Genomic DNA, 57671 nt, shown 5'->3' on the forward strand with positions numbered 1-57671 from the left:
TGGGCTCATAGGATTTTCTGATAGTATGGAGAAGCCGGCGGATCATCTTTCTGCAGGTTTGATGGCCTTCACCGTAATGATGACCTGAAAATGTGGGTCGTTATACATCAGCTTAGTTTTGGGTACTTCTGGCAGTCCCATACCGTACAGGAAAGCCGTGGCGGTAAATACATTCCCATAAGGAGTTACCTCGGAGGTGCCTCCCGGGAAGGTTTCTTCCATCAGCCGCTTCATGGATTTATCGGTAAAAGACCAGTACCAGGTCTCCTTCCATTCCCCGTGATCGATGGGCGTGATGCCGGGCACTGTGAGCAACAGCGCGCCGCCCGGCTTCAGGATGCGGCGGCAGGTTTGGAGAGCTTCGCGGAAGTGATAGATCAGGTGCAGGGTCTGCGTGAGGATGATGCAGTCAAACGTATTATCGGGGATATGGGGCGCGTGGCTGATATCCCCTACCCATGTGGCATTCGGGTTGCTGGCATCCACATGCAGGATGTCGCTTTGGGTTACTTTTTTTGCCCCATACTGTAAAGTATAAGCATTGTCCCCGATCTCCAGCACACGGCCCTCAATGACATCTGCTTCCTGTCCTAAGAAATTCTCGATATAGTAGCGGTCAACGGGGCCGCCCCGGTCGTAGCCGAACTGGGTGCTAAAAGGCGCATACCGGTGCAGGTGGCCAAACCGTACCTCTCCCACCGGAGGCGTATTGCTCCTGATCAGCCTGGAGCTGAGCTTTTTCCGGATTTTGCCGGAAGGAATCATCTTCACGATCCTGTTCAGAATGGTAACAGTGCTTGTGCTGCTGGCCAGCGTATTTTGCGACAGATCCGGATCATACCTGAGCAAAGTATAGTAGTCGTGTAGGGAGAGTCCGTTTCCCTTCTGGAGCTTGTCTGCCATTTCTGTTGTATAAAATGCTTTCCAGATGTTGGTCCCGTCCGCGTAGGCGCTGCGTTCTGCCTGGGTTCGAAGGCTATCGCTTTGGTTATGAAGCACTTTTAGGGTAGTTCGCAGCATCAATTTGCTATTGCCGGACATGTTCGTGTGGTGCTGCCGGTAAGCGGCCAGTATATGCGTGTGGTGCTGCACCGGATATTCTCGGGCAATGCGTAAGTATAAATCGTAATCTTCACATGCCTTCAGGGATGTGTCGTACTGGAAATGATCAAAAACCCACCTCCTGAACATCACCGCTGCATGCATGCCAATGTAGTTGCCCTTGAGCAGGTGCAGGTAATGGCTGTTGCGCACCTGCCGTACGACCGATTTTACTTCGTTAGTGGCCGTAAAAACCAGGTTGTAAGCTCCCGAAACAAAGGCCAGCTCCTGGTTTTGTAGCATAAGCCTAACATTCGTTTCCAACGCATCCGGGTAAAGCCAGTCATCGGCATCCAGAAATACCAGCAGCTCGCCTTTGCTTTGCCGGATACCGGTGTTGCGCGCAGCCGATAAGCCCTGATTTTCCTGGTAAACGTATGTCACGCCTTCGATTGACTGAGCAACTGCTTTGGTGTCGTCTATGGAACCATCATCCACCACAATAACCTCAATAGCAGGATAAGTCTGCCGTTGCACACTCTCCACGGCCTCCCGGAGGTATTTGCCGTGGTTGTAGCACGGGATCACCACGGAGACCAGCGGAGCAGAGCTTATGGAGAAGGGGATAGCCACGTTATTTGCTTATTGACTTGAGTAGTTTCTTCTGATTTCTTCTGTAGTAGATCAGGCCTGACACGATGCCTGTCATTTCTGCCCAAATGGTAGAGGTTCTGGACCGGTAGTAGGGGAATCCTCTCCTGATCAGTTTCAGATAGAATTTGGGTAGCACCGAATACAAGTGCCTTTTGTAGCCGGCTTCTGCTTTCTGCCGCTGTTGCAGCAGCGCTGCCACCGTAAAGCCGCGCATGTAGTAAAAGAGCTGGTGTTTCAACCTTCCTGTCTCATTGCGGTGCTCATGAAAAACGATGGCTCTCGGGTTGTAATGGATGGCTAAGCCATTGGCCAGGATGCGGTACCACATCTCGGAGTCTCCGTTACAGCCGGCTGCGCCCACATCCAGGTACTCGTTAAAAAGGCCCACCTGCTCGAAGACCGACTTTCGGAAGGCCATGTTCGCGCCTGCCCCTATCTCCCACACAGGAGGGCCGATAGACAGCGTGGAATGGATAAAATCCCCGGTGTATACTTTGTCTGCGTAGCCCCTGTTAAAGCTCCAGTGCTTCTCAAAATTTACCTGAGCCCTGGTGTGGAGCTGGGACGCAATAATCAGTCCCGTCATGGCCGCAACCGACTTGTTCTGAAACGTTTGCCAGACCCAGTACACCCACATCGGGTGGACCAGCACGTCATCATCGGTGAAGGCCACCACCTCGCAGGTGGCGCTCATAGCTCCGGTATTCCGGGCGATATCCAGGCCAGCCCTGGGCTCTTTCACATACACCACCTTTTTATACCTGGAGGCTACCTGGTAAGAGGTATCATCCAAAGGAGCGTTATCCACGACAATGATCTCCTGGGGCACACAACTAAGCTGATGGAGTTGCTCGAGGCACTTTTCTAAGTAGGCCGCCCTGTTGCGGGTGCAGATCACGACAGAGACCGCTACCTCCGCTGGTGTACTTTCCGGCTTGTGCCGTGCCAATGCCTCCTGCAAAGCGGCAGCCCCGGCGGCAGTGTACCCTTCCGTAAAAAGCTGTTGCCAGGCTGCATCGTTTTCAGCTAACTCCGGGACATACTGTTGCAGGGAGGGTGAGAAGGCCTTTCGCAGTTTTGCGTAAAAAGCCTCCGTAGTCAGGCGCTCCATGGCTTCTATGTATACATGGCCCAACGCCACATGCTCCCACCAGAACACCAGGTAGCTGCGCGGCACCAGGCAGAACGAATGCAGCGGCGCGTGCGGCTGGTCGAGGCGAATATGTTTTATCGTGTAGAGCGGTGGCTGCATCGTTTTACCTGCTTATCTGATTATCTGATATGCTTCCTGGTGATTTACCAGCTTAAAAGGGAATTTAGGCCGCACCGCCCCCCACCATTTCTCGAAATAGCAGATGTCTGCCCGATAGTCCTCCACATCAAAAGAGAGGCACTCATCCAGGTTGTACACCGGAATAGAAGCCTCCTTGGCGATCGTCAGGGTGATGTAGTAAGACCCGTCGTTGAGGAAGTTGCCGGGAATGGTGCACTCGCCCTCCACCAAACCGGTATGGCAGTGCAGGGTAGGGGATAACAGATCAAAGATGCAGTCGCCGGTGTAGGAGTATAACACAATGCCCACGTTCAGGCTCATCTCCTCGAGCATGTTCCAGAACTGAAACTTTACCGTTAGCGGGGTCCTGACGTCTATAACGCCGTCCGACTGCTCGACATGCGGGATGAGCTCCACCTGCTTGAAGCGTATGTACTTGTTTCCGGGAGCTTCCTGCGGTGTTTGCCACTTTTGCCCCAGCTGCAGTTTCTGAAGGCTGGCAATGTACTTGTTTACCACAGCGGAGGAAGGCCCCATCTCCAGCATTTGCCCTTTGTTGAGCCAGATGGCCCTGTCGCAAAGGGTGTTGACGGCCTGCATGTTGTGGCTGACAAATAGGATGGTGCGTCCCTCGGCCTGCGATACTTCCCGCATCTTACCCAGGCACTTTTTCTGAAAATCAGCGTCGCCTACGGCCAGCACCTCGTCTACGATCAGAATGTCGGGCTCCAGGTGGGCGGCCACGGCAAAGGCCAGGCGCACGTACATGCCCGAAGAGTAACGCTTGACGGGCGTATCCACAAACTCCTCAATCCCCGAAAAAGCTACAATCTCGTCGAACTTGGCGGCAACTTCAACTTTGTTCATCCCTAAAATGTAGCCGCTGATGTAAATATTCTCGCGGCCCGTCAGCTCCTTGTTAAAGCCTGTGCCCACCTCCAGTAAACTGCTTACCTTGCCTCTGCCCCGCACCACTCCTGTGGTCGGCTTCACGATCCGCGAGATGATTTTCAAGAGCGTAGACTTGCCGGAGCCGTTGCTGCCCACAATGCCCATGGACTCCCCCTGCTTCACATCGAAACTCACATCGCGTAGCGCCCAGATTTGGTCGGCAACTACACCTGGAGGGGCCGTCTTATCCAGGTGGAAAAAGGGATCCTTCTTCCCCATCACATACAGGTTCCACCACCATTGCAGGTCCTGCCGGAAGGAACCCGTGCCGATAGTGCCCAGGCGGTATAGCTTGGAGATGTTTTCTACCTGGATGATCTTTTCCGCCATAGGTTTATACTACATCGATGAGTTTATCCCCCTGCTTGTTAAATAGAAGCAGCGCTGCTCCAAAAAACACCACTGTAAACAGGACGCTGTAGGTCAGTTGCCACGGCGAGACAGTGCCCTCTCCTAATAATGAAAGGCGGAAAGCCTCGAATAGGGGCGACAGAGGATTTAGCTGCACCAGCCATCGCACCTTCTCCGGAACGGCAGACATGGGGTAAATGACAGGCGTCACATACATCAGCAGCCGAACGCCCAGGCTGATCACATAGCCCATATCACGGTACTTGGCTGTGAGGACCGAGAAGAACAGCCCCATTCCCAGCGCTAGCAGCGCCGTGGCCAGCACCACCACAGGGAACCACATCACCGTTATACTTAGCGTCGGGCGTAAATCCTGGAAGAGCCAATAATAGGCTACCAGGAGCAGCATCAGCAGGAATTGAATCAGAAAATTGTACAGCTGCGTGTGGATAACAGACAGCGGGATGATGATCCTGGGAAAGTATACTTTGCTAAACAAGTGCACATTATCCCGGAACGTAGTGGCGGTGCCTGTAAAGCTGTCGTTGAAAAAACTCCAAAGTATGATGCCGGCAAAATAAAACAGCACGGGAGGCAGCGTTCCGGTGGGGATACCCACCAGTTTGCCGAACACCAGCACATAGGTGACAAGGGTGAGCAGCGGGGGAAAGAGTATCCAGAAGGGCCCCAGCACGGTTTGCTGGTAGCGCAGCAGGAAGTTTCGTTTCACGAGCCCTTCTAACAAATGACGGAAAGCCCACAGCTCCCGCAGGCTGGCCCCCCAGTAACTTGTTTGGCTGGTAATCTCCCAATCCCATTTAACTTTTGGTACAGACATGAAACTCCTCAAAAAGCTGGGTTATGTTATGCCACACTGCCGATTGACCGGGGGCTGCATGCTCGGAAGGGGTGACATCGGTGGCCCCTTAACCGTAACTTATACGAGGGATTGTGAGATGCGTATAATTTATTGTTAAAAAAGTTTTATAAACGGGGCCCATCGGAACAAAAGAGGCAGATAGGGTTGCTATCTGCCTCTGAAGAAGTATAACCGCTTTGGCTTAACTTTTTATACTTCGCCTACTTTTTAACAAGTTTAAAATGATAGGTCTTGCCCTTGAAATAAGCGGTAAGGTAATAAAATCCTGCCTCCTGTACCTGCGGCAGGCTAATAGGGAGCCGGGTAAGCCCTGGCTGCAGCAGTGCAGTTGTATGCAAGATCTGGCGCCCCTTTGCATCTGTTAGCGTAAGTACCAGTGTCTCGCTGCCCGGGGATTCGATCTCGAGCATGATCCTGTCGAAGAAAGGATTGGGGTATACCGAAAAGTTGAGATCAGCCCGTGGGAACGCTACCGCCTTCACAGCAGAGTAGGAGGCAGTACCATCCAGGTCAACCTGCCGCAGCCGATAGTACCGGGTGCCTGCCTTGCCTGCTTCCGTGTCGCGGAAAGTATAGGATAGTTTTGTTTGGGAGTTAGGGGACTTGCTTTGCACAAAGCCTAGCTGCCTGAATGTTTTTCCATCCTCCGAAACTTCCGCCCCGAAACCGGAATTATCTTTCTCAGAGGCTGTTTCCCATGCCAGCAGCACATCGGCACCCTGGCGGCTAGCCATAAACTTAGCCAAGGTGACAGGAAGGGGAGTCGGCACAGAGCTAGTGCTTGCCACTGTAAACGGGGAGAAGGACGATACGCCGCTCAGGGTGATGTTATACATATCTGGGATGCTGCCCTGTGTTACAGAGCCCATGCTGCTTTCCATAACCTGCCAGGTTTCGCCCTCGTAGTGGCTTACAAAACTTTCGCCCCTGTTAAAGTATTCCGGCTCATCATACTTGCTCCACTGCAGCGCCAAGGTTACATCAGACCCCCCTGTTACGGCCTCGTCAATATGCCATGTTTTGTTTATAGAGGTAGCCTGCTCCCCTGAATCGGTAAATACCTGGTTCCTTTCTTCCACCCCTATGCTGAAGTTGTCTGGCGTGCCATTATTGATGAGTTTAACCGGCGCATAGCTTTTTGATGTTCCAATTGGAAAGACCCTCTCCTTTCCAGATCCCATTGATTGGTAGGTTAACCTGCCTTCGCCGTCTGTCACAATGTAGTTGCTCGCGCTGTAGTTTTTAATAGTGGCCTGCTCCGCAAGGGCAAGGTTTTTACCTCCCAGGTATACCTTCCCCTGTCCTAAATCCAGGAGGCTGGTAATAACAACGTCATCCTGCAGCTTTCTGGAGCCTGGGCCTGTTAAAACTAAATGACCGTAGGAGCCTCCGGGTACGACCTGCTGTGTATCGCTGGTAAGGATAATTCTGGAGGTGGGATGGGTTTGCAGCCCTGAACCAGACAGGTTGCCAAAAATCTCCAGAAAAGCATCTTGTTCCAGCACCAGGGCGGCTGCTGCATCAAGGTTAAGCACCTTGGCGTGCCTGCCCTGCATGATAACGGGATAAAAAAGTATACTTTCATTTGGAGCAGGGATACTGACATCAATCAAAGAAGTCGGCACGCAGGTACTCCAGTTTTGCTGGTCGAACCAGTCGGAAGTGGCGCCGCCTCCGGTCCACGCCGTCTCCTGCGTATCGATTACCAGAACCGTATGATGGGCTATTTGCGTCGTTCCTTGCTCATCGGTGTAGGTATAGGCCAGGGCTTGGTTGCCTGCCCCGGCTGCTTGCGGGGTAAACATGCCTTCTGCCACGCCCGGACCGCTATAGATGCCTGTCGCGGCAAGCCCAAAGGTAAGTGGCTGCGGGCCGCCATACAGGCAGGCGCTGCTGCTGTTGGTTAGCTGATGCGCTCCGATGCACAGGTCGTTCCGCTGCGCAATGCTGTTGCCCCAGAAGTCCCTCTTGCCGGTGGCGATGCTGAAATCAGCTGCCAGGTTCAGTGCTTTGCCAATCAGGGGAGAGCTACGAAGCAGTTTGTAGCCCTCCAGCGTATAGAGCCGCTTGGGGTCAGCGATGGTTATGCTTTTACCCGGCTCCTTCAGCACAGGGTTAAGCGCATAGCCGAGTGCTACTCCATTCCGCAACTCCTGCTTGGTATTGGTGCGCCAGTTGGTAAGCGAGTTGTACACCTTACCTGCCCAGTTAAAAGAAGGCGTGGCACCAGACGACCAGTAATTATTGCCTTCGAACCGCACATTGGCTGTCACCTTTGCATCTACCTGCACCAGCCCCACTCCACCTGTGGTCACAAAGAGGTTGTTGCGGAAAGTCGCAGCCGTTGCACCACCCGTCTGCACCCACACGGCCTTCGGTGTTCCGTTAGCGGATGGCGTCAGGTAAATGGTGTTGTTGTAGATCTGCGCGTTCTGGATGCCGCCGTTTGAGCCGGAGGACCAAAGGTGAATGGCACCATAGCCGTTCTTCCTGCCATCATTTTCGCTGATGTTGTAGCGGATGGTCAGGTCCTTCATCTCCTTGGCCTCATAGAATTGAGCTAAAAGATACCCGGCCCCTTCGTTGTCGTGGGAGTAGTTATACTGCAGGATGCAGTTCGTGCTGCCGCCGTCGATGTCAAACCCGCCGCCATCCTTGGTGGTGCCCGTTTTATTGTGGTGCGACTCGTTGTGCTGGATGATGACGTTGTTGCTGGTATAGCACCAGATTCCTACAGGACCGCCACTGGTCCAAGCATTCAGCCAGCCGTTATTATAGGCCTCGCAATATTCAATTACTCCCCCGTCAACACCGCCTATTACTATGCCGTTGCCGCTGTGAGAGTGTGTTTTGGTAGGAATACCGGCGTTATTATAGGCTTTGGAGTGGGCAATGTAGACATTCTGGTGCGGCAGTAGGTTATCCTGCGCCCATATAGCTATGCCCGCATCACCGTTATCATGGGAGGAGGTATTGGTAATGGAGATATCGCGGAAGCCCTGGTCAGTATCCCAACTGCCGATGCTGATGCCCGCCTCGCGATAGCCGTATACTTCTACATTATGGATGGCAATATAAGGGAGCTTCGAGCCGGGCAAATCCATGTAAATCTCCATACCGGCAGTGGTGCTGATCGTTCTGCCGGCCCCCTCAAATACCAGGTCCTCGATCTTAAAGCCGGAGGTATTGTATAGCCAGAAGCCTTTCTGGGTGCCACTGCTGATAACGGCTCTGCCGGTCCCGAACGAGCCAAGCACGATCGGGTTCTGCGGAGTCCCTTTCACTTCTTCTCCAAAGCCCAGGCTCCCGGGGAAGATCTCTTCTCCTTCAAACAGGATGGTGTCTCCGGGTGCAAACTGCGTGGCGTTTACTTTGTCTATACTTGCCCATGCGCTTGTTTTCGAAACGCCGGTATAACTGTCGTTGCCGGCGCGGCTGACATAGTAGGTTTCTGCCTGCACACACAGGTTCCCGAGCACCATCACCAAACCGATGGTTAAGGATAATAGCCTCATAAACTTCAGTACTTATACGTTGGAGGCTAAATTAACTGCAGGGGTGCTGACGGAAAAGGGCAAGGCCAGCGGGTGCTGATGCATACCTGCCCGCGTAGTGTACCTGGGGATGAAGTGCAGAAAGGGCTTTATATAAAGATGCAGGAGGGTAAGTGTATGCCATATAAACGCAATAAGGTAAGGAATTGTAAATTGTATTATTTTATACTTTGTCTCAGCTTTATTTTCCTGCAATAGTGATTATTATTTTGATGCGAACAAAACCGCTCACGGAAAAGTTTAGTAAAAATGCTTTAAGGGATTGTATCGTTTAATTCTGTTCCGGAAATGTTATAACAAAGTTATGTGCGTTAATTAATTAGTAGTGAATGTGGTTGATCGGATGTTAGCGGGGAGGAAGGAACGGCCTAACTATATGGGATTGCCCGAATTTTCATACTTCGCCTAGAAGTATGAAGCGGCCTGTATACTTAATGTTGCAGCCGGCGTCATGGTTGTAAAATTAAACTTTTAGAGGGAGGTGCTCCTGCGAACAATGCCAAAAGTATACTTTAATCCTAGATTCTGTGGAATTCATGGTATGGTTGCCCAAGAGATTATAAAAAGAAAGCCCCTGCAGCGATTGAACTGCAGGGGCCGCCACTTTAGAGGCATGACTTCCTAGAGCCGATAGCCCAGCATAACGTATACATGCCGGGCCTTGGCGGAAACAGAGTGGATAGCAGAGGAGTTTTCATTCGCCTCATATCTCACGCTCAATAACAAGGCCTTTCCTCCGAACGGGATGGACATGCCTGCGCCTGCCGTTATGCCCAGCGTGCGCTTCCTGAAGCCGCCCTCCCCGAAAGCTTCCTGCTCCCGCACTCTGGGTTCGTCCGGGTCATAGTAGTCTGTTCGGGTGGCCTGCTGTGTTACCTGCACCGCCATGTTGTTCACAAGCCCCGCGCTAACGTATGGCCTGATTCTGCCATTCGGGTACGTATACATAAGCTGGACCGGCACTTTGAGGTAATCCACATCAAAAACAACGTCGTAGGCATAGTTGAAGCCAAGGTTGTTTCTGTGGTTGAAGGAGGCTGTCTGCCTGAAGGGCATGTATAAGAGATCGGCCTGAAGGGATAGTTTCTCGTTTAGCCGTGGAATGGTGACATTGGCAGTGATACCGCCCCCCAGGCCTACGGACTCATTTTTATACTTTCCCTGGCTAACCGGGTGCTCATCGCCTTTCAGCGTAAAGGTGCTGGAGGTGTAGGTCAGGGCAGGGGCAAAGGTAAGTTTAGATTTCTTTCTGCCGGCTTTTTGGGTAGGAGCTCCGTCGCCCACGCATTGGTTGTATGCCTCTGTTATGTCTGCCAGGGCACTAGCCGTGAACATCAGGTCTTTGTACCTGCTGGCTCTTATCTTCTCGCAGTCGGCAAAGGCTACGGCAATCGTGTTGGTATAGTCCCGTTTCTCCGCTTTATACAGCTTCCCCGAGTTCAGGTCCTTCAGCTTGATCTCCTCGTAAATCAGTTCTATCAGTGGCTGGGCCTCCTTTTTAAGGAAGTAGCGGTCCTTGTGAAACGAATCGCGGTAATAGTACACACTTGCACGGCCCTTCACCAGCACATCCAGGAACACCCGCTCCTTGGTCGTATCCGCTCCTGCTGTCACAGGAATGTCAAATGCCTCAAAGTGTTTCTGTCCGCTATCAAATCCGTAGGCCGTAATGTCGTGGGGTGTGAAGGTTTGCTCAGCGGCGCTTTCCTGTTGCTTGAAAGTGGTGACCACGGAACTGCGCATGGCGCCCCGGTAGTCCACCAGGCCGCGAACTGTATCCCCGTGCTGCACAATATAGCCGGGCTGAAAGCTTTTCTGGGCGAAGGACAGGCTGCAAATAAACAGGAAGGTGAGGGTGATGTAAAGTTGTTTCATGGAAGTATGGAAGTCGAAAGGTCTTGAAACATGCAAGTACGCCATTCCAGTAAAACTTTCATATTTCTCCTATATATAAAAGCAGCATGTTGAGGCCCGGAAACAAAAACACCCCAGCCGGATTCCGGCTGGGGTGTTTCACTATAGTTTGAGTTTTAGATGCTTATTTGTTGGTGTTGCCGTCTACTTCTTCGTAGTCCACGTCGGTTACGCCGCCGTCATTGGCTGCACCCTGCGGACCGCCAGGCTGACCATTGCCTGCCTCAGCGCCCGGTGCTCCCTGGCCTTGTGTGGCCGCGTACATCTCCTGAGAGGCCGCGCTCCACGCGTTGTTCAGGTTCTCGAGGGCTTTGTCTATGCCGGCGATGTCTTTGGCTCCGTGGGCGGTTCTCAGCTCGCCCAGTGCGTTCTCGATGTTCGACTTGTTGCCTGCGGACAGTTTATCGCCATACTCCTTCAGCTGCTTCTCGGTCTGGAAGATCATGGAGTCGGCTGTGTTCAGCTTCTCGATCTCTTCCTTGGCCTTCTTGTCAGCCTCGGCGTTGGCTTCGGCCTCCTTGCGCATCTTCTCGATTTCCTGCTCGCTCAGACCGGAAGAGGCCTCGATGCGGATCTTCTGCTCCTTGCCTGTTGCCTTATCACGGGCCGTTACGTGCAGGATACCGTTGGCGTCGATGTCAAAAGTAACTTCGATCTGCGGTACACCGCGCGGTGCCGGCGGAATGTCGGACAGGTGGAAGCGGCCGATCGTGCGGTTGTCCTTGGCCATGGGGCGCTCGCCCTGCAGCACATGGATCTCCACGGATGGCTGGTTATCCGAAGCGGTAGAGAACGTCTCTGACTTCTTGGTAGGAATGGTCGTGTTCGACTCGATCAGCTTGGTCATCACGCCGCCCATGGTCTCGATGCCCAGTGAAAGCGGCGTTACGTCCAGCAGGAGCACGTCTTTCACTTCCCCTGTCAGTACGCCACCCTGGATAGCAGCACCAATGGCCACCACCTCATCCGGGTTCACGCCTTTGGAAGGCTTCTTGCCGAAGAACTTCTCTACTTCTTCCTGAACTCTAGGTATGCGGGTAGAGCCACCCACCAGGATAACCTCGTCAATGTCTGAAGTAGACAGGCCGGCGTCCTGAAGGGCCTTCTTGCAAGGCTCCATGGAGCGGCGGATCAGATCGTCTGTCAGCTGCTCGAACTTGGCGCGGGTCAGTTTGCGCACCAGGTGTTTCGGCACGCCGTCTACCGGCATAATGTAAGGCAGGTTGATCTCTGTTTCCTGAGATGAGGAGAGTTCAATCTTAGCTTTCTCGGCAGCCTCCTTCAGGCGCTGCAGGGCCATTGGATCTTTGCGCAGGTCCAGGCCTTCGTCGTTTTTGAACTCATCGGCCAGCCAGTTGATAATTTTCTGGTCAAAGTCGTCGCCGCCCAGGTGCGTGTCGCCGTTGGTGGAAAGTACCTCGAACACACCATCACCCAGTTCCAGGATGGAGATATCGAACGTACCGCCGCCCAGGTCGAACACAGCGATCTTCTGGTCGATGCTCTTCTTGTCCAGACCGTAGGCAAGCGCGGCTGCCGTAGGCTCGTTGATGATACGCTTCACCTCTAGGCCTGCAATCTGACCGGCCTCTTTGGTGGCCTGGCGCTGTGCGTCGTTGAAGTATGCCGGTACCGTAATTACGGCCTCTGTAATCGTTGTGCCCAGGTATTCTTCTGCAGTGGCCTTCATCTTCTGAAGCACCATGGCGGAGATTTCCTGCGGCGTGTACTCTCTGTCGCCGATCTTCACGCGCAGGGTGTTGTTGCTGCCCTGTACGATTTCATAGGAAACCTGCTTTGCCTCTTCGCTCACCTCGTTGTAGCTGTGGCCCATGAAGCGCTTGATAGAGGCGATCGTGTTTTTAGGGTTGGTGATGGCCTGGCGCTTGGCCGGGTCCCCCACTTTACGCTCGCCGTTCCCGTTATCCAAAAATGCTACGATAGACGGAGTCGTGCGGCGTCCTTCGCTGTTAGGTATCACAACCGGCTCGTTACCCTCCATTACGGCAACGCAAGAGTTTGTAGTACCTAAGTCAATGCCTATTATTTTTCCCATTCTATAGTTTTATTTATAGTTGCTGATTCAATTTTCCTTTAAGGTTACTTCTGTTTTAACAAGGTATGTGCCAACAGGGAGATAACCCATTTTTTATGTCAATCTGTCAGCAAACGGCCACCCGTCCATACTTGTTGGCTGGACTGCCGGAGCAAACCTGCCGCCACTGCGACATAATTACTGAAGTATACTTTACTTACAGGATGTGCTTCGAGTTGTAAAAGCAAGTATAAACCGAAAGGCGCTGCCAGGGCCGGCCTAACAGAAGGCACTCGTGCGCGGGAGCTGAAGCCATACTGTTTTCAAAATGGGTTCCTTAAAAGGCAGTTTGGGGGAGGGGAGGATGTGGCTATTGCCGGAACCCGGCGCTCAACTGCTGCACTTCCGCCTTATACGCTGGCAGGATGTCGCTGAGGCCTTCTTTGGCAGCGGCATAGGTTATCTCTACCTGCTTTTCGCCCATTCGGTAAGCCAGCAGGCCCTGCTGCTCCTCTGTCAGGTAGTATAGCTTGTCCGGCTCTGAGACTGTGGAAATGAGGTACGTGCGGAAACTGAAGCTGTTCTGGATGCGGTGCTGGGTGGGGGGACGGTTCTCGAGGTAGCGCTGCGTAACCACGGTGTCCAGGGCAATATTGCTTTGTATCTGCACGATGCTGCGGATCTCGCCTGCGTCAAACATCCAGCGGTGCACCTGGTGGGGGCCCTGCTGTTGCTGCACATAGGTGGCCTGGCTTAGATCGAGGTTAGCCACCAGCGCGAACAGCTGCAGGTCCTGTGCCACGGTCTCCACGGTGGGGCTCAGGTTGCTGTTGTCGCTGATGAAGTAGCTGCTAGCCTGCTGCAGGCGGTTGAGGTCTTTCTGCAGGTCCTGCTGCAGGCGCAGTTGCGAAGTGTCTGAAACTATAGAAGTGTCTGAAAGTATAAAGGAGAGGGGCAAGAGTATACTTAGGAGTAATGTCGTCATCGTGTAGCTGGGTTTTATACGTTATACTTCTTCCACACAAATCTTGTGCTAGGAAATTACTTTAGCTCAAACACCACCTTCACCACTGCCGACACAGGGATGGTCTGCGGGAACTCCAGCAGGTTTGCGGCGCCGTAGCCTGCCACCGCCATCTCGTTGAGCATGCCCTTGCTATAGTTGCGGAAGGCCGGGTCGGTGTCTTCGGTGTCGGCTACTTTCACGATGCGGTTTTCAGGGGAGGTGGTTTGTGCCTTTGCTACCAGGCAGAGGAGCAGAAAAAGCAGGGTGAAGCTTCGTTTCATACTTTAGTTCATACTTTACAGCCGGTAGTCATCGATAACGGTCCAACTGATCCTGCCGTCCTTTACCTCATACTTCAGCAGCATGTAGCCGCCAATGTGGCCGTCCTCGTAGTAGGCCATGGCGTAGCGATCGTTCAGGATGCGGGTGTCGCGGATGGCCATGGTGCCGCCCAGCACGCCCTTAGTGGACAGGAGTTCCTCTTGCTTGCGGTTCAGGTCGTTCATCAGGTCGGTTTCCGGGTTCTTCAGGCCCTTGCGCTTCAGGCGCTGGATGTCGCTTTGGCTCAGGGAGCCCAGCTCGTCCACAAACGCGGCGCCGCCCGGCGGCACCAGGTTCATGGTATCGGGCGGCAGCACCATTTCCTCCAGCGAGTCCACGGCCTCGGTTTGCTCCTCCAGTTCCTGGTCAATCTCAGCCACCTGGGTATCGGCAATATGCAGGCGGCTCTCGGCCTCGTTTTTCTGCCAGTAAAAGTATAGCGCCAGAAACAGGAAAATGGCGGCCAGTATCCAGGGTAATATGCTTCTCATAGTTTATGACTCGTGTAAGGTCAGGACAATGCGTAATAATATACCAATTTGCTAATTTATACTTTGGCCACCGCAAAAAGTGCCGTTTTTTCTGAAGAATTTAAAAAGAAAGCCTGCTCCGGTTACGAAGCAGGCTCTATACTTTTACAAAAGTGCGGTAGGGTTAGATCGCCTGGTTCACGTCGAACTGCTCCAGGTAATCGGCCACACGGCGCACGAACATGCCGCCCAGCGAGCCGTCCACCACGCGGTGGTCGTAGGAGTGCGACAGGAACATGAAGTGGCGGATACCGATTAAATCACCCTCCGGCGTCTCGATCACAGCCGGCTTTTTCTTGATAGCGCCCACGGCCATGATGGCCACCTGCGGCTGCATGATGATCGGCGTGCCCATCACGTTGCCGAAGGAGCCCACGTTAGACACGGTGTAGGTGCCGCCCGCCAGGTCGTCCGGCGTCAGTTTGTTGATGCGGCCACGGTTGGCCAGGTCGTTCACCTTCTTGGTCAGCCCGTTCAGGTTCAGCTGGTCGGCGTTCTTGATGTTGGGCACGATCAGGTTACCGCTTGGCAGGGCCACGGCCATACCGATGTTGATGTCCTTGTGGCGGATGATGGTGCCACCGTCTACTGACACGTTGATCATCGGGAAGTCCTGGATGGCTTTGGCAATGGCCTGGATGAAGATCGGCGTGAAGGTCAGATTCTCGCCCTCGCGCTTCTTGTACTCGTTCTTCCACTTGTTTCGCCAGTTCACGAGGTTGGTCACGTCGGCCTCCACAAACGAGGTAACGTGCGGAGAGATGCGCTTGCTGTCCACCATGCGGTCGGCGATCATTTTGCGCATGCGGTCCATCTCGATCAGCTCTGTGTTGCCACCGTAGGAGGCGGCCGGTTTCACCTGAGGGGCGGCTGCCTGTGGCTGAGCGGCAGGGGCAGGGGCGGCCTGTGGTTGTGGAGCAGCCGGAGCCTGTGCCTGCGGAGCGGCGGCAGGGGCGTTTTTACGGCTTTCTACATACTCCAGAATATCTTTCTTAGACACGCGACCTTCTTTGCCGGTACCCGGAATATACTCCAGTTCCTGCATCGAAATGCCTTCCTCGCGGGCAATGTTGAGCACCAGCGGCGAGTAGAAGCGGCCAGTGGCGGGCTGGTCGAGTTTGGCTACAGCGCCGGCAGGGGCGGAGGCAGCGGCAGCTTGCTGAGATGCGGCCTCAGGGGCAGCCGCGGAAGTGGCGGGAGCCTCGGTAGCGGCAGGGGCAGCAGGAGCGCCGGTGTCCTCACCGTCGGTAGCGATAATGGCGATCGGAGCGCCAACGGCCACCACCTCACCCTCCTGTACCAGAATCTCCTTCAGGATACCGCCTTGCAGGGCAGGCACCTCCGTGTCCACTTTATCTGTAGCTACCTCCAGCACCGATTCGTCCTGCTCAATGGGGTCACCCACGCTTTTGAGCCATTTCAGAACGGTACCTTCCATGATACTCTCGCCCATCTTGGGCATAATCATTTCTACAAGTGCCATATGTGTCGTTATACGTTGATCGTTTTTAATTCAGGAAAAGATGCAGGGCTCTCAAAAGCGAGTGAGTACTAACCCCTTTTCAGGCCTGCTGTGTGAAAAGTTGGAACAAAGTTAATTATTTTGAGCTATTCCTCAACCGTTGGCTCCAAACTTTGGCGCAGCAGGTTCAGCACGGCCATGGTGGTGTACTCTATATTGAGCAGCCTGTTCTTATTGTAATTGAGCAGCTTGGCCTCGGTTTTATACTTGTCGGCGTAGGCGATCCAGATCGTGCCCACGGGCTTGTCGGGCGTGCCGCCATCGGGGCCGGCAATGCCGCTGGTGGCCAGGCCAATGTCGGTGCCGAACTTCTGGCGCACGTTCTCGGCCATGGCGCGCACGGTAGCCTCGCTTACGGCGCCTTGCTGCTGCAGGGTTTCGGGATGTATACTTAGCTCCCGTATTTTTACCTCGTTATGGTAGGCCACCAAGCCACCGGTAAAATAGGCCGAGCTGCCTGCTATGCTGGTGAATTTGTGGGCCAGAAAGCCGCCGGTGCAGCTTTCGGCAGTGGCCACCGTCAGGCCGCGCTCTTTCAGTAACCGCCCGATGGCCTCCTCCAGCGGCACCTCGCCGTAGGCAAAAATATACTTGCCGATGAGGTCCGGTAGCTTGTCCACCTCCTGCTGCAGTTCCTGCTCCAGCGCGGCCTCGTCCATACTTTGGCCCGTCAGGCGGAGTCTCACGCCGCCCAGGTGCGGCAGGTAGGCCAGCTTCAGGTGTTCGGGCAGGCTGGTTTCCCAGGCCTCCAAGCGCTCGGCAAGTATAGACTCCGGCAGGCCCACGGTTTGTATCACCCTGTGGATGATGTGCGGGGTTTTGAAGTAGGCTTTGAGCTGCGGCAGCACAAGGTCGGTCATCATGCGCTTCATCTCGAAGGGCACCCCCGGCATCGACACAAACACCTTCCCGTCCTGCTCAAACCACATGCCCGGCGCCGTTCCCAGCGCGTTGCGCACCGGCATGCAGCTCTCCGGCAGAAAAGCCTGCTGGCGGTTCAGCTCCGTCAGCTCGATGCCCCGCACCCTGAAGATGGCCGCGATGTCGGCCAGCGAGGGCTCGTGCAGCTTCAGGGAAGTATGGAAGTAGTCGGCCAGCACGTGCTTGGTCAAATCGTCCTTGGTGGGGCCCAGGCCGCCGGTGATCAGGATGATGTCGGCGCGGGTTTTAGCCTCGTCCAGGGCCTGCGCAATGTGGACGGCGTTATCGGATATGGACGTAATTTGCTTTACCTTTACCCCGATTTTGGTGAGCTCGGTGCCCATCCAGGCGGAGTTGGTGTCCACGATCTGGCCGTACAGGATCTCGTCTCCGATGGTGATTATCTCCGCAGTAACTGCTTTCATCTATCGTTGTGGTCTGATTTATGTTTAGCTCTCTTAAACCTGATAAAGGTAAAGATGTTGTGGCAGATCACACAAATTGCCGGAGCCATACTTTACAGGCCCGGGTTTTATACTTTTAAATCAAACAGAACCTATACCTACCCTTTTATGAAGAAACTGATTTATACTTCTGCGATAGCCGTGGCGCTCGGCGCCTCCGCCTGCACCGTAACCGACCTGCAGCGCACCGTGGACGGCGTGCTGGCCGGCACCGCGAACGCCCCGCTCACCCAAACCGAGGTAGCTGCCGGCCTGAAGCAGGCGCTGGAGGTGGGCATCGGCAACGGCGCGGGCAGGGCCTCCCAGACCGACGGCTTTTACGGCAACTCCCTTATCCGTATCCCTTTCCCGAAGGATGTGCAGCGCGTGGAGAATACCCTGCGCCAGGTGGGTTTGGGCAACGAGGTGGATAAGTTCATCCTGACCCTGAACCGTGGCGCCGAGGACGCCGCCAAGAGTGCCGTGCCGATCTTCGTGAGCGCCATCAAACAGATGACCATACAGGATGCCTGGGGCATACTTCGGGGCGACAAGGACGCCGCCACCAACTACCTCAAGCGCACCACCTCGCAGCAGCTGTATGATGCTTTCAACCCGGTGATGGTCAGATCGCTGGAGAAGACGAACGCCACCCGCTACTACGCCGACCTGGTGAACCAGTACAACAAGATCCCGCTGGTGCAAAAAGTTAACCCCGACCTGGACGACTACGCTACCCAGAAAGCCATCGACGGCCTGTTCACGCTTGTGGCGGAGGAGGAGCTGAAGATACGCGAGAACCCGCTTGCCCGTACCACGGAGCTGCTGCGCAGGGTGTTCTCCCAGCAGAACCAATCCTGATCAGGCAGCATACTTATACTTATACTTATAGGTTGCACCCGCTTTACTGCAGAAGTAGAGCGGGTGTTTTATTTTGTGGAACATAAACCGCTCAAGGAAAGTACAATACAGCACAATTCGATGACGCGCACGCATACTATTCACCACGGCTATGGGACAGAAACCTTTTCATTACACGGCACTCACAAAGGAGAAAGACCTGGATGTTTTACTGCAGGAGATTGGCGATGCCCGCGTGGTGATGCTGGGGGAGGCCTCGCACGGCACCTCCGAATACTATACCTGGCGCACGGCCATCTCTCGGCGGCTGATACAGGAGAAGGGCTTCCACTTTATTGCTGTGGAAGGAGACTGGCCCGAGTGCTATGCTGTGAACCGCCTGGTGAAGGGCTACCCCAACGCCGGCGGCAAGATTGCCGAGGTGCTGGAAGTATACCGCCGCTGGCCCACCTGGATGTGGGCCAACTGGGAGGTGGCGGCGCTGGTGGAGTGGCTGCGGGAGCACAACAATCAGCGCCTGCAGGGCGAGAAAGCCGGTTTTTACGGGCTGGACGTGTACAGCCTGTGGGAGAGCCTGGAGCAGATCGTGCACTACCTGGAGCGGAATGACGGGCAGGCCGCCGAGGCCGCGCGCCTGGCCATCAACTGCTTCGAGCCCTTTAACCGCGACCCCCAGAACTATGCCCGCGCCACCGCCTTCGTGCCCACCGACTGCGAGCGCGAGGTAATCGAGATGCTGCAGAAGGTACAGCAGCAGCGCAGCTTCGGCAACGACCCCGAGCAGGATTTCAACACCCGGCAGAACGCCCTGGTGGCCGCAAACGCCGAGAAGTACTACCGGGCCATGATTGGTGGCAGCGCCAGCTCCTGGAACGTGCGCGACAGCCATATGATGGAGACCCTGGACCGCCTGCTGGAGTTCCACGGCCCCGGCTCCAAAGCTATTGTCTGGGAGCACAACACGCACATCGGCGACGCCCGCTACACTGACATGGCCGACAACGGCATGCACAACATCGGCCAGCTGGCCCGCGAGAAGTATGGCCGCGCCAACGTGCGGCTGGTGGGCTTTGGCACCTACCAGGGCACCGTAATAGCGGGTAAGGCCTGGGGAGCGCCCATGCAGAAAATGGACGTACCGCCCGCCGCCAGCGGCAGCTGGGAGGAGTTCCTCCATAAGGTCAGCACCGACGACAAGATCATACTTTCCAAAGACCTGAAGCAGGTGCCGGAGGTGCAGGACTATATCGGCCACCGCGCCATCGGGGTGGTGTATGACCCGAAGTATGAGATGTTCGGCAATTACGTGCCCACCATCATCCCAGAGCGCTACGATGCCTTTTTATACTTTGAGGAAACCGAGGCGGTGCACCCCATCCGGATGAAGAGCCGCGGCGCCAAAGAGCCGGACCTGTACCCGTGGAACTACTAGGAGTTTGGGAGTTGGGGAGTTAGAGAGTTTGGGAGTGAGTGAGGAAGTATAAGTACAGGAGCCTTAAGAGCCACAGGTCTTGTCTTGCCTGATTCCGGAACGGGAAACGTGCCGAGCACCCTTTATACCTTTCATTCAATCGATTTTAAGCATCACTCGCCCGCGCTCGCCTTTGGCGGGTGTGTTACTCCACGGCCGCTGAGGTTTATATTTTACTTGTTAGGCCTGAACCTATACATTTATACTTGTTGTGCTGCGTGGCGACACACTATTTGGTAACGCACCCTCCCCTAAGACAAACCATGGAACTGAGTTGTGTACCTTCTAACTCCCCAACTCTCTAACTCCACAACTCTTTAACTCCCTTCACTCCCGCATGATCAGATAGCCGAGATAGGCGAAGTAGGTGAGCAGGAAAACAATGCCGTTCCAGCGGTCGATGGCGTTGCGTTTGCCGATGGGCAGGGCAAGTATGAGCATGGCGCTGGCCAGGATCATCATCACGATGTCGGAGTTATTCATCACGTTAAAAGGCAGGGGGCTGATGAGGGCACTCACGCCCAGGATCCAGAGCAGGTTAAAGATGTTGGAGCCCACCACGTTGCCCACCGCGATATCGATGTTGCGGCGATAGGCGGCCATGGCCGAAGTAACCAGCTCCGGCAGCGAGGTGCCGATGGCCACCACCGTCAGGCCGATGAACGATTCGCTCAGGCCGAACGACTGTGCAATGTGCACGGCGCCGTCCACCACCCACTTGCCCCCCAGAAACAGGCCCACCATCCCCAGAAGTATGAAAAGTATGGATTTTCCCATCGACATGATGGGGCTGTCATCCTCGGGCAGCACCTCGTCTTTATTGGTTTTGGCAACGTTGTAGATGTAGACCATAAACATCCCGAAAAAGCCAAGCAGAACTGCCCCGTCCAGGCGACTGATGTAGAGCTCGTAGCGGCTGTTGAGCAGGGTGGCGTTGGCCAGGAAGCCCACCAGCAGCGTGGCGATCAGGGAGAAGGGGATTTCCGTGAGGATGGTGTTGCGCTTGATGGGAAGGGGGCAGATGAGCGCCGTTACCCCAAGTATGAGCAACAGGTTAGCCACGTTGCTGCCAAACACGTTGCCGATGGCCAGTTCCGGCTGCCCCTGCAAGCTTGCCAGCACGTTCACGATCAGCTCCGGCAGCGAGGTGCCAAAGGACACGATCGTCAGGCCCACCACCATATCAGGCAGGCCGTAGCGCTTGGCGATAGAGGAGGCGCCCTCCACCAGCACATCGGCACCTTTAATTAACAATACAAAGCCAATAGCAAAGAGAAAGTATAGCAGCATGTGGGTTCGTTTTGTGTTAGCTAGGTGTGGTTACGTGATTTCAAACAAAAATGGCTGCCCCAGTATACCCGGGGCAGCCATTTTACAGCTAAATTCTTTTCGGTATTAGGCCATGTTGTGGTACACCGCCTGCACATCGTCATCTTCCTCAAAGCGCTCGATCAGGCTCAGCACCTCTTCCTCCTGCTCCTCGGTCAGCTCGGTGCGGGTGGTCGGGATGCGCTGCACTTCGGCACTAATTACGTTCAGCCCTTTCTCTTCCAGGCCCCGCTGCATGTTGCCAAACTCGGTGAAAGGCGTCTCGATGATGATCTCGCCTTCGTGCTCGTAAATGTCATCGGCGCCAAAGTCGATCAGTTCCAGCTCCAGTTCCTCCAGGTCAGCCCCCTCCGAAGAGATCTTGAAAATACCCTTGCGGTCGAACATGAAGTCCAGGGAACCGGTTTTGCCCAGCGAGCCGCCGCCTTTCGAGAAGTGCATGCGCACGTTGGCTACGGTCCGGTTCAGGTTATCGGTGGCGCACTCCACCACCACGGCAATGCCATGGGGCGCATAGCCCTCGTACACTATTTCCTCGTAATCCTTCTCCTCTTTAGAGGAAGCACGCTTGATGGCCGCCTCAATGCGGTCTTTGGGCATGTTCACTCCCTTGGCGTTCTGGATGGCCGTCCGGAGGCGGGAGTTGGTATCGGGGTTGGGGCCGCTTTCCTTCACGGCCATCACTATCTCTTTGCCAAGGCGCGTAAAGGCCTTCGACATTTTATCCCAGCGTTTAAACTTACGGGCTTTTCTGAATTCAAATGCGCGTCCCATCGTATTCGGTTTGTGTGCTTGCAAATTTAGGCAGCTTCGGTGTAAAATGGTAGTTTTTTAGTTAGCGGCTGCGGGTTATTTGTTAAGGGTTGATTGTTGTTCGTTACTGCAATCAGAGGCGCATGGTTTTGCAGCTTGCATGGGCGGCAGTAAGATGAAGTATGGCTGAGGCATCAAGTATAGCTTAAATATACGTAAGGCCAGTTATTTTACAGCCTTGGGTTTAAACAGTTTGATAATGTTGTTTCGAAGCGAGCCTGTTTGACAAAGGCTCTAAGTATAAGTATAAAACATTTATACTTATACTTAGAGCATCGCTGCAACGGGTGCTATCGAACTGATACCAGTCCTTGGGTGGGGGTAGGGGCCCTCGACAAAGAGCGCCTTGTGAGATCCGGTGCCGCGCAAGCGGCAGCGCTCTGGCGCAGAAGGGAACACAGCGCGATGCCCGAGAGAGTTTACCCCGATGCATATCGGGGAGCCCTCCCGGCCATGAGGGAGCCAAAGTATGATGTGAAACTGTAGGCTTGTGGGAACTAGAGGATGAACGGCCGCTAGAAAGCATAACTTGGTTCAGGTACAGGAGGCAGCGGCTAAGAAAGTATAGCCAAAGCAAGTATGGCTTTTCAAGCCAGTCAAGTCAGAGACTTGACACCATTGCGAGACACAAGTCTGAAGACTTGCGCCAGGGAAGGGGAAAAGACACATGCGGACGCCCCGAAATGCTAAGGGACTTTCAGCTTGCGCCAGTAGAAGTATGGCAAAGTATAAATCGGCAAGTATAAAAGTATAGCCAAAGTATAAGTATGGCTTTTTAAGCCAGTCGGGTTGCAAACCCGACGCCATGGCAGGATACAAGTCTGAAGACTTGCACCATGAAAGGCTAGTATAGAAGTATAGCTGAAGTATAACCCAAGTATAAATCCTGCTCATCCGGGGGTAAGGCCCCCTTTTAAATCCTGAAAATCCTGATTCAGTCAAGCATAAAGATCTGCACCAGCCGGGGGAAGTACGAGTTGAAGCAAGCTACGAACCACCAGCAACCAATTACTACTTGCGCGGCACTACGTGGTAGTCTGAAATGCGCAGCTGCTCATCGCAGAAGCTATACTCGTGCTGTATGTTGGAGCCGACAATGATCAGGCGGCCCTCTTTGTTCTGGGCCACATGCTCCTGGTACCAGGCCACGCCCTCCTGATCGAGGTTGGTGGTGGGCTCATCGAGCAGGAGCAGGGAGCTGTTGGAGTAGATGGCCAACCCCAATTTGAGGCGCTGCTTCATGCCTGAGGAGAAGTCCTTCACAAACTTATTTTTGGAGCGCTGCAGGCCCATGCGGTCGATGAGCGCCGCGTTGGAGAGGCTGTGGCGGAGCGGCTTGAAGCGGGTGTGGAAGTCCAGCATCTCCAGGAGCGTGAATTCTTCCACCAGTTCCAGGTAGGGGGCAGTGAGGGTGAGTTGACGGTATACTTCGTCTTGCGGAATACTCTTGCCGCCCAAAGTATAGGTCAGTTGCCCCTCGCTTGCCAGGTTATGCCCGGCTATAATAGTGAGGAGAGTGGATTTGCCGGACCCGTTATGGCCCAGTATGGCATAGGAGGTTCCTGACTCGAACGTATACGTCAGCTTCCGGAAAATCCACTCGTAGTTGTAGCGTTTACCTAAGTCCGTTAGGTTAACTTGCATCTTTTGCGAAGTAGCCTTTAATGATGCCGCGGCCGGAGTTACGCACAAAGTTGATGATTTCGTCGCGCTCCTTGCTCGGCGAGAGCTCCACCTCGATCTTGTCCAGGGCCTGGCTGTTGTTCAGGCCGTTCATGAACAGGAGGCGGTACACGTGCTGTATGTCGTTGATCTGCTCGCTCACATAGCCCCTGCGGCGCATGCCAATGGAGTTGATGCCGGCATAGGAGAGGGGCTCGCGCGCGGCCTTAACAAACGGAGGCACGTCTTTAAGCACCAACGAACCGCCGGAGACAAACGAGTGGGCCCCTATCTTCGCGAACTGGTGCACCAGGGTAGCGGCGCTTACGATAGCATAATCGCCCACCTCTACGTGGCCGGCAAACTGCACCGAGTTTCCTACAATGCAGTTATCCCCCACCATACAGTCGTGGGCAACGTGGGCGTAGGCCATTACCAGGCAATTTTTGCCGATAACGGTCTTCATCTTATCAATGGTGCCGCGGCTAACGGTCACGTACTCACGCAAAACGGTGTTATCGCCTATGTGCGTAGTGGTTACCTCGCCGGCAAACTTGAGGTCCTGTGGGATAGAGGACACCACGGCACCCGGGAAAATCTTGCAGTTCTTGCCGATGCGGGCACCTTCCATAATCACGGCATTGGAGCCGATCCAGGTGCCTTCGCCGATCTCCACGTTCTTATGTATAGTTACAAACGGCTCAATAACAACGTTATGCGCGATCCTGGCTTCTGGGTGTACGTATGCTAATGGCTGGTTCATGCGTCTTTCTTTACTATACTTGCCGACATTTCAGCTTCCATTACCAGCTGCCCGCCTACAAAGGCCTGACCGCTCATTTTGGCAATGCCGCGCTTGATAGGAGCCAGCAGTTCACATCTAAATATTATCGTATCGCCCGGAATGACCTTGCGCTTAAAGCGGCACTTATCTATCGCCAGGAAATAGGTCCAGTAATCCTCTGGATTCTCGACGGAGTTCAGAACAAGAATCCCACCAGTTTGTGCCATGGCCTCAATCTGGATCACGCCCGGCAGCACCGGGTTGCCAGGGAAGTGGCCCTGAAAGAACGGCTCGTTCATGGTTATGTTCTTAACGCCCATAACCATCGTTTCGTCTAGGTGGATGATTTTATCGATCAGCAGGAAAGGGTAGCGGTGCGGCAGGGTGGCGGCTATCTGGTTGATATCCATCACCGGCTTTCTCTTCGGATCGTAGGTAGGCACGTTCTTGATCGTGGCCTCGTGGATCATCTTCTTCACCTTCTTGGCGAAGGCGATGTTGGCGGCGTGGCCGGGGCGTGCCGCCAGGATCTGCCCCTTGATCGGGCGGCCGATCAGGGCCAGATCGCCGAGCAGGTCCAGCAGCTTGTGGCGGGCCGGCTCGTTCTTGAAGCGCAGCTCGGTGTTGTTCAGGATGCCTTCCTCCTTCACCTCCACCTTCTTTTTCTGCAGCAGCTCCGAGAGGTGCGTCAGCTCATCGTCCTGCACCACACGATCCACGATCACGATGGCGTTGTTCAGGTCGCCGCCCTTAATCAGGTTCTGCTTGTAGAGCATCTCCAGCTCGTGCAGGAACACGAAGGTGCGGCAAGGGGCGATCTCTTTCTCGAACTGGTCCAGGTCGGTAATCGAGGCGTGCTGGCTGCCCAGTACAGGCGAGTTATAGTCCACCATCACAGTTACGCGGTAGTCGTCCAGCGGCAGGGCAGCGATCTCCACGCCACGTGCATCGTCCTTGTAGCTAAGGCCCTGCGTTATCTCGAAGAAGTTGCGCAGCGCATTCTGCTCCTGGAAGCCCGCCTCGTGCAGCGCTTTTACGAACTCTATGGAGGAACCATCCATGATCGGGGGCTCCGGCCCGTCCAACTCAATAAGCACGTTGTCTATCTGCAGGCCAACAAGCGCTGCCAGGGTGTGCTCCACGGTGTTCACACGGGCGCCGTTCTGCTCGATGGTGGTTCCGCGGGAGAGGTCCACCACATTGTCCACATCAACGTTCACAAGCGGCTTGCCAGGCAAATCTATGCGCTGGAATTTATAGCCATGGTTGATGGGGGCAGGGCGGAACGTCATGTTCGACACCACGCCGGTGTGCAAGCCAATGCCCGATACAGTTACCGGAGCCTTAATGGTGTGCTGTTTATCGTTCATTCACGTATTTGTGTCGTGTTATTGCCAGTGATGCGTAAGCAGCTGCGCCGCTGTTGCACCATGAGCCTGTTGCCAGGCAGCACTTCGGCCCTGCAAACTTAAGATATAAAATAGGGTATTGCCAATTTTTGTAGATAAAGTAGCGGAAAGTATGGCGCAGGACAAACGTTTGACAAGATGCAACTGGCTGCAGAACAAATTTACCTGCCCGCAAGCGGGGGAGAAGGGTGGCTATACTAATTTATAGCCGGCACAGGTTCGTAAAAACTGACACAATATACTTGCAAGAGGCTCATAAACAGGACAGGAGTGGCTGAAAAGTATAGCGCCTATCCTGTTAATTCTGCAGATCCTGGTTCAGGCAATGTATCGGTGCATGATTTCTCATTGTACCGGCCTTTTCCAGCAAAGTATGGTTTCCCGCTATACTTTCTCCTTCAGCATTTCCAGCTCGCGCTGCAGCTCCGGTAGTTTGCGGAACACGGTCATGGCGCGCAGGTTCTGCTTATAGTCAAAAGCCGGGGAGCCCTGGATGATCAGCCCTTCCTCTTTCACCGATTTGGAGACGCCGGACTGGGCGCCTATGGTGGTTTTGTTGGCGATGGTGATATGGCCTACCACCCCTACCTGGCCTGCGATAACGCAGTTGTTCCCGATCTTTGTGGAGCCGGATATGCCGGTCTGGGAAGCGATCACGGTGTCGGTGCCGACCTCTACATTGTGGGCGATCTGCACCAGGTTATCGATTTTGGTGCCCTTGCGGATGATGGTAGAGCCCATGGTGGCGCAGTCGATGGCGGTGTTGGCCCCGATGGAGATATCGTCCTCCAGCACAACGTTGCCGATTTGGGGAACGGCTTTGTAGGTGCCGTCCGGCTGCGGTGCCCAGCCAAAGCCGTCGCTACCGATCACGACGCCGGAGTGGATCGTGCAGTTGCTGCCCACTACGGTGTTGGCATACAGCTTTACGCCGGCAAAAAGGGTCGTGTTATCGCCGATCGTTACGTTATCCCCGATATAGGCCTGCGGGAAAATGCGCACATTGCTGCCAATCTTGCAGTTGCTGCCGATGTAAGAGAAGGCGCCACGGTAATGGTTTTCGCCGATCTGGCTGCCCTGGCCCATGAAACAAGGCTCTTCCACACCAACCTTAGAGGCCAGTAGCGCCGTCTGGTAGTAGTGCAGCAAAGTGGAGAAGCTGGAGTAGGGATCTGCTACGCGGATAAGGGTGGCGCCGGTGGCCTTCTTAAGTTCCAGCGTGTCCGACACGATCACGACGCTGGCACTGGTACTATATAAATAGGACTCGTACTTCGGATTGGAAAGAAAAGCGAGGGCACCTGCCTGGGCTTCCTCGATTTTGGCTAAGGTGCTGACCTTGACAGAGCTATCTCCCTCTACCTTGCCCTGTAGCAGGTCAGCTATCTGTTGTACTGTAAATTCCATGTTGTAAAATTAGAGCAAAAACTCAAAAACGCCAGTGCTTTGGGGGTGCAAACTTAACAAAAAATCCCGCCACCTCCTTCTGTTTTAAGTTTATACTTTGAAAGCGCCCCGTCCTGCCCTTTTTCTAAAGAGCCGCTCTACCTGTGCAGGAGAGGGTTATGGAGTACAAGGTTCAAGCACCCCTGCCCCTCAGAGCTACGCTTGCTACCTTCGAACTCGCATTCTCGGTAGTCCAAGGAGGGGAATCTGTAGCTGCTACTTCCAAAGTATAAGTTTCACAGTTGAGGCTATCGCACGGACAGGTCGCGACTTGTCCCTACAAGTATAAACCCGCCTCAGAGAGTGGCATTCAATACTTTCAGAGAGTGGCATTCAATACTTGTTATACTTCATTGTCATCTCGAGCAGGGCGAGAGATCTATCTGGAATCCTAAAGGGATCTCTCCCGATGGTCGAGATGACAGAAAGCCGCGGCTATTGAATCTGATCCCAGTCTTTCCGTTGAGCGCCTTGTGAGATCCGGTGCCACGATAGTAGCAGCGCCCTGGCGCAGGAGGGAACACAGCGCGATGCGGGAAGACGAGCCCTCTCGGGCTTGAGAGCACCAAAGCCGGAAATGCAACGGTAGGCTTGTGGGAACTAGAGAATCAGCGGTGTTTTGAAAGTATAGCTTGTGTCAGGTTGCAGGAAGCAGGGGCTAAGAGAGGCACAAGCGGACGCTTGCGCCAGCATCGGGCATAGCCAAAGCAAGTATGGCTTTTCAAGCCAGCCGAGTTACAGACTCGACATCATAGTAAGGCACAAGCGGACGCTTGCGCCAGAAACTGGAAGTATAAAAGTATAACCCAAGTATAAAATTCTGCTCATCCCGGGGTAGGTGCCCTCTTTTAAATCCCTAAAATCCTGACCCAGGTAAGTATAGACTATAGCACAAGTTTAAAGTATAGCTAACGCAGACACGCACGTCCGCAGCAGAATGGCTCCGGACTAGGATGTACGGAACAGCAAAAGTTTTAAGGCAAAGCCTAGATTACAACAACGCCACCTCCTTCGGGTAGCAGACAAAGTGCTTCTCCACTTTATAGCTCAGCGCGCGGATATTGGGCAGGTCAGAGGCCTCGGCCACGTCCACCACATACCCGGACTTGGTGAGCATATCGATGGTCTGGCCTTCCACGTCATAGGCGTTGTTACCGATCTTGCCCGAGATCATGAGGTATTTTATCTCCTCTTCCGCTAGGTTATACTTGTCCTGCACCAGCTCTTTTATACCCAGCAGCATGTCTTGGTCGATGGGTTTGGCGGAGATGTATACTTTAAAAAGCTTGCGGCTCAGGATGCTCTGGGCCAGGTACGAAAGTATAAAGTCCGCGTGCTGGGACCATTCCTTTATCCCGCTCCAGATGTCGTGGTCGTCCAGGGACACGAAACGGCTCAGTATACTTTTGTCGCGCTTAAAGTCGTCCATGGTCAGGTCGGAGGAGAGGAAGAAGCGGAGGCAGGGGCTTGCCGGCACGTCCACGCCGCGCTGCATGAGCTCCCGGGCACGCTGCACCACGCGCAGCACCATGTTCTCGGCGCTGATCACGGTCTTGTGCAGGTATACCTGCCAGTACATCAGGCGGCGGCTCACCAGGAAATTCTCGATGCTATAGATGGCCTTTTCCTCCACCACCAGCTTGTCGTTGGCCACGTCCAGCATCTTAATAATACGGTCGGCCCCGATCTTGCCCTCGTAAACACCCGTATAGAAGCTGTCACGGTTCAGGTAATCGAGGCGGTCCACATCCAATTGGCTCGAAACGAGCTGGTGCAGGAAGCGGCGCGGGTAGTTATCGGTGAAAATATCGATGGCCATGCCCAATCTTCCGCCGAAGTGCTCGTTCAGCAGGTGCATGATGTGCAGCGAGAGGTGCTCGTGGTGCACGTTTTTGAAGATGGCCGTCTCCAGCGCATGCGAGAAAGGGCCGTGGCCCACGTCGTGCAGCAGGATGGCGATGAGCGACGCCTCATACTCGGCATCATTTATTTCGTTATTTTTACTGCGAAGCGTCTGCAGCGCCGTATCCATCAGGTGCATGGCGCCCAGCGCATGGTGAAAGCGGGTATGGAGCGCCCCTGGGTATACCATCTCCGTGAGACCCAGTTGCTTAATGCGGCGCAGGCGCTGGAAGTATGGGTGCTCTATAATATCGAATATGAGTTCTGTCGGAGCCGTGATAAAGCCATAAACAGGGTCATTGAAGATCTTTTTCTTATTCACAAAGCCGGAGGTTTGAGGATTCAGTTGGTAAACCAGGTATATATACTGCAAGTTTTCAACTTGTGGCGGAAATGAGGCGAGTTTTTAACTGCCGATCTGTTAAGCTGGAAACCTGCCTCAAGATGAGCCACGAGGTACAGCCTTGCAGCAGAAACAAGCACTTCAGCTAACAAGCCAGAGCGAAGCAATTATTAAGTACATTTGATTGTTATCACTGCAAAGGAAGGTTGTTTCAAAGTATACTGCTTAACAACTGCGCCTTTCAACCGTTATACAAACTAGCCATACTTACACAAGTATAAAACTATGCAAAGATACAATATTTTATGGGCCGATGACGAGATCGACCTGCTCAAGCCGCACATCCTGTTCCTGGAAGACCGCGGCTACGACATCACGCCAGTAAACAGCGGCACCGATGCTATCGAGGAGTTCCGCGACCGCAACTTCGACATCGTGTTCCTGGATGAGAACATGCCCGGCATCAGCGGCCTGGAGACGCTCAACGAACTCAAAACCATACGCCCCGCCGTGCCCGTGATCATGATCACCAAAAGCGAGGAAGAGCATATCATGGAAGAGGCCATTGGCTCCAAGATCACCGATTACCTGATTAAACCCCTGAATCCGAACCAGATCCTGCTGTCGGTGAAAAAAGCCCTGGAGAACAAGCGCCTGGTGAGCGAGAAGACCAACATGAGCTACCAGCGCGACTTCCGGCAGCTGGGCATGGCCTTCGGCGAGCGCCTGAGCCAGCAGGAGTGGGCCGACATCTACAAAAAACTGGTGTACTGGGAGCTGGAGATCGACGAGACAGAGAATAAAAGTATGGCCGACGTGATCAACATGCAGAAAGATGAGGCCAACTCCAACTTCGCCAAGTTCATCATGGATAACTATGAGGACTGGATCAACGGCGATGAGGAAGCTCCGCTGATGTCGCACCAGCTGTTTAAGCAGCGCGTGTTCCCGATGATGAAGGAGAGCGATCGCCCCGTATACTTTGTTTTGATCGATAACCTGCGCTACGACCAGTGGAAGGTGCTGGAGCCGCTTATCTCGGACTATTTCTCGGTGGATTCGGAGGAGATGTTCTATTCTATACTTCCCACCACCACGGCCTACGCCCGAAACGCCATTTTCTCAGGTATGCTGCCCACCGAGATTGCCAAAAAATACCCTAACATGTGGGTGAGCGACGATGAGGAAGAGGGCAAGAACCTGCACGAGGCCGATTTTCTGGACATCCAGTTCCAGCAGAACCGCATCACCGACAAGCACAGCTACCATAAGATCACCAACGTGCAGGCCGGCCGCGACCTGCTCAGCAAATTCAGCAACCTGGACAACAACAAGCTGAACGTGATCGTGTACAACTTCGTGGACATGCTCTCGCACGCCCGTACCGACAGCAACATGGTGCGCGAGCTGGCCCCGGATGAGTCAGCTTACCGCTCCATCACCAAATCCTGGTTCCTGCACTCGCCGCTGTTCGACACGTTAAAGGCTATCGCCGAGAAAAAAGGCAGGCTCGTGATCACCACCGACCACGGCACCATCCGGGTAAAAAGGCCTTTCAAGATCATTGGCGACAGGAACACCAACACCAACCTACGCTACAAGCACGGTAAGAACCTGGGTTATACTGATAAAGATGTGTTTACGGTGCGTAAGCCGGAGCGATTTTTCTTGCCAAAGGCCAACGTTTCCACTACGTTTGTATTCGCGATAGAGGATTACTTTTTCGCCTATCCGAACAACTATAACTACTATGTGAACTACTACAAAGACACCTTCCAGCATGGGGGCGTGTCGCTGGAGGAGTGCATCATACCTTATATTACGCTTACACCGAAGAATGCATAAGACCGGAGTAGAGAGAGCAAGTATAAAGATGTCGTCGTTGGAGGATCTGCCAGCGGCGGCTTCTGTGCTTTTGGAGGAGGCCGCTGCGGCATCCGTCATACTTTTCGAGGGACCGATGGGGGCCGGTAAAACCACACTGATCAAGGAGCTTTGCCGCCAGCTGGGGGTGCAGGAGAACGTGAGCAGCCCTACCTTTGCCTTGGTAAATGAGTATGAGGGGCGCGACAGGAAACTAATTTACCATTTTGATTTTTATAGGATTAACGACGAGCGCGAGGCGCTGGACATAGGAGCCCCGGAATACTTCGAATCCGGCAACCTGTGCCTGATCGAGTGGCCCTCCCTGATCCCAAGCCTGCTGCCGGAGCATTACCTGCTGGTGGAGATAGAGCCTGATGCGGAAGGGAAGGAGAGAGAGATGAGAGTTAGAAAGTTTGGAAGTTAGAAGGTTAGAAAATTATTATTCCCCTCAAGGGAGGGGTTGGGGTGGGTTTAAACTCTGTAGGGACAGGTGGCGACCTGTCCGCGCAAGGACAGCGGCAATGAAAAGTATACCTTAGCCAACAGTAACAAGTTCCCCGCCTTAGTTAAGTCTTGGATCCCGAACTTGTTTCGGGAGAGGGGATTAAGGGGTGGTTGGACCCGGCACAACAGGCTGAAACAAGTATAACGAATAAGCTCTCATAGCTGGTGCAAGCTTATAACCCTTGTCAGCAAGAGGCAGTCTGAAAAGCCAGCAGTAAAGTATAAAGTATGATTTTTACATATAATTTGAGTCAGGGAATAGAGTTTTATGTAAGGGAGCTAACTCTTCGCTTTTAACTCTAAACTCTTAACTAAATGAACGTATGACGGAGAAGTTCGCCGTAGAATTCGCTAAGCTTGCTACTAGCCAAGCCTTGTACCCAAAGGAGTCGATGCTGGCGGTGGAAGAGCGGCGCAGGAGCCTGTTTATCGGCCTCCCGAAGGAGTCTTCGTTCCAGGAGAACCGCATCGGCCTGACGCCGGATGCCGTGAAGCAACTCACCGATCAGGGGCATCGCATCCAGATAGAGGCAGGCGCCGGAAGCCCCTCCAAATACTCCGACAACGAGTATTCTGAGGCGGGTGCCCGTATTGTTTACTCCACTGATGAAGTTTACGAAGCGGACATCATCCTGAAAATCGCTCCCCCTACCTACGACGAGATAGAATACCTGCGTCCGGGCCAGACATTGGTCTCCGCCCTGCACTTTGGTAACCTGACCTCCGATTACATCAACGCCCTGCTCCGCAAGAAGATCAACGCCATTTCCTTTGAGTTAATCCGGGATAAATCGGATGCCAAACCCGTAGTGCGTGCCATGAGCGAGATTGCCGGCAGCACCGTGATGATGGTGGCCGCCGAGTACCTGAGCAGCAGCAATGAAGGCAAAGGCATTATACTTGGGGGGATCACCGGCGTGGCTCCGACGAAGGTAGTTATACTTGGTGCGGGCTCTGTGGCCGAGTTTGCTGCCCGCGCTGCTCTGGGCTTAGGGGCAGAGGTGCGGGTATTCGACAACCACATCTACAAACTCCGCCGCCTGAAGCACAACGTGGGGGCGCAGATCTTCACCTCCACCCTCGACAAGGCGATCATGTACAATGAGATCAAGCAGGCAGACGTGGTGATCGGTGCCTTTGTGGCCGACGAGGGGCAGATTACCTGCGTGGTGGAGGAGAGCATAGTGGCCCAAATGAACCCCGGCTCCATCATCATCGACGTTTGCATCGACCAGGGCGGCTGCTTTGAAACCTCTGAGGTTACTTCTCACTCCCGGCCGGTCTTTCGCAAGTATGACATCATCCACTACTGCGTACCCAACATACCCTCCCGGGTGCCCCGCACGGCTTCTCAGGCGCTTAGCAATATTTTTACACCTATCTTTACCGAGTTCTCCAAGTATGGCGGCATCAACGAGGTGCTGTTCATGAACGAGCACTACCGCAGTGGCGTCTACATCTACAAAGGCAGCCTGACTAATGCGCATATTGCCAAGCGGTTTGGCATGCGGTACAAGGAGTTGGGGCTGATGATTGCGGTGAGGAATTAAGACAATAATTATTTAATCCAATAGTTGACTTTTGCTCTATGGTTATATCCTTATCTTTGTGAAGATAAGGAGCTTTTTAGTTTCCATTTGTGGAGTAGATATCTTTGTTGAATAATGAATTTAAAGAATAAAAAAGTATTAGTTACCGGCGCAGATGGCTTTATTGGAAGCCATTTAGTGGAGCGTTTGCTAGAAGAAGGTTGTCAAGTTAGAGCTTTTACATACTACAACTCTTTTAATAGCTGGGGATGGCTGGATAATTTCCCTAAAGATAAGCTATCTCAAATAGAGATATTCTCGGGAGATATCAGGGATCCAAATGGTGTACGAACAGCCATGAAAGGTATAGATGTGGTATTTCACCTGGCGGCACTGATTGCTATACCTTTTAGTTACCATTCTCCTGATAGCTACATCGATACCAATGTAAAAGGGACTTTAAATATTATTCAGGCAGCAAAGGACTTAGGGGTAGAGAGAGTATTAGTAACATCTACCTCAGAAGTATATGGTACAGCACAATACATTCCGATAGATGAGAAGCACCCACGGCAGCCACAATCTCCTTATTCAGCTTCTAAAATTGGTGCAGATTGTATAGCAGACTCCTTTTACAGGAGTTTCAACCTGCCACTCACTATTGTGCGACCATTTAATACGTATGGCCCTCGCCAATCAGCTAGAGCTGTTATTCCTACTATTATTACACAGTTGCTACAGGGTAAGACCGAAATCAAATTAGGAGATCTGGCACCTACACGCGATCTGCTTTTTGTGAAGGACACAGCCAATGGGTTTGTTGAAATTGCTAAGGCTGATAGCCTTATAGGAGAAGATTGTAACATCGCGACAGAGTCTGAAATATCTGTTGGAGATCTCGCACAGAGCCTGATCAATCAAATTAATCCTGAGGCAAGAATTATTCAGGATGATGTTCGTTTAAGGCCTGAGAAGAGCGAGGTATTTCGTTTATTTGGTGCTAACAGTAAAATCAAGAGCCACACAAACTGGGAGATGAAGTATACATTAGAGGAAGGACTTGCAGAAACAATTGAGTGGTTCCGTAACAAAGAAAATCTTCGCCAGTATAAGGCTGACATTTACAATATCTAACCGATTACCAAGGTAATTTTATTAAGACACTTATGGGGCAGACTTCTCAGTATAGCCACATTATACAATACATAAAATCTCTCTTCCCGAATCAGGATTTTATTCCCTTACATGAGCCAAGATTCATAGGAAATGAAAAGAAGTACTTAGCAGATGCTATTGACTCAACTTTTGTGTCTTCAGTAGGTGCTTATGTGAACCGATTCGAAAAAATGATGCAGGATATTACGGGAGCCAGGTACGCCATTGCGACGGTAAATGGTACTGCAGCCCTGCATATGGCACTTATTGTAGCTGGCGTAAAGCAGGGAGATGAAGTGCTTTCTCAAGATCTTACCTTTATTGCTACTGCCAATGCCATCAGTTACATTGGTGCAAGACCTGTTTTTCTGGATATCGATAGAAAAACCCTTGGCTTGAGTGCTGAAAAACTTGAGGCGTTTTTAAAGGAGTTTGGTAAACGAGAAGGTGGTGCTACTTTTAACAGCAAAACAGGTAACCGAATTGCTGCTTGTGTACCTATGCATAGCTTTGGTTTCCCTTGTGAAATAGATCGCATTGCTGCCATTTGTCAGGAGTGGAATATACCTCTGGTGGAAGATGCCGCAGAATCTATAGGAAGCTACTATAAAGGGAATCATACAGGCAATTTTGGCTTGTTAGGTACTTTCAGTTTTAATGGGAATAAGACGGTTACCTGTGGTGGGGGAGGAGCAATCGTAACAAATGATGAGCGTATAGCAAAGCTGGCTAAACATCTCACCACTCAAGCTAAGACACCACATACCTGGGAGTTTAACCACGATTATATTGGGTATAATTACCGCATGCCAAACCTCAATGCAGCTTTAGCCTGCGCTCAATTAGAGCAATTAAATGCTTTCGTGGAAAATAAGCGTAAACTGGCTGAAAATTATAAAAACTTCTTTGAGAGGTTAGAAGGAATAGAGTTTGTAGCAGAAGGTAAGGATGCGAAAGCAAATTACTGGCTGAATACGCTTCTACTTGAAAGTAAGGCAGAACGCGATGCTTTTTTAGGCGAAGTTAATAATAGTGGCGTTATGACTCGACCAGCGTGGACTTTGATGCATAAGCTGCCAATGTTCCAGGATTGCTTAAGAGATGACTTACAAGTAAGCCATTGGGTAGAGGAGAGGCTCGTAAATATTCCAAGTAGCGTGAGAATATAATTATGAATCAGTTTGCTCTATTTGGATATTCAGGCCATGCCTTTGTTATAGCAGATGCCATCAAAATGATGGGGGATGACATGATAGGATATTACGATAGAGCAGAAGCCAAAGTAGATCCATTTAATTTGAAGTACTTAGGTGACGAAAAAGATGAGGTCGCTTTAGATAAAATTAAAGATTCAGGAGCAAGTTTTTTTGTAAGTATCGGTGATAATTCCATAAGAAAAACGCTGATTAGGCATCTAATTGAGAAAGGATTTGTCACAACTTCCGTTATTCATCCTACTTCCATTTTCTCTACTTTGGCTACTATTGGAGCTGGAAGCTTTGTGGCCGCTGGAGCAATTATAAATCCCTTGGCCAAGATAGGAGTTGGTGCAATTATCAATACAGGTGCAATTGTTGAACATGAATGTCGCATAGGAGACTATGTACACATTGCACCGGGTGCCGTGCTTGCTGGAAGTGTGCATGTAGGTGATGGAAGTTTTATAGGAGCAAATGCCGTAGTGAAGCATGGCGTTAAAATTGGTTCAAATGTGATAATAGGTGCAGGATCTGTAGTCTTAAAAGATATTGCAATGAGTCAAACCTGGGTGGGAAATCCAGCTAAACGTCTGGGATAGATTTTAGAGTTTTAATGCAGACATTTATCCAAAGTTGATCATTTTCTAAAGTCTTGAAAGATATCTTCAGTTAAGCATAAGGAGTAAAAAATGATTTATTCAAAAAGAATTCAGGAGCGAATAATTTCTCCAAATGCCACTATGCTAGAGGCATTGAAATTAATGGATGACTTAGATAAGAAGCTTTTGCTGATAGTTAATGATAAAAAATTTGTTAGCATCATAAGTGCAGGTGATATACAAAGAGCGATCATAAAGAAAATAGATTTAAATACTCAGATATCGAATGTGCTGCGTGAGCATGTTAGAGTAGCTACCTCTAATGATAGTATGGAAGATATTGAGAAATTGATGCTTTCATATCGAATGGAATTTTGCCCTGTTATTAGTAATGAGCAAGACCTGTTAGATGTACACTTCTGGGAAGACATTTTTAAAGATTCAAAGCCAAAACCTACTTTTCAGTTTGATCTGCCAGTAGTTATTATGGCAGGTGGTTTTGGAACAAGGCTAAAACCATTAACAAATGTTGTCCCCAAGCCTTTAATTCCAATGGGCAATGGCACTATGTTAGAGGAGATTTTTTCGAGATTTAGCAGCCATGGTGTAAATGATTTTTTCTTATCTGTAAATTATAAGGCCTCCTTAATAAAATTTTATCTGGAAGAACTAAAACTTCCCTACAACATCAATTTCATCAAAGAAGATGAACCACGAGGTACGGCTGGTAGTCTTAGTTTACTGAAAGGTAAAATTGAAAGAACGTTTTTTGTTACAAATTGTGATATAATTATTGATCAGGATTATTCCGATATTCTGAAATACCATCAAGATAGCAGAAACGAATTAACTATAGTTGCTGCCCTTAAACATTATCAAATCCCTTATGGTACAGTTGAGACAGGTGATAATGGAGAACTAATTGATATACAAGAAAAGCCTAATCAGTCGGTATGGGTAAATACTGGCATGTATATTTTAGAACCTCAGCTTTTAAGTGAAATTCCTGAGTTTGGTTTTTTTCATATTACTGAGCTGATCGATAACTTAAAAAAAGAAAGTCGCAAAATTGGTGTATATCCGGTAAGTGAAGGCTCTTGGATGGATACAGGGGAATGGCAGGAATACGACAAAACAGTTAAAAGACTTGATGGAAAGTAGAAAACGAATTCTTGTAACTGGAATTGGACAAAGCAATTTTTTAAAGCAGCTCTATTCATCCATACATCATGTTACACCGAATACCTATGAATTCGATATTTTTGGGCTTAATGAGTTGTCAGGGAAAGATGAGTATGGAATAGAAATATTTAGCAAGGTCTACGCTGTACGAAAAAAGGTTTTATTTAAAGATATTAAAAATTTATTCGATCTCAAGCTATTCACCCTTTCCATAAAGTTTGTCAGGTATGGGCTTTCTTTCAGAAGCGTAAAGAATTTTGCAAAAAAGTACATTATCACAAAAAGTCTGTTTGAAGAGTATAACTTTAATGACTATGATGGGGTGCATATTCATTTTCCTACATTCGATAAGCTAGATATTTACTGGCATATTCCGGCTAAAATGAAATGCATTGTTTCCTTTTGGGGATCAGATTTGATGAGAAGCAAAGGGTTGTTTAATTATTATATACAAGACCATATAACTAATAGGGCTGATTTAATTACAACCCATGGGAATGAAATGAAACAACAAATGCTTACAAAGTTTGGGAGGCAATTAGAGAATAAAATCCTTTTTACGCGATTCGCTCCGTTTGATCACCTGTATTCTTTAATGGAAGAAAAACTAAGCCATCCGAAGAAAGATTTTGGTTCCTTTCTTACGAAATATCATATACCCGTAAATAAAAAAATTGTAGTAATTGGTCATAATGGAAGTCCTGGGAATAATCATTTAAAAATTATTGAAGCATTAAAAAAGCTCTCAATCGAAATAAAAGACAGTTCCTTTTTTGTATTACCCTTTGCTTACAAACCTTCTAAGGATGATTCTTATGCAGCAAAATGTCAAGAGGCCCTAGTAAAGGCAGGGCTGCAAGGTATGCTGCTGAAAGACTTTCTTTCGTGGGACGATCTGGCAATATTTAAACGGATTACAGACATAATGATTCACATGCCTGTTTCTGATGCCTTGAGTGGAGCAATGACCGAAGCACTTTTTTCAGGTTCAAAAGTTATTACAGGCGACTGGTTACCATATAGTCCATTTACAAAGGAAGGGTTGATTTTCGAATCAACCGACTTTGACAATTTACCTGAGGATTTTATCAAAGCATATAATGCTCTTCCAGAAGAAGAAAAGGTAGTGTTGAAGAATAGAGCAATAATAAAAAATAGGTTCCTATCAGATTATTGTGCTAAAACCTGGCTCCCGGTTTTTAATTAATAGCATGTTACAAACTAAGGTTAAGAGTGGATTGAAGTGGAATATTATCAACCAGGTAGTATCTCAGCTTATTTTTGTGTGGTTTGGAATCTATTTGGCTAGATTACTTGGTCCAGAGGCATACGGACTGGTCGGTATGATTACTGTTTTTTCAGGTTTTGCTAATTTATTTGTTGATTTTGGCTTTAGCTCAGCCATTATTTACGATCAAAACCTAACCCAAAAGAAGGTATCCAGTGTCTTTTGGTTTAATTTGTTTATAGGTGTAGTAGTATACCTGTTGTTCTTTATGTTTTCACCACTGATTGCTGATTTCTACAAAGAACCTAAATTGATTCTGCTAACAAGGGTAGTTACTTTAGGCCTGTTAATTAACTCTCTTGCGGGCATTCCGAATACACTACTAAGTAAAAATATAGATTTCAAGCAAAAAATAATTGCTGCCTGGATAGCTACTTTCCTTAGTTATGGGGTTGCGTTTTGGATGGCTTATAATAATTGGGGAGTGTGGAGTTTAGTATTTCAGGGGATAACCTCTTCTATTATAAATCTGATCTTCGTGTGGAGAATTGCAAAATGGAGCCCTTTATTTCACTTTTCCTGGAGTGAGATCAAAGGTTTGTTTAGCTATGGTTCAGGTATTGTAGGGACCAATCTGCTCGGATATTTAACGAGGAATTTGGATAACCTATTAATCGGTAAGTTCTTAGGAAATGCTTCATTAGGAATTTATACAAGAAGTTATACTTTAATGATGTTGCCAATTACAAATGTGACCAATGTCTTTAAGAAGGTATTGTTTCCGGCATTTTCTATTATACAAAATGATAAAGAAAAGATTGCGTTACACTACTTAAAGGTTATTAAGTTCATAGCCTTAATAACTTTCCCATTGATGGTAGGATTGTTCACAGTAACGGAAGAGTTTGTTATGTTAATTCTGGGAGTTAAATGGGAAGAAGCAATTCCTGTTATTAAAATGCTTAGTCTACTGGGTGCTTTCCAATCCATACTTTCATTGAATGGAATAATCTACAATGCGACAGGAAATGCTGTGAAAGCATTTAAAGTAACATTATACCTTAATGCAGTATTGATTCCATCCTGGATACTAGGCTTATACCTAGGTGGATTGCAGGGCTTGGTGTTAGCTTATTTAATTGTAGGAACACTTGGCGCGATACCAATCCTATATGGGTCCTTAAGGCTTGTAAATCTAGATCTAATGGATGTTTGGAGGCAACTGGACAAAGTAGTTTTGGGCTGTTTCTTTATTTTTCTCGTCAGTTTTTTAGTAGGCAAATTTAATTTAACTCTAGAGATGAGCTTGTTATATAAAGTAGTATTCAGTGGTATTTCATATGCTGCAATAATTTTCCTATTAGAAAGAAATACGGTGAAAGATTTAATTAAAAAAATGAAATAAATGTTAGGGGAATTAAGCAAATATTAAAAAAGTTTTTTAAAAAGGGGTGAAGTTATAAAGCGTGAAGTTAAATATAAAATAGGCAATATCAAGCATTCTAACTCTCTCATTGACACCTTGACACCACAGTTGATTGAGATTAGAGATAACTTTATATCAGCGCCGGGTTCAATCATCTTGGCTCATGATGCCAGCTTATTTCTGTACACTGGCAAATATAGATGTGAGAAAACAATAATTGGCAATAATGTTTTTGTAGGTGCAAATGCCACTGTTTTACCAGGAATCACTATAGGAGATGGTGCTATTATCGGTGCAGGTTCTGTAGTTACAAAGAATGTAGAACCTTATACTATAGTCGCAGGGAATCCAGCTAAATTCATGTGCCATGTAAAGGAGTATGTTGCAAAATGCGAAGAGAGGAAGGTAATGTTTTCACCTCCTGAATCTTTTAAAAGTATATATAAAGGTGAAAAAATATCGAAACTTCAGGTTTTAGAATTTCAGGAGAAATATAAGGCTGAGAACTACGGATAATATTTTCTCTACATGTAAAGGTATAAAGTATAAATCTAGCATTGAAAATAAGAATTTGTGCTGGTGTAGTAAAGTTTTGTTTAATCTCAAGCTTATTCGGTCTGCTAGTTACTAACTTGCCACAGCGACAGCAGGTGCAGTAGTTTGTATATAAAAAGCAAAAATATACTACCTAGGAGAGTTGGAAATAAAACATGATCATAATTTAAATAAATGGATGCACTAGTAAGTATTGTTATTCCTGTATACAACCGAAAGGATCTGATCCAAGATACATTGGAGTCTATACTTAATCAGACATATACACATTGGGAATGTATTCTTGTGGATGATCATTCTAATGATGGCACTTTCGAGTATTTAGCTTCTTATATCAAGTCTGATCAAAGATTCAAATTATATAGTAGGCCTGAAAGTTTGATGAAAGGTGGCCCTTCATGTAGAAACTACGGCTTTACTCAAGCGAAAGGGGAGTATATCCAATGGTTTGACTCTGATGATTTAATGCACCAGGATATGCTAAAGTTAAAAGTGCAGGCAATTGAATCCGGAAAACATGACTATGTAGTATGTTTGATGGATGAGTTTGAGGATAAAACAACTATAGAGAAAAGCTATCAAATTCACTCTAAAAGACCTGTCTTAGATTATTTTTGCAACAAGCTCTTTTTTTTCACTCCAGGCCCACTTTTTTCCAGAACATTTTTACAAGAACAGGTTGTTGACTTATTTCAGCCCGCTTTAAGACGGCATCAGGAGTGGGAGTTCTACTTTAGAGTAATAGTTACTTCATTAAACTATAAGCCAATAGATAAAGTATTGATTCATAGACGTATTCATAAAGAATCTTTGTCCAAGAAAATTAAAGTGTCAGAAAGCGCTGAATTTTACCTTAAGTCACGAATACTTGCATTACAATTTCTTCGGGATAAAAGATTAAGTATCAATTCTTCGAATAGCTTTTTCTCAAAAAATCTTAAAGGTTTCTTTCTCTTGTCTATAAGAAAAGGGAGTTTCAATGTATTAAAGCTCACTTTAGCTTACATGTTTTTGATGATCGAAGTTAATCTTCTGGAAAAAAAGAAAGTGTTATAAACCAGAATATTTTTTGATAAACTTAAATAGGATGAATTTAACCAGATTAATATTTAAATAAGGTGACGAGGGAAAGTTTTAATTTTAAAGTATCTGTTATAGTCCCAGTTTATAATGCTGCTAAATTTGTAAGAAAGGCAGTTGAATCAGCTGTCCATGTAGACGAAGTAGGTGAAATTATACTTATCGAAGATGCCTCTCCTGACAATGCTTTAGAGATATGTACGCAATTAGAGAAAGAATATGATAAAGTAATACTATTTAGGCATCCTAATGGTGAGAATAGAGGCGCAGGAGCAAGTAGAAATTTGGGAATCGTAAACGCGAGTTGTGAATATGTTGCCTTTTTGGATGCTGATGATTATTATTTATCTAATAGGTTTGAAGTTGACAAAATTAAATTCCAGGATAGAAGTGTAGCTGGAGTCTACAATGCTGTAGTGAATGTAAATTTAGATAAAGCTGACTTTCATAAGATTTACACCATTATAAAACCCATTGATCCAGATAAACTATTTCATTATTTGTTGAGAGGTACATACGGACATTTTCATACGAATGGAGTAACGCTTAAAAAAGATTTATTAGATAAATTAAGGGGTTTTAAAACTGATTTACCTCTTCATCAAGATTCAGAATTATGGTTAAGATGCGCTTTGGCAGGTAAAATAGTTGCCGGATGCATTGCGGAGCCTACTTCAGTAGTTGTTACTCATGGTAGCAATCGCATAACTTCTAAATCAAACAAATCTAAACTCAAATACTGGTTATCACTGATGGAAGAGGTATCAGTTGGTAAAATCGGCCCCTATAACTACCTAATATTATTACGTAATGTTTTTTTGAAGATGACTAGCTTTATGGATATATTAAATGTCATTAGGAGAATAAGATTATTATAGTCTATTAGTATTTAGATCATCGTTTTCTTATTCAGAATTTCTATAATGCTGATTCTCTTGAAAAGCAGACATTTTATTTAAGGATGGATCATTATAAATCCTGAATTAAGAATAAGGCAATCCGAAGAGAATTACTTAGTATTCAACTAATTATTATTTAACATAAAAAGTATGCTTACTACTGTACTTCACGCCGCGACAAAAGCAGGAAGAGAAATTTCAAAAATTTATAGAAGTGAAATCGGCGTTGAATATAAAGCTGATTTATCACCCATAACAAAGGCCGATAGAAAGGGTCATGCGATTATTGTTGATTATTTGAAACGAAACACAGACATACCTATACTTAGCGAAGAAGGGGCTAACATTCCATATGAAACCAGAGCCGATTGGTCTGAATATTGGCTAATTGATCCTTTAGATGGAACAAAAGAGTTTATTAATCGAAATGGAGAATTTACTGTTAACATTGCTCTAATTAGAGGAGGTTTACCAGTACTTGGTGTAGTCTATGCCCCTGTAAAGCAGTGGCTATACATCGGCATAGAAGGGGAAGGAGCTTGGAGGCTTGAATTAGAAAATCATCAATTACCCGCTGATTGGAATTCAGTCGGAAATAAATTGCCACTCCAGCATTCCAACAAAGGGAAATATACCATTGTAGGTAGCCGGTCACATGCCTCTAAAGAAACAGATGAATACATTACTAAGCTTGAAGCGTTGCATACAAATCTAGACTTCATCTCTATGGGCAGTTCATTAAAGATTTGTCTAGTAGCTGAAGGCAAAGCAGATCTTTATCCTCGTCTGGCCCCAACCATGGAATGGGATACTGCTGCTGGTGATGCTATTGCACGAGCCGCAGGTTGTAAAGTGATACAATATGGAACAGGAGAGCCTTTGCGGTATAATAAAGAAAACCTGTTAAACCCTTGGTTTATAGTACAGCGTTAATGGCTGACTTTCCGATAGAGAAATGGGTAACAGCGCTCGTCCTTTTATGGTGCGTGATAGGCTTGTTACTTGATAAGATACGGCCTGCTATCGTCTTCCTAAGTGGGGTAATTATATTAATAGTCGCAAGGGTAGTGGAGCCTGTTGATTTTTTGCGGAGTTTAAGTAACGAATCCATTGTAACTATCTTTCTACTGATCTTTATTACAGCAGGGATAAGAGGGCACTTCAACCTGGTTGGTTTTTTAAACATCTTATTCAGATCAGCCAAAACTCCCCGCGGCTTTATGATACGCATGACGGCTGGAGTATCACTCATATCATCAGTTGTTAACAATACGCCGATTGTCGCTTTGATGATTCCGTATGTGTATCAATGGTCAAAGAGACACAAAGTGGCTCCATCCAAACTGTTAATTCCGCTCTCATTTGCTACCATTGTCGGTGGCATGATGACAGTCGTGGGAACATCCACCAACCTTGTATTAAATGGCTTTATCCTTTCTAAGGAGCCGGAAGGATTAGGATTTCTTGACTTTCTGATACCTGGTGCATTGGTAACTGTGGTTGGGTTAGTTTTCCTGGCCACATTCGGATATAAATTGCTACCTTCCCGTACTAACCCTCTAGATGAGTTTAAAACAAATGCCAGAGAATATTTGGTGGAGACTTATATAGCCCCAGGCTCAATGTTGGCTGGTAAAAGTATCGCTGCTGCTAATCTGCGCAATCTGGAGGGTATATATCTATTTGAAATCGTTCGTGATGGAGAGGTGATTAATGCGGTTGACCCTGAGGAAATACTTCAGGCGGATGATCACCTATACTTTGCTGGTGATACAGAAAAAGTAGTAGAGTTACTTCAGCATGACAATGGTTTACAAATACCTCGTTCTAACGAACTTGGTATGGAGGAGCATGTTAATCTAGTTGAAACGGTCATCCCCAGAAATAGTGAGTTAATAGGGCGTACGTTAAAAGAGACGGACTTCAGGGACAAATATGATGCAGCGGTTGTTGCGGTTCATCGGAATGGAGAAAACTTGCGGGGCAAAATTGGCTCTATAGTGCTGGAACCAGGAGACCTACTTATTCTGTCAGCAGGACAAAAATTTCTTACCCGAAACAAAAATGATCGGGACCTTTATACTGTTTCCGTTTTGTCGAGAAACAATGGTTTGCCTAAGTGGAAAAAGATAGCCTTTGTGCTGGGGTCTATCTTATTTATCGGTTTAATGTTGTTTGGTGTTTTCAAACTCTTTCTTAGCCTCTTCCTTATAGCTGTTTTAATGATTGGCTTAGGATTATTGCGAACAGAAGCAATAAAGAAATTGTTAGACCTCGACTTGCTAATAATTTTAGGGAGTGCCCTTACGCTCAGCAAAGCATTGATTGATACTGGAGTTGCCCATGAGGCGGCTACTACAATTATATCATTTTTTGAGACAGGAGGTAAATATGGGGTTTTGGTCGGATTATTTCTGATTACTGTTCTGTTGACTTCATTTGTTACAAATGTGGCCGCCGTTTCTATAGCCTTTCCTATAGCATACTCTATAAGCCATACCATGGGCTTAAACCCCACTGGGCTTTATGTCGCCATTGCTTTTGGGGCTTCAGCATCTTTCCTGACCCCTGTAGGGTATCAAACAAACCTGATGATTTATGGCCCAGGCTCTTATAAGGCAAAAGATTTCATTAAAATAGGGGTTCCTTTTACGATACTTTATTCCTTAACTTGTCTCACTTACATCATTTACAGGTACTTTTGAATTATGAATGAAAAGCTACATATTATACCGCATCTACACCAGGTGAACAGGCAATTGCGCAACAGTATGAAAGGTCATCGTTCTATGGTCATATGGTTTACTGGCTTTTCAGGCAGTGGCAAGTCCACACTTTCTAACAAACTGGAGGGATATCTCTATAACCAGGGATATCATACATCTACTTTGGATGGAGATAATGTACGTAAAGGCTTAAATAGTGATCTGGACTTTTCTGATGAAGCCCGGAAGGAGAATATCAGAAGGATAGGAGAAGTTACCCAACTAATGGCTGATGCTGGACTTGTTGTGCTTTCAGCGTTTGTCTCCCCCTTCAAAGAAGATAGGGAGCAAGTAAAATCTATTGTGGGAAGTGATAGCTTCATTGAAGTATTCGTAGATTGTCCTATAGAGGTATGTGAGCAACGGGATGTAAAGGGTTTATATAAGAAGGCCCGTAATGGAGAAATTAGTAACTTTACCGGAATTAGCTCGCCTTTTGAGGCGCCGGAACAACCGGATGTACATATATATTCTGATAGGGAAACACTAGAAGAGTCTCTACATAAGCTAATCTCTTACATTGAACCAAAATTGAAACTGAATAATGAGTAATTATTTTTTAAGCCATCTGAAAGAACTAGAGGCTGAAGCTATTTATGTCATCAGGGAAGTTATTGCCCAGTTTGAGCGGCCGGCAATTTTATTTTCCGGTGGGAAAGACTCTATTGTGGTTACTCATTTAGCCAGAAAAGCTTTTTTTCCGGCTAAAATTCCCATGCCGCTAATCCACATAGATACAGGTCATAATTTTCCAGAGACCATTGCATTCAGAAATAATCTGGTAGAAGAGTTAGGTGTGCAACTAATAGTAGGCTCTGTACAGGAATCCATCAATGAGGGGCGTGCGGTAGAAGAGTCAGGGCGCAACGCCAGCCGAAATGCGTTACAGACCGTTACGTTGCTTGAAGCAATTGAAAGTAATAAGATTGATGCCGCGCTAGGAGGTGCCCGTCGAGATGAAGAAAAGGCTAGGGCAAAGGAAAGGTTTTTCTCTCACCGTGATGACTATGGGCAATGGGACCCAAAGAATCAGCGGCCTGAACTGTGGAACCTTTTCAATGGTAAAAAAAGTCATGGGGAACATTTCAGAGTTTTTCCGATTAGTAACTGGACAGAGATGGATATATGGCAGTATATATTGACAGAAAATATTGCCATACCCTCACTTTACTTTGCCCATAACCGGGAAGTAATTTATCGTGATAATACTTGGTTGCCTGTGTCTGAATTTATTACTGTGCGTGAAGAAGAGACAGTAATAAAAAAGCAGATCAGATTCAGGACGCTGGGTGATATTACAATTACTGGTGGAATAGAGTCTGACGCTGATACCCTGGACAAAATTGTAATGGAAGTAGCTGCTTCAAGGCATACTGAGCGAGGTAATAGAGCGGACGACAAGCGGTCTGAGACCTCAATGGAAGATAGAAAGAAGCAGGGTTATTTTTAATTTATAGAGATGGAACTACTAAGATTTACGACGGCAGGCAGTGTGGATGATGGTAAAAGCACTTTGATCGGCCGTTTACTATATGACTCGAAATCAATTTTTGAGGAACAGATTGAGGCAGTAAAGAATTCAAGTAAAAAGAAAGGGCTTGAGCATGTGGACCTCTCCCTGCTAACGGATGGTCTTAAAGATGAGAGGGAGCAAGGAATCACTATAGACGTTGCTTACCGCTACTTTGCTACACCGAAGCGTAAGTTTATCATTGCAGATACGCCTGGACACATTCAGTATACTCGTAACATGGTGACAGGTGCTTCTACGGCTAACCTAGCCCTCATTTTGATAGATGCTCGCAAAGGAGTAGTAGAGCAAACCTCGCGACACTCTTTTATCGCTTCATTACTTCAAATTCCGCACGTTATTGTATGTGTGAATAAGATGGACTTGGTTGATTACTCTGAGGAGCAATTCGATAAAGTCGTTGAGCAATACAAGGAGTTCGCAGCAAAGCTAAATGTGAAAGATATTCGCTTTGTGCCAATCAGTGCACTACATGGTGATAACGTAGTGAATCGCTCAGAGAATATGCCTTGGTATCAGGGAGAAACTTTACTGCATACTCTTGAAACCATTCATATTGGGAATGACAATAATCTGATTGATTGCCGTTTCCCGGTTCAGACAGTGATCAGGCCTCATAACAATGAATACCACGATTATCGTGGCTATGCTGGTCGTGTAGCAGGGGGTGTATTCAAGATTGGGGATAAAGTATTAGTACTTCCATCTGGCTTTAGTAGCACTATCAAGCAAATTGACACATATGATGGTCCTTTGCAGGAAGCATATCCCCCTATGTCGGTAACTATTGTTTTGGATGACGATATAGATATTAGCAGGGGAGACATGATTGTGAGAGAGAACAATCAGCCACAAGTTAGTCAAGAAATTGATGTGATGCTGTGTTGGCTAAATGTTAGAGGACCTGTCCCGAATGGAAAGTACATCCTGCGCCATACAACTAATGAAGTACGTACCATGATAAAGGAGGTACTTTATAAAGTTGATATTAACACACTGCATAGAATTGAAGATGATAAAGTTATCCGGATGAATGAGATCAGCCGGGTTCGCTTACGAACGACTAAACCTTTATTGGCGGATTCCTATACCCGTAACAGGCAGACCGGTAGCTTAATACTTGTAGATGAGTCTACAAATGAAACTGTAGCAGCAGGTATGATCATCGACTAAAGGAGTTACAAGTTAGGCAAGTGTTTAAAATGGGAGTTGAGACTTTGGTTAGTGTTGTTGTTCCTCTTTACAATAAAGAGGATTATATATTAGATACGGTTAAATCTATCTTAGATCAAACTTTCTCTGATTTTGAGCTCCTCATTATCAATGATGGGAGTATTGATAATTCACTTGAACGGTTAAAAGGAATCAGTGACTCTAGGGTTAAGGTTATAAATCAAGAAAATCAAGGAGTCTCGGCTGCAAGAAATAAAGGTGTTAAATTAGCATCAGGGAAATGGGTAGCTTTTTTGGACGCAGATGATTATTGGGATCAAACCTTTTTAGAAAAGCTAACTCGTTTAATTAATCAATATCCAGATGGTAAAATTTTTTCCTCAGGCAGGCGATTAAGATTTAAGGATAAAATAGAAGAATATAATAATCCACTTTTGCCTGATCCTGGATCTTCTGCAAGTGTAGATTATATTCAGATTATTGAAAAGTATTTACCACCCATACATTCGTCTTCATGCTTGATATGTCGGGATTTGTTGGTTGAAAGTAGTGGCTTTAGACCTGGAATGAGGAAGTTTGAAGATCATGATCTTTGGATTAGGTTAGCTTACAATAGACCTGTTTTCTTTCTAAATGACCCGCTCCTAACTTATAGAAAGGATGTGGAAGTTAAATTTAGTGGTTCCAAATGTACTTTAACTGCACCTGACTTTATTGCCTATTTATCCACATTAGCAGATATAAAATCTAAAGTTATAAACTTAGAGCACATTGTATGTATAGAAAATTATGCGTTTAGATTCTGTATTTATAATTTTGTACTTCATGCAAATTCCTTTATAAGTAAGGAGAAAAAAGAGATCCTATGCTTAATGAAGGGGCTATTAGGTAAGTACCATTATACTATACTCTACTTTATAATGACACTTAAACCATCACTATTGAACCTACTACTACTTATGTATAGAAAAGTTAAATAGGTAAATCCTTACACTTACATGTAACCTATGAGCCAAAAAGTAAATTTGTTCCTAGTCGGAGCAATGAAGGCAGGAACAACAAGTTTAACTAAACTTTTGGATATGCACCAACAAATTTTTGTGTGTCCAATTAAGGAACCAAACTTTTTTATAACCGATTTGCCTAAATCACTTGATGATACTTCTGGGACGTTTAATCTAAGAAACTTTATTGACACTTTACAGCCAGAAAGCAAAAAGCATTATGCTCATGTAAAAGATTTTCACGATTATGAAGCGCTATTTAAGTTCCATAATCATGAAATGTATTTGGCTGACTGTAGTACAGCATATCTTCATTCAAAAGAGGCAGCCGAAGCTATCAAGAAATATAATCCAGATGCTAAAATCATCATTTTGATAAGAGATCCTGTTAAAAGAGCATTTTCACATTACAAGATGGATCTTGGGATTGGTAGAACTGACAAAAGTTTCTTAGAAGAATGGGGAGCAATAGATAGGAAGAAGGGAGAATGGAATTATTATAGTATGAGCCTATATGCAGATGCCATAGCCTATTATCAGCGATTATTTGGTGCAGACCAAGTACTGGTAGAAACTTTAGAAAATATGAACGCAAGACCTGAACCTTTTAAGCTTAGACTTGGCCAATTTTTGTCCTTAGATTTCGAAAATATAGAGATAAACAAAGAAAACGAATCTGTAAATCCTCGATTCCCTCTTCTCAATAATATTATGCATAGAATGGGTACTAAGAGAGCGTTTAGAAAAATCCTTTCCGAAGAAACAATTATGCTGGGTAAGTCATTTTTCTATACTAATCGTCGGGAAACGCTTGATACAGCAACTTATCAAGAGATAAAAGAATGTTTCTGCCTAGATATAGAAAGAACAGAAAAGCTTATAGGCTTCAAATTAAACTATAACTAGTTGTAAAGCTTTTTGATTAATTATTTAGAAAAGAAAATTAACACATGCGGATTCTGTTCCTAATTACTGGGTTGGATTATGGTGGAGCTGAAAAGCTTCTTTTTACTATAAGTAGTTATTTCGTTAAAAAAGGGCACAATGTAAAAGTAGTAACTTTACTACAACCGCAAGCTCTTATTAAGGAATTTAGCAGTTTAAACGTACAAGTAGAAACTCTTCATTTAAATGGGTTTCTTAACGTACCAAAGGCCCTAATGCGGTATAAAGAAATTGTCTATAACTTCCAGCCTGACATTGTACATGCACATATGGTGCACGCAAATATTTTATCTAGATTAGGCATAAAGGTTACACAAGAAAAATATCCTTTAATAAATACAGTACATGATCCAAGCTATGGAACAAACAGATTAAGGAATTTTTTTTTCAGGTTTACCAATAGATATACAAATCTTATTACAACTATTTCTAAAGAATCATTTGACAATTATATAAGATACACAAAAGCTCCTGTTTCTAAAGTAATTTACATGGACAATTTTGTCGATGTTGATTTCTTTAAAAAAGATGAAGGAATCGCTAATGTATATAGAAAAAAGCTCAAGCTGGAAGAGAAATTCGTTTGGATTTCAATTGGAAGGTTGTACGAACAAAAAGATTATCCAAATCTGATTAGAGCCTATGAACGTTTAGCTAAAGATAATGAAGGTTCTGTACTATTAATTGTTGGCAGGGGACCACTGGAAGAGGAGTTGAAGGCCATGATTAAACAAAAGGGACTATCAGGAAGGATTATTATGTTAGGTGTAAGAAATGATATCCGTGAATTGCTTAATGTAGCAGATGCGTATGTCATGTCATCTGCTTGGGAAGGGCAACCAATAGCTCTTTTGGAAGCTGCAGCAAGTGGGCTGCCTATTGTCGCTACCAATGTTGGTGGTAATCATACGGTAGTATCTGACCAGGAAAATGGATTTCTAGTAAAGTCAAACGATTCAGGAGAACTATATAAAAAGATGAAACTAATAGAACTACAGGATACTTCAACTAGAAATAAAATGGGAGATTGCTCAAGGGCTTTAGTTGAAAAAAAATATTCTGCAAATGTTATGACAGATAAGCTGTTAGCTCTGTACCAACACGAAGCTGCAAAGAAATAATTAGCTGGGTTATTTATAGTGTTTATAAGAGCTCCTGCCAGTTAAAGTTTTTAAATGAAAATTAGTAAGGTGGTGAAAAATGTTTGAGTATTTTCCTTTTGATAAATTTTCATTTAATGCTCCAGATCTGTTATTTATTTTTATCTACTTTTTTATAAGTTTTATCTTATTAAATTCTCTAAAAAAAGCAGATAAAAAAATCATACCTGTTTTTACCTGTATAATATTCTTACACTCCGCTATCACTATAGGATATTGGTATTATACAACCATAAATCCGGCAGATTCAATAGGATATTATAGTGAAGCTTCTAAGTTAGGATCAGAAGGTGGCATATTCCGGCAAATCGGTCAAGGAGCAGATTTTATATTGTTTATTCTTGCCCCTTTTGTTGCAATCTTTAATTTGTCCTATTTTGGAAGCTTTTTTGTTTTCTCTACCTTTGGTTTAGGAGGATACTACTATCTAATAAAAACTATAATAGAATTAGCTGCTAGACAGCAAGCAAGTTATAAAACTAATCAATTTTACTTCCTACTACTTCCGGGGATACATTTTTGGAGCTGTTCAGTTGGTAAGGAACCAGTCATTTTCCTTGGAATTACAATGTTGCTTTTTGGCTTCCTAAGTAAAAGAGCTTTTCATCTTATTGTTGGAGTAATATTGGTTGGATTTGTTCGATCTCATGTTCTACTAATTATAAGCACAGGAGTTGTTTTAGGATATGTTTTTCTAGCGAAAGGGATTAGCAAGGCATATAAGGTAATGGTCTTACTAGCTTCTTCAATGATCCTTTATCTTCTTCTACCTTTTGTAATGCAAAGGTTGGGACTTGATGAATTGAATACAACAAATGTTGAAAGTTATGTAAGTCAACATGAAGGATACAACCAAAGAGGGGGGGGAGCTGTGGATTTGAGTAATAGTAATATTGCTTTCAAGATGATAAGCTATCTTTATAGGCCTTTTTTTATAGACGCAAGGAGTGTATTTGGAATTATTACGTCTTTCGAAAATATTGCTTGGGTAGTCCTAACGTGGCAAGTATTTAAGCAACTTAGAATGAAAATTCTTGACAATAATTTATCTGAGTCTTATGCCCCATTATTTTTTAGTTTCTTATTATTGTTAATAGGCTCGTCATCAATATTAAACAATTTGGGAATAGCAGCAAGGCAAAAGACCATGTTATTTCCAATGGTCTTTTTAATGTACTTTTTAAGTTTATGGTGGGGGAAAACAATAAAAGCCCAAACGCCAGCAAAAGTTCGATTAGCTAAATACAAGCACTATGAGTTTAATTCAAGAAAGAATATATAAAAGCCTTCCAAATGTGCTCCAAAATGGTTTAGTTACTTTTTTTGATTATATACAATATAAGAAGCGACATTCGGGAGTTTATGGACAGTTCCTTGCAGAATATAAGAATGCTAAGTCTTTGAATATAGAAGAACTAATATTTCTTCAAAAAGAGTGCCTTATTGAGTTCTTAAATTATGCTAAACACAGTTCCACGTATTATAAGAATCTACTCAATGATTTTCCGTTTAATCAAGATGTTTTCCAAGCTTATAAAACTATACCCATTCAATCTAAAGAGGATATTAGAGAAAATTTAGGGCGTATCTTTACAATTTCGAAGAAAAAAGCCATTTTGTCCAAAACAGGAGGAACTACAGGTAAATCTATGGAGGTCCGATTCCGCCCTGATGATATGCAAAAGAGATTTGCTATACTGGATGCCTGGAGAGAAAGTTTCGGATACAAATTAGGTGACAAAGTCGCCTGGTTCAGTGGTAAATCGCTATTAACTGACAAAGATGTAAAAGCTAATAAGTATTGGAAATACGATTTTCTGTATAAAATTCGATACTATTCTACTTTCCACATACATGATAACAGTATTCGGCACTATATAGATGATTTAAACAATTTTAAACCATTATTTGCTATTGGCTTCCCCTCTAGTATGTATGAAATAGCCAAATGGGGTTTGAAAAACAATTTTCCTCTTAAGTATAAGATGGAGACCTTGTTCCCAACAGCTGAAACTATTATTGATGAAGAAAGGAGGGTTTTAGAAACCTTCTTCGGAGGAAGAGTCGTTAATCAATATGCTTCCTCTGAAGGCGCACCATTTATATTAGAATGTAAAAAAGGAAAGTTACACCTGGAGATGCTCAGCGGTTTTTTCGAAGTTCTGGATGAACAAGGATTACCTGCTCAAAGTGGAGAACTAGTCTTTACTTCATTTTCAACCCACGGGACTCCTTTAATCCGGTATGCAATTAAGGATAGGATTGTGTTATCGGATGAAATTTGTGATTGTGGCAATCACAACCCTGTGGTTAAAAGCATTGAGGGTAGAGTAAATGATTTTATTTATTCAAAAGAAAGAGGAAAGATAAACTTAGGTAATATATCGAATTGTATAAAATATGTCAAGGGTGTTATTAAGTTTCAGATTATTCAAAATCAAGAAGATGCAGTTCTTGTCTTAGTTGTTAAGTCCTCTGAGTATAGCCTTAATGATGAGAAGATGTTTAGGCATGAGTTAGTGCAAAGACTAGGCGAGAAAGTAGATATTAAGTTTCAATATGTGAGCGATATACCAAGAGAGTCTAGTGGTAAATACCGAATTGTAAAAAATAATTTAAAATTAGCGTAGGTAATCTATGCATGTTTGGTATATGCCAAAACTTTTCCGTATCACAACAGTACCACTTTCACTACAAAAGCTCATCACAGGGCAACTGCCTTATATGCGCACAAAGGGCTTTGAACCGCTGATGATCTCGGCGGATGGGCCAGAAGCAAAGGCGGTGGTAGTGGAGCAGGAGTGCGAGCATGTGCTGGTGCCGATGACCCGCAAGATCACACCGCTGCAGGACCTGAAGGCGCTGTGGGCTTTCTACAGGCTTTGCAAAAAGCATAAGCCCGAGATTATTCACTCACACACCCCCAAAGCCGGCATCATAGGCATGTTGGGTGGTATGCTGGCAGGAGTGCCCGTTCGTCTGCACACGGTGGCGGGATTGCCGTTGATGGAAACAGCCGGAATTACGCGTAAAATTCTGAATGCTGTTGAAAAGCTTACGTATGCCTGCGCCACCAAAGTATACCCCAACTCCACTGTACTGAAAGATTTTATACTTCGGAGCGGCTACTGCGGTCCGGAGAAGGTAAAGGTGATCGGCAATGGCAGCAGCAATGGCATCAATACTGATTTCTTTAGCGCAGAGGCGCTGGATGCGGCAAAGCTCCGGCAACTCAGACAGGAACTGAATATACAGGACGAGGATTTTGTGTTTCTGTTTATTGGCAGGCTGGTAAAGGACAAGGGTGTGCGGGTACTGGTGGAAGCCTTTAAAGCTTTGCAGGCGAAGTATAAACAAGCCAAACTTATACTTGTCGGGCCACTGGAGCAAGACCTTGACCCACTGCCACCCGAAACGTTGCGGGACATCGAGCAAAACGAGCGAATTTTATCAGTAGGATACCAAAACGATGTACGGCCCTACCTGGCGCTGAGCCATGCCTTGGCTTTTCCGTCATACCGCGAGGGATTTCCGAATGTGCCCATGCAGGCGGGCTGTTTTGAGCTGCCCAGCATTGTAACTGATATCAATGGTTGCAACGAAATTATTGTGGAGGGGGAAAACGGGCTGATCATCCCGCCGAAGAATGAACAGAAATTGCTGGAGGCGATGAAAAGTCTGCTAACGGATAAGGAGCTTTATACTTACCTGAAGTCCAACGCCAGGCGAATGATTGTGGAGCGTTACGACCAGCAGCATTTCTGGGAGTTACTGTACCAGGAGTATGAGGAACATTTGAAAAAACATGAACTGGCTATATCGAAATTTTCTTAAGCGCATCCTCGATTTCATACTTAGCCTAACGGCCTTTATCATGTTGCTGCCGGTTTTCCTGGTGGTAACGGGTTTGTTATACTTTGCTAACCATGGGAAGCCTTTTTTCCTGCAGCCACGACCGGGCAGAAACGGGAAGATCTTCCGGGTGATCAAGTATAAAACGATGAACGACCAGAAGGATCCGCAGGGAAACCTGCTGCCTGATGAGTTGCGGCTGACGCCGGTGGGTGCATTTGTGCGCAAAACGTCTCTGGACGAGATCCCGCAGCTGCTGAATGTGATCAAAGGGGATATGAGCCTGATCGGCCCACGGCCTTTGCTGGTGGAATACCTGCCCCTTTATAACGAAGTGCAGCAGCGAAGACATGAAGTTAGACCCGGCATAACGGGTTGGGCGCAGGTAAACGGACGCAACGCCATCAGCTGGGATGCGAAGTTTACCTATGATGTGTGGTATGTGGACAACATGTCGCCCTGGCTGGACCTGAAGATCATCTTTTTAACCATTTTTAAGATTTTTAAATCAGAAGGGATTAGTGCGGAGGGAGTAGCCACCATGCCGAAGTTCCAGGGGAATGAGAGGTAATCCAACCACCCCTAGCCCCTCTTTGTTTAAGGTGGGGAATTTATACTTACTATTTTGTCTGCTATCATACTGGCACAGCCTTTACTTTTTGTCATTCTGATGGGGTCTTGTATGAACGAAAGTCAGGCAGATACAACATAGCTTTTAAGTTAAAAGAGTAATAATTTATTCCCCGCCTTAGACAAGTAGGGGCTAAGGGTGGTTGGAACCAATATTCCTTGCTGCCCTTGCATTTGCAGATTACAAATTAGCGGCTAGTTGCTTTCGGATTACAAATCCGATAGAGCGGGTGATTGGATGACGTTATTCTTTACTTTCGCAGGGGCAGGTCGTGACCTGTCCGCGCATCAGCCTGACTAAAAAAAAGTGTGTAAGTGTAGAAAAGCTTTTGCTATCGAAAATCATGTTCATCCATACATCCTGTAAATACCAAATCAGACGAACATAATTTTGGGAACAATTCGGACAGGTCACGACTTGTCACTACAAGGGTATGATACAACTCTTCACTTTTAACTCTTAACTAAAACCATGTACCTATACGGAGCCAGCGGACATGCCAAGGTCATCATCGACATCCTGCAAAGTATGGGCGTGCCGGTGCAAGGGTTATTTGATGATAACCCGGACCTGAAGGAGCTTTGCGGCATTAAGGTGCTGGGGAAATTTTCTCCAGGCCACGAACTGGATGCCCCGCTGATAATCAGCATCGGCAACAACCGTATACGCGCCAGCATTGCTTGGCAGCTGCCGGTAAAGTATGGGCAGGCTATCTCCAATACTGCTAACTTATCGCCGAGTGCTTCGGTGGGGGAAGGTACGGTGGTGATGCAGGGAGCCATACTTCAGGCGGAGGTAGAGGTGGGCAAACACGCCATTATCAACACAGGGGCTAAAATAGACCACGATTGTGTGGTGGGAGATTTTGCACATGTCTCGCCGGGTGCCGTACTTTGCGGGAACGTGTCGGTGGGCGAGGGTACCTGGATCGGAGCCGGGGCCGTGGTGATACCGGGCATAAAAATAGGAAAGTGGTGCCAGATCGGGGCCGGGGCAGTCGTCATTCGTGACATTCCGGACAAGGCAGTGGCCGTGGGCAACCCTAGTAAGATTATAAAATACTGTTAATATGAACGAAAAAATCTGGCTGTCTTCCCCGCACATGGGTGAGAGCGAGTTCAAGAATGTAAAAGAGGCTTTTGATACCAACTGGATTGCACCGCTCGGCCCGCACGTGGACGGCTTTGAGCGTGATCTGGCTTCATACTTAGGCGAAGGCGTGCATGTGGCGGCATTAAGCTCTGGAACCGCTGCTCTGCACCTGGCCCTAATCATACTTGGTGTGCAGGCGGGTGATGAGGTGATTTGCCAATCGATGACCTTCTCAGCTTCGGCGAACCCTATTGCTTACCAGGGCGCTACGCCTGTATTTGTAGACAGCGAGGAAGAGACCTGGAACATGTCGCCGGAGCTTCTGGAGACTGCTATACAGGACAGAATCAGCAAAGGCAAAAAGCCAAAGGCTATTATTGTGGTGCACCTGTACGGCATGCCAGCGCAGATGAACCGCATCATGGCCGTGGCCGACAAGTATGAGATACCGGTGGTAGAAGACGCAGCAGAGGCTTTGGGTTCATCTTACAAAGGCCAGATGTTGGGTACTTTCGGGGCCATGAGCATCCTCTCCTTCAACGGTAACAAGATCATCACCACTTCCGGTGGCGGTGCGCTTGTTTCTAGGAACGAGGAGTGGATCAGGAAGTCGCGCTTTCTGGCGACGCAGGCGCGTGATGCGGCCCCGCACTACCAGCACTCGCACATTGGCTACAATTATCGCATGAGCAATGTATGCGCAGGCATAGGTCGTGGGCAAATGGAGGTGCTGCCGCAGCGTGTGGAGAAACGCCGCAGCAACTATGCTTTCTACAAGGAGGCTTTCGCAGAGATTGATTCTATAAAATTTGCCGAGGAGCCGACCGAAGGTTTCTACTCTAACAGGTGGCTGAGCACCGTTTTGGTGGAGGGAGAGATG

The 57671-nt window shown here is 47.6% G+C and carries 47 protein-coding genes and 1 pseudogene (2 of these 48 cut by a window edge); 28 read left to right on the forward strand and 20 right to left on the reverse strand.

Annotated elements, in window-relative coordinates:
• The 13 genes from A3841_RS08730 to A3841_RS08790 all read right to left on the reverse strand — a co-directional run.
• Positions 1-46 carry the 5' portion of a polysaccharide deacetylase family protein gene (locus A3841_RS08730; protein ID WP_073851954.1) on the reverse strand. Its footprint begins 1001 nt before the window's first position, so the window shows 46 of its 1047 coding nt (coding positions 1-46); the start codon lies at positions 44-46; its stop codon lies beyond the left edge, outside the window.
• On the reverse strand, positions 43-1674 hold the full coding sequence (locus A3841_RS20590; protein ID WP_083610279.1) for a glycosyltransferase: 1632 nt from the start codon (positions 1672-1674) through the stop codon (positions 43-45). The genes A3841_RS08730 and A3841_RS20590 overlap by 4 nt, the downstream gene beginning before the upstream one ends.
• Position 1675: 1 nt before the next feature.
• Positions 1676-2947 (reverse strand): glycosyltransferase family 2 protein, encoded by a 1272-nt coding sequence (locus tag A3841_RS08740; protein WP_073851955.1) that lies wholly within the window; start codon positions 2945-2947, stop codon positions 1676-1678.
• A 12-nt stretch (positions 2948-2959) separates the two neighbouring features.
• Positions 2960-4249: an ABC transporter ATP-binding protein gene (locus tag A3841_RS08745; RefSeq protein WP_073851956.1), complete on the reverse strand. Its 1290-nt coding sequence runs from the start codon at positions 4247-4249 to the stop codon at positions 2960-2962.
• A 4-nt stretch (positions 4250-4253) separates the two neighbouring features.
• The gene (locus A3841_RS08750; RefSeq protein ID WP_073851957.1) at positions 4254-5108 is read right to left on the reverse strand and encodes an ABC transporter permease; all 855 of its coding nucleotides are present in this window, start codon (positions 5106-5108) and stop codon (positions 4254-4256) included.
• A gap of 242 nt (positions 5109-5350) precedes the next feature.
• Positions 5351-8665 (reverse strand): T9SS type A sorting domain-containing protein, encoded by a 3315-nt coding sequence (locus tag A3841_RS08755; RefSeq protein WP_083610280.1) that lies wholly within the window; start codon positions 8663-8665, stop codon positions 5351-5353.
• Positions 8666-9325: 660 nt separating this feature from the next.
• Positions 9326-10579, reverse strand: a complete 1254-nt coding sequence (locus A3841_RS08760) for an outer membrane beta-barrel protein (protein ID WP_073851959.1) — start codon at positions 10577-10579, stop codon at positions 9326-9328.
• 163 nt (positions 10580-10742) lie between these two features.
• The gene (dnaK, locus tag A3841_RS08765; protein WP_073851960.1) at positions 10743-12674 is read right to left on the reverse strand and encodes a molecular chaperone DnaK; all 1932 of its coding nucleotides are present in this window, start codon (positions 12672-12674) and stop codon (positions 10743-10745) included.
• Between the two features lie 349 nt (positions 12675-13023).
• On the reverse strand, positions 13024-13638 hold the full coding sequence (locus A3841_RS08770) for a hypothetical protein (RefSeq protein ID WP_073851961.1): 615 nt from the start codon (positions 13636-13638) through the stop codon (positions 13024-13026).
• Positions 13639-13694: 56 nt separating this feature from the next.
• Positions 13695-13940, reverse strand: coding sequence for a hypothetical protein (locus tag A3841_RS08775; protein WP_073851962.1), 246 nt, complete (start codon positions 13938-13940; stop codon positions 13695-13697).
• Between the two features lie 15 nt (positions 13941-13955).
• Positions 13956-14471 carry a hypothetical protein gene (locus A3841_RS08780; protein WP_073851963.1) on the reverse strand — a complete coding sequence of 172 codons (516 nt, stop codon included), beginning with the start codon at positions 14469-14471 and terminating at the stop codon, positions 13956-13958.
• Positions 14472-14634: 163 nt separating this feature from the next.
• A complete protein-coding gene (locus tag A3841_RS08785) occupies positions 14635-15993 on the reverse strand; it encodes a dihydrolipoamide acetyltransferase family protein (protein ID WP_073851964.1) in 1359 nt (452 codons plus the stop codon).
• 125 nt (positions 15994-16118) lie between these two features.
• On the reverse strand, positions 16119-17378 hold the full coding sequence (locus A3841_RS08790) for a competence/damage-inducible protein A (RefSeq protein ID WP_073851965.1): 1260 nt from the start codon (positions 17376-17378) through the stop codon (positions 16119-16121).
• 147 nt (positions 17379-17525) lie between these two features.
• On the opposite strand from A3841_RS08790, the gene A3841_RS08795 reads away from it, so the two are divergent.
• Both A3841_RS08795 and A3841_RS08800 read left to right on the forward strand, forming a co-directional pair.
• Complete coding sequence (locus A3841_RS08795; protein ID WP_073852620.1) at positions 17526-18257, forward strand: DUF4197 domain-containing protein; 732 nt, start codon at positions 17526-17528, stop codon at positions 18255-18257.
• Positions 18258-18408: 151 nt separating this feature from the next.
• Positions 18409-19689, forward strand: coding sequence for an erythromycin esterase family protein (locus A3841_RS08800; RefSeq protein ID WP_073851966.1), 1281 nt, complete (start codon positions 18409-18411; stop codon positions 19687-19689).
• 366 nt (positions 19690-20055) lie between these two features.
• Here the strand turns inward: A3841_RS08800 and A3841_RS08805 are convergent, their stop codons facing one another.
• From A3841_RS08805 to A3841_RS08835, 7 genes are all read right to left on the reverse strand, one after another.
• Complete coding sequence (locus tag A3841_RS08805; protein WP_073851967.1) at positions 20056-21018, reverse strand: calcium/sodium antiporter; 963 nt, start codon at positions 21016-21018, stop codon at positions 20056-20058.
• 105 nt (positions 21019-21123) lie between these two features.
• Positions 21124-21831, reverse strand: coding sequence for a YebC/PmpR family DNA-binding transcriptional regulator (locus tag A3841_RS08810; RefSeq protein ID WP_073852621.1), 708 nt, complete (start codon positions 21829-21831; stop codon positions 21124-21126).
• Positions 21832-22881: 1050 nt separating this feature from the next.
• A complete protein-coding gene (locus A3841_RS08815; protein WP_073851968.1) occupies positions 22882-23514 on the reverse strand; it encodes an ABC transporter ATP-binding protein in 633 nt (210 codons plus the stop codon).
• Positions 23504-24295, reverse strand: coding sequence for an acyl-ACP--UDP-N-acetylglucosamine O-acyltransferase (gene lpxA / locus A3841_RS08820; protein WP_073851969.1), 792 nt, complete (start codon positions 24293-24295; stop codon positions 23504-23506). The genes A3841_RS08815 and lpxA overlap by 11 nt, the downstream gene beginning before the upstream one ends.
• On the reverse strand, positions 24292-25686 hold the full coding sequence (locus tag A3841_RS08825) for a bifunctional UDP-3-O-[3-hydroxymyristoyl] N-acetylglucosamine deacetylase/3-hydroxyacyl-ACP dehydratase (protein WP_073851970.1): 1395 nt from the start codon (positions 25684-25686) through the stop codon (positions 24292-24294). Before A3841_RS08825 ends, lpxA begins: the two co-directional genes overlap by 4 nt.
• Before the next feature lie 423 nt (positions 25687-26109).
• Complete coding sequence (gene lpxD / locus A3841_RS08830) at positions 26110-27132, reverse strand: UDP-3-O-(3-hydroxymyristoyl)glucosamine N-acyltransferase (protein ID WP_073851971.1); 1023 nt, start codon at positions 27130-27132, stop codon at positions 26110-26112.
• 1030 nt (positions 27133-28162) lie between these two features.
• Positions 28163-29395 carry an HD domain-containing protein gene (locus A3841_RS08835; RefSeq protein WP_073852622.1) on the reverse strand — a complete coding sequence of 411 codons (1233 nt, stop codon included), beginning with the start codon at positions 29393-29395 and terminating at the stop codon, positions 28163-28165.
• Positions 29396-29701: 306 nt separating this feature from the next.
• Here A3841_RS08835 and porX point away from each other — a divergent pair, with 306 nt between their 5' ends.
• The 26 genes and pseudogenes from porX to A3841_RS08965 all read left to right on the forward strand — a co-directional run.
• Entirely contained in the window at positions 29702-31261 is a 1560-nt protein-coding gene (gene porX, locus A3841_RS08840) for a T9SS response regulator signal transducer PorX (protein ID WP_073851972.1), read from the forward strand.
• The gene (gene tsaE / locus A3841_RS08845) at positions 31254-31706 is read left to right on the forward strand and encodes a tRNA (adenosine(37)-N6)-threonylcarbamoyltransferase complex ATPase subunit type 1 TsaE (RefSeq protein WP_073851973.1); all 453 of its coding nucleotides are present in this window, start codon (positions 31254-31256) and stop codon (positions 31704-31706) included. The genes porX and tsaE overlap by 8 nt, the downstream gene beginning before the upstream one ends.
• Positions 31707-32109: 403 nt before the next feature.
• Entirely contained in the window at positions 32110-33336 is a 1227-nt protein-coding gene (locus tag A3841_RS08850; RefSeq protein WP_073851974.1) for an alanine dehydrogenase, read from the forward strand.
• Between the two features lie 114 nt (positions 33337-33450).
• On the forward strand, positions 33451-34449 hold the full coding sequence (locus A3841_RS08855; RefSeq protein ID WP_073851975.1) for an NAD-dependent 4,6-dehydratase LegB: 999 nt from the start codon (positions 33451-33453) through the stop codon (positions 34447-34449).
• A 32-nt stretch (positions 34450-34481) separates the two neighbouring features.
• Positions 34482-35639: a LegC family aminotransferase gene (locus tag A3841_RS08860; RefSeq protein WP_073851976.1), complete on the forward strand. Its 1158-nt coding sequence runs from the start codon at positions 34482-34484 to the stop codon at positions 35637-35639.
• Positions 35640-35641: 2 nt separating this feature from the next.
• Positions 35642-36268: an acetyltransferase gene (locus A3841_RS08865; RefSeq protein WP_073851977.1), complete on the forward strand. Its 627-nt coding sequence runs from the start codon at positions 35642-35644 to the stop codon at positions 36266-36268.
• A gap of 90 nt (positions 36269-36358) precedes the next feature.
• On the forward strand, positions 36359-37429 hold the full coding sequence (locus tag A3841_RS08870) for a nucleotidyltransferase family protein (protein ID WP_073851978.1): 1071 nt from the start codon (positions 36359-36361) through the stop codon (positions 37427-37429).
• Positions 37419-38657: a glycosyltransferase family protein gene (locus A3841_RS08875; protein WP_073851979.1), complete on the forward strand. Its 1239-nt coding sequence runs from the start codon at positions 37419-37421 to the stop codon at positions 38655-38657. Before A3841_RS08870 ends, A3841_RS08875 begins: the two co-directional genes overlap by 11 nt.
• Positions 38658-38661: 4 nt before the next feature.
• Positions 38662-40083 carry a lipopolysaccharide biosynthesis protein gene (locus A3841_RS08880; protein ID WP_073851980.1) on the forward strand — a complete coding sequence of 474 codons (1422 nt, stop codon included), beginning with the start codon at positions 38662-38664 and terminating at the stop codon, positions 40081-40083.
• A 231-nt stretch (positions 40084-40314) separates the two neighbouring features.
• A pseudogene (locus A3841_RS20830) lies at positions 40315-40620 on the forward strand (DapH/DapD/GlmU-related protein); the annotation flags it as partial.
• Positions 40621-40833: 213 nt separating this feature from the next.
• Positions 40834-41715 (forward strand): glycosyltransferase family 2 protein, encoded by an 882-nt coding sequence (locus A3841_RS08890; protein ID WP_073851981.1) that lies wholly within the window; start codon positions 40834-40836, stop codon positions 41713-41715.
• 62 nt (positions 41716-41777) lie between these two features.
• Positions 41778-42617, forward strand: coding sequence for a glycosyltransferase family 2 protein (locus A3841_RS08895; protein WP_073851982.1), 840 nt, complete (start codon positions 41778-41780; stop codon positions 42615-42617).
• A 171-nt stretch (positions 42618-42788) separates the two neighbouring features.
• A complete protein-coding gene (gene cysQ / locus A3841_RS08900; protein ID WP_073851983.1) occupies positions 42789-43571 on the forward strand; it encodes a 3'(2'),5'-bisphosphate nucleotidase CysQ in 783 nt (260 codons plus the stop codon).
• On the forward strand, positions 43571-45343 hold the full coding sequence (locus tag A3841_RS08905; RefSeq protein WP_073851984.1) for an SLC13 family permease: 1773 nt from the start codon (positions 43571-43573) through the stop codon (positions 45341-45343). The genes cysQ and A3841_RS08905 overlap by 1 nt, the downstream gene beginning before the upstream one ends.
• Positions 45344-45346: 3 nt before the next feature.
• Positions 45347-45955: an adenylyl-sulfate kinase gene (gene cysC, locus A3841_RS08910; RefSeq protein ID WP_073851985.1), complete on the forward strand. Its 609-nt coding sequence runs from the start codon at positions 45347-45349 to the stop codon at positions 45953-45955.
• On the forward strand, positions 45948-46853 hold the full coding sequence (cysD, locus tag A3841_RS08915; RefSeq protein WP_073851986.1) for a sulfate adenylyltransferase subunit CysD: 906 nt from the start codon (positions 45948-45950) through the stop codon (positions 46851-46853). The genes cysC and cysD overlap by 8 nt, the downstream gene beginning before the upstream one ends.
• A 9-nt stretch (positions 46854-46862) precedes the next feature.
• Complete coding sequence (gene cysN, locus A3841_RS08920; protein WP_073851987.1) at positions 46863-48107, forward strand: sulfate adenylyltransferase subunit CysN; 1245 nt, start codon at positions 46863-46865, stop codon at positions 48105-48107.
• 29 nt (positions 48108-48136) lie between these two features.
• The gene (locus tag A3841_RS08925; RefSeq protein ID WP_073851988.1) at positions 48137-49087 is read left to right on the forward strand and encodes a glycosyltransferase family 2 protein; all 951 of its coding nucleotides are present in this window, start codon (positions 48137-48139) and stop codon (positions 49085-49087) included.
• A gap of 27 nt (positions 49088-49114) precedes the next feature.
• Positions 49115-50017, forward strand: coding sequence for a sulfotransferase family protein (locus tag A3841_RS08930; RefSeq protein WP_073851989.1), 903 nt, complete (start codon positions 49115-49117; stop codon positions 50015-50017).
• Between the two features lie 44 nt (positions 50018-50061).
• The gene (locus tag A3841_RS08935; RefSeq protein WP_073851990.1) at positions 50062-51177 is read left to right on the forward strand and encodes a glycosyltransferase; all 1116 of its coding nucleotides are present in this window, start codon (positions 50062-50064) and stop codon (positions 51175-51177) included.
• Positions 51178-51256: 79 nt separating this feature from the next.
• Positions 51257-52498: a hypothetical protein gene (locus A3841_RS08940; RefSeq protein WP_073851991.1), complete on the forward strand. Its 1242-nt coding sequence runs from the start codon at positions 51257-51259 to the stop codon at positions 52496-52498.
• Positions 52470-53846 carry a phenylacetate--CoA ligase family protein gene (locus A3841_RS08945; protein WP_073851992.1) on the forward strand — a complete coding sequence of 459 codons (1377 nt, stop codon included), beginning with the start codon at positions 52470-52472 and terminating at the stop codon, positions 53844-53846. The genes A3841_RS08940 and A3841_RS08945 overlap by 29 nt, the downstream gene beginning before the upstream one ends.
• Positions 53847-53940: 94 nt before the next feature.
• Positions 53941-55050, forward strand: coding sequence for a glycosyltransferase family 4 protein (locus A3841_RS08950; protein WP_235861336.1), 1110 nt, complete (start codon positions 53941-53943; stop codon positions 55048-55050).
• Entirely contained in the window at positions 55022-55639 is a 618-nt protein-coding gene (locus A3841_RS08955) for a sugar transferase (protein WP_073851994.1), read from the forward strand. The genes A3841_RS08950 and A3841_RS08955 overlap by 29 nt, the downstream gene beginning before the upstream one ends.
• Before the next feature lie 531 nt (positions 55640-56170).
• On the forward strand, positions 56171-56767 hold the full coding sequence (locus A3841_RS08960) for an acetyltransferase (protein WP_073851995.1): 597 nt from the start codon (positions 56171-56173) through the stop codon (positions 56765-56767).
• Between the two features lies 1 nt (position 56768).
• Positions 56769-57671, forward strand: partial view of a DegT/DnrJ/EryC1/StrS family aminotransferase gene (locus tag A3841_RS08965; protein ID WP_073851996.1) — the 5' portion only. 234 nt of this gene lie beyond the right edge of the window; 903 of the gene's 1137 nt are visible here — the first part of the coding sequence; it begins with the start codon at positions 56769-56771; its stop codon lies beyond the right edge, outside the window.

The organism is Pontibacter flavimaris (assembly GCF_001907195.1).
In the GTDB taxonomy this organism is placed as follows: domain Bacteria; phylum Bacteroidota; class Bacteroidia; order Cytophagales; family Hymenobacteraceae; genus Pontibacter; species Pontibacter flavimaris.

Coding starts and splice junctions, on each gene's coding strand:
- A3841_RS08740 (WP_073851955.1), bottom strand. CDS start 2,947: ATGCAGCCACCGCTCTACACGATAAAACATATTCGCCTCGACCAGCCG.
- A3841_RS08745 (WP_073851956.1), bottom strand. CDS start 4,249: ATGGCGGAAAAGATCATCCAGGTAGAAAACATCTCCAAGCTATACCGC.
- A3841_RS08750 (WP_073851957.1), bottom strand. CDS start 5,108: ATGTCTGTACCAAAAGTTAAATGGGATTGGGAGATTACCAGCCAAACA.
- A3841_RS08755 (WP_083610280.1), bottom strand. CDS start 8,665: ATGAGGCTATTATCCTTAACCATCGGTTTGGTGATGGTGCTCGGGAAC.
- A3841_RS08760 (WP_073851959.1), bottom strand. CDS start 10,579: ATGAAACAACTTTACATCACCCTCACCTTCCTGTTTATTTGCAGCCTG.
- dnaK (WP_073851960.1), bottom strand. CDS start 12,674: ATGGGAAAAATAATAGGCATTGACTTAGGTACTACAAACTCTTGCGTT.
- A3841_RS08770 (WP_073851961.1), bottom strand. CDS start 13,638: ATGACGACATTACTCCTAAGTATACTCTTGCCCCTCTCCTTTATACTT.
- A3841_RS08775 (WP_073851962.1), bottom strand. CDS start 13,940: ATGAAACGAAGCTTCACCCTGCTTTTTCTGCTCCTCTGCCTGGTAGCA.
- A3841_RS08780 (WP_073851963.1), bottom strand. CDS start 14,471: ATGAGAAGCATATTACCCTGGATACTGGCCGCCATTTTCCTGTTTCTG.
- A3841_RS08785 (WP_073851964.1), bottom strand. CDS start 15,993: ATGGCACTTGTAGAAATGATTATGCCCAAGATGGGCGAGAGTATCATG.
- A3841_RS08790 (WP_073851965.1), bottom strand. CDS start 17,378: ATGAAAGCAGTTACTGCGGAGATAATCACCATCGGAGACGAGATCCTG.
- A3841_RS08795 (WP_073852620.1), top strand. CDS start 17,526: ATGAAGAAACTGATTTATACTTCTGCGATAGCCGTGGCGCTCGGCGCC.
- A3841_RS08800 (WP_073851966.1), top strand. CDS start 18,409: ATGGGACAGAAACCTTTTCATTACACGGCACTCACAAAGGAGAAAGAC.
- A3841_RS08805 (WP_073851967.1), bottom strand. CDS start 21,018: ATGCTGCTATACTTTCTCTTTGCTATTGGCTTTGTATTGTTAATTAAA.
- A3841_RS08810 (WP_073852621.1), bottom strand. CDS start 21,831: ATGGGACGCGCATTTGAATTCAGAAAAGCCCGTAAGTTTAAACGCTGG.
- A3841_RS08815 (WP_073851968.1), bottom strand. CDS start 23,514: ATGCAAGTTAACCTAACGGACTTAGGTAAACGCTACAACTACGAGTGG.
- lpxA (WP_073851969.1), bottom strand. CDS start 24,295: ATGAACCAGCCATTAGCATACGTACACCCAGAAGCCAGGATCGCGCAT.
- A3841_RS08825 (WP_073851970.1), bottom strand. CDS start 25,686: ATGAACGATAAACAGCACACCATTAAGGCTCCGGTAACTGTATCGGGC.
- lpxD (WP_073851971.1), bottom strand. CDS start 27,132: ATGGAATTTACAGTACAACAGATAGCTGACCTGCTACAGGGCAAGGTA.
- porX (WP_073851972.1), top strand. CDS start 29,702: ATGCAAAGATACAATATTTTATGGGCCGATGACGAGATCGACCTGCTC.
- tsaE (WP_073851973.1), top strand. CDS start 31,254: ATGCATAAGACCGGAGTAGAGAGAGCAAGTATAAAGATGTCGTCGTTG.
- A3841_RS08850 (WP_073851974.1), top strand. CDS start 32,110: ATGACGGAGAAGTTCGCCGTAGAATTCGCTAAGCTTGCTACTAGCCAA.
- A3841_RS08855 (WP_073851975.1), top strand. CDS start 33,451: ATGAATTTAAAGAATAAAAAAGTATTAGTTACCGGCGCAGATGGCTTT.
- A3841_RS08860 (WP_073851976.1), top strand. CDS start 34,482: ATGGGGCAGACTTCTCAGTATAGCCACATTATACAATACATAAAATCT.
- A3841_RS08865 (WP_073851977.1), top strand. CDS start 35,642: ATGAATCAGTTTGCTCTATTTGGATATTCAGGCCATGCCTTTGTTATA.
- A3841_RS08870 (WP_073851978.1), top strand. CDS start 36,359: ATGATTTATTCAAAAAGAATTCAGGAGCGAATAATTTCTCCAAATGCC.
- A3841_RS08875 (WP_073851979.1), top strand. CDS start 37,419: ATGGAAAGTAGAAAACGAATTCTTGTAACTGGAATTGGACAAAGCAAT.
- A3841_RS08880 (WP_073851980.1), top strand. CDS start 38,662: ATGTTACAAACTAAGGTTAAGAGTGGATTGAAGTGGAATATTATCAAC.
- A3841_RS08890 (WP_073851981.1), top strand. CDS start 40,834: ATGGATGCACTAGTAAGTATTGTTATTCCTGTATACAACCGAAAGGAT.
- cysQ (WP_073851983.1), top strand. CDS start 42,789: ATGCTTACTACTGTACTTCACGCCGCGACAAAAGCAGGAAGAGAAATT.
- A3841_RS08905 (WP_073851984.1), top strand. CDS start 43,571: ATGGCTGACTTTCCGATAGAGAAATGGGTAACAGCGCTCGTCCTTTTA.
- cysC (WP_073851985.1), top strand. CDS start 45,347: ATGAATGAAAAGCTACATATTATACCGCATCTACACCAGGTGAACAGG.
- cysD (WP_073851986.1), top strand. CDS start 45,948: ATGAGTAATTATTTTTTAAGCCATCTGAAAGAACTAGAGGCTGAAGCT.
- cysN (WP_073851987.1), top strand. CDS start 46,863: ATGGAACTACTAAGATTTACGACGGCAGGCAGTGTGGATGATGGTAAA.
- A3841_RS08925 (WP_073851988.1), top strand. CDS start 48,137: ATGGGAGTTGAGACTTTGGTTAGTGTTGTTGTTCCTCTTTACAATAAA.
- A3841_RS08930 (WP_073851989.1), top strand. CDS start 49,115: ATGAGCCAAAAAGTAAATTTGTTCCTAGTCGGAGCAATGAAGGCAGGA.
- A3841_RS08935 (WP_073851990.1), top strand. CDS start 50,062: ATGCGGATTCTGTTCCTAATTACTGGGTTGGATTATGGTGGAGCTGAA.
- A3841_RS08940 (WP_073851991.1), top strand. CDS start 51,257: ATGTTTGAGTATTTTCCTTTTGATAAATTTTCATTTAATGCTCCAGAT.
- A3841_RS08945 (WP_073851992.1), top strand. CDS start 52,470: ATGAGTTTAATTCAAGAAAGAATATATAAAAGCCTTCCAAATGTGCTC.
- A3841_RS08950 (WP_235861336.1), top strand. CDS start 53,941: ATGCGCACAAAGGGCTTTGAACCGCTGATGATCTCGGCGGATGGGCCA.
- A3841_RS08955 (WP_073851994.1), top strand. CDS start 55,022: ATGAACTGGCTATATCGAAATTTTCTTAAGCGCATCCTCGATTTCATA.
- A3841_RS08960 (WP_073851995.1), top strand. CDS start 56,171: ATGTACCTATACGGAGCCAGCGGACATGCCAAGGTCATCATCGACATC.